The sequence below is a fragment of the Vibrio sp. D404a genome (assembly GCF_030248535.1).
Taxonomy (GTDB): domain Bacteria; phylum Pseudomonadota; class Gammaproteobacteria; order Enterobacterales; family Vibrionaceae; genus Vibrio.
Genome location: NZ_JAHGAJ010000002.1, coordinates 1 through 57671, shown reverse-complemented (window position 1 = coordinate 57671; position 57671 = coordinate 1). Strand labels below are relative to the sequence as shown.

Here is a 57671-nt window from a genome sequence, read left to right as displayed (position 1 = left end):
GAAAGTTATCTCGGGTTATCAACGGTGAATGCACCATATTATTTGAACCACGTGCCTTGCCAGAATTTAGCACCTTAAACTCTATCTTACTTGATCAAATCAATTCAGTCTTAATGACAGGGATTGATACTGGTGTCACACAAGCTGTTATTGTGTTCATTCACTCAAACACCAAACATTTTAGTGTAGAAACAAAAGCAACACTGAATCGTTTTCGACCGCTTATAGAACGTGCGGTCTTTGATATTGAAAACAAAGAGAAACTCGAAGCGACCGTTCGAGAAAGAACCGCCGAACTTATATCAGCGCGTAAAGAAGAAGAACGCGCCAACAAAGCTAAGTCAGAATTCTTAGCCATGATGAGTCATGAATTACGAACACCACTAAATGCAATCATTGGTTTAATCGAAACACTAAAGTGCTCTGATTTAACCTGTGATCAGCGGTCAATCATTCAGAGCATGAGTACTTCATCTGAACTCTTATTGGCTATTATTAGTGATGTACTGGATTTCTCTAAAATTGAGTCAGGCTGCTTTTCACTAACACCACAATGGAACAAAGTAAGCGACACTGTAACGTTTGTTTTATCTGAACAAAAAAAGGTAGCAGACGCCAAAGGTCTAAACTTAAATCTAACGTGTGAGATGCCAGACAACGAGCTGCATTACATCGACCAAACAAGGTTGGCCCAGATTCTCTTTAATCTAGTCGGTAATGCAATTAAGTTTACTGAACAAGGTGAAGTCAACATCGGTATTCATTATCAACAAAGCGCGTTCCATATATCGGTTGAAGATACGGGTATTGGCATGAAACCACAGCAATTGGCTTCATTATTCAGTCCATTTGTTCAAGCAGACAGCACAATCACTCGTCGTTTTGGTGGAACCGGCTTAGGTTTAGCGATCACCAAACGTCTGGTTGAGCTGATGGATGGCCGAATAGCGGTAACAAGTGAATTGAACAAGGGTTCACGTTTTGAAGTTCAATTGCCAGTTCTGAGTCGCAGAACAGAACATGTCGAGCCAAAAGCAGTCCGCTGTCCAATAGATCAGAAGCTAAGAGCTCAATATTCAGTACTGGTCGTTGAAGACAATCCGACAAACCAGATGGTGATACAGCTGATCTTGTCGAGACAAGGACACAAAGTTTTCATCACCAGCAATGGGCAAGAAGCGATTAACTTTGTTCAGTCCAGCGAAACACCAATCGACATTATACTTATGGACGTGTCGATGCCGGTGATGGATGGCTTAACCACAACCAAGCACATGAGAAACAACAACATCGATATTCCAATTGTGGCATTAACGGCACACACATCGACTGAAGACAAATATTCGTGCCTAGATGTTGGTATGAATGATTTCGTTACCAAACCAGTAAGAACTAAAGAGATCACCGAAGCGATCGATCGTTTATTAATGGAGTCCTAATAAACGTATTCTGAATCGAAGATTATGAATATGATTATTAGGTATTTTATGGTAAATAGACTTCGGTTAAATTGAATAGGCTTATCTGCAATAAAAATAAGGTGAGGGTACTGGACGCAGGCTATATATCTAGATCCATCACAGCTTATTTAACATAATATACATAATACGCAGTTGGCTTATTGGGCGCGGCGCTCTGGGATTTCTGTTACGTTGAACCTTGTGACTGACAAGCTATTACGAGCTGCGTCCATTGCTTATTGGTCTGTTTTGTATGGCCCATAGATTTTAGTTTGGTGGCTTTGTTGCTCATCCACGTTTGTTACTGACATGAACCAGTCACCGATTAAAAACTCCGTGTCAGCCAGTTCATTTACTTCTAGGAAGTTTAAGCCAACTACGTTCGACACCATGCATTGAACTTGATTGGAGTCTTCACGGTGTCCAAGCATTTTCACGTGATTTTTATCTGACTCTCGCATCAGCAACATTTCATGTAGCCACTCTAAGCAGTCGAAGATCTTTTTGTATTGTGCTTTTGCATGTTCATCACTGGCATCTTCAAGTGCTTCATCCACATCATTGTGTAACCAGCTAATGGATTGTTTGAGCTCTGCTGCTGTCATCATTTCATTGACCTCACAAGTTTGATACCGAAGCGCTTTAACTCAAGGCCGCCGAAGTTATTGACCGTGAAGCTTGAACTATCTAACTCGTAGTTCGCAGATTAGCCAACTTGGAATGATCGCTTTATTTCACCATGGAAATCTCAGTGTATTTCTTGCTGTGGTCTAACGTATTCGCTATCAAAGATGAATCTTTCTCTGATTGCTACGTCATAGTTGTCTCGATATTCCGCTCTTGTAAAGATGCACGGTGTTCGCCACAAGGACACACTTTTCAAAAACACTTAAATTAAAACGTGACACTGTCTCAATTTATTGTTCTCGTAAGTCATCTAACGTAGCCACTGAGATTTTTGTATTTTCTCTGACAATCAATCGGTTACCAAAGATATGCTTTAGCCAAATGTTGTAAGAAAAAGGCTTTCATATGACCCACTTTATGGACAATGAGTTCATGTTTTCGAACTCACTTCATTTTCTTTTACTGATTGCGGCTCTTACGTTTCTGCTACACATTCCTTTGTGGTGCGGTTTCAATATGTGTCGGTTGAAATGGAAACATTTAGATTATGTTTGGCCAATTCTAGCTGGTGTTGGCTTGCTAGGTGCAGTTTCTGAAATACGGTCCTCAGTAGCAAATGATTGGGCTCAAACGGAAACAACAAGAGCGCTCGCATCCATTGAAGCAATAGAAAGTCTCAGCCTGCGCAAGTTAAAAAGTAATATGTGCAGTGGCGCATCATCATTAAACGGTGCGTCAATTTACCACGAATCTTGCTCATGGTTTCTCAATGTTGCACAAACACTTAACCAAACCAATATTGAGTCACTCCCTACTCTCCAATTATCAAACTTTCCTACTTTAGACTTTGATTCGGAATTGATTGAGGATGACGTAATTTGGATTGAGAGTCGGTTGTTAGAGTACCAAGAACACAAGAGAAACCTTGAAAACACCCGAGCAGCCAAGCTTAAGCAACCCTTTGAACGTAGCCTTTGGTATTTTGGGCCCTACTTAATATGTATCGCTATTGCATTAAGGCTGACCAAAGTGACTGCTGAATTGAAATTAGAGAAAGTTAGATAAAGAGTATAGTGAAATCGCTGTTTACATAAACAGATTAAAAGAAGTGCTTCTTGGAGGTCTTTAGGAAAAAGTATGCTACTTCGACATCAGTCATACGGCGCTCGTATGACTGATATCGAAGTTAAATTAGTGACAGCGTCACTATATGCTATTAGTCAGTTGTCCAGGTACTCGTGATTTCATCTGGGCTATGGCTAATCCTGACATCTGGACTTGTGAAAACCAATATGGACGATGTTTTAAGTTAAACAACTCGCTATGGTTCAGTGCTTCAAAGATTGAGAACGCATGCGCCTGTGCTAATGCCGCGCCGTAGACACTGCGCTCCGACACTTCAACACCATCGACTTCTTCAACCAATGCTTGCTTAATGTAGGCGGTGTTTGGACTCCAATCGATATGTTCAATGAGTTTATTCAGCAAACTCATTTCCATACGAGAGAACACTTTCTCTAGAAACATTGTATCTGGTAACACTTCTGCACAGGCATAATATTCATTGTGTTTGTCGCTTGCTTCACGATAACTCAGCATCGTTTGTACTAGCGCGTCTTCAAATGTTTGTGAGAAGTGGTTGCAAATTAAGAACATCGGCAGAATACGTAGCGTACCCAATAGAATGCCGACATCAGGTTCTCTTACACTTGTATCTTGAAGGCGTATACGTGTAGCGTTTGCAGTAACAACAAGGTGTTGCCACAGCTTAGGGGCTATATGTTTGGTATTTTCGTCCGACCATTTTAACAACGGTTGACTCATCAAAACTGGAAAAAGCAGTCGACTATTGTCGATCCCCATCTGCCCTACAGCAACTTTAGGATCTAAAACTACCTTAGGCTTTCGGCCATATTTTTCGCAAAATAACCGATTGGAGACAAAGTCGGTTAAACTTGATGACAAGCTGCGGTTCTCTTCAGCCAAGCGATGAAGTTTATTGAAATTTAACGAGGGTGAATATGCGACGCTGGCAAAATCATTGAAATCAGGAAGCTGAGTAAAAAGCGAGCTAATAAGTGTACTCTCTAGTTTCTTTTCTAAGAGTACATTGGCGGTCTCACATACGTCTTCTAACACGTAACGTAATGTGTTCTGTTTCGCTGCTATCTTTTCGCGCTTTGCAGCAATCCTATCCTGTTCACACATCAATAAGATGCGCTGATTGCTCGTAATTCGCTCGGATTCTTTAAAGATCACATCATCACAATAGCGATTCTCTAAGCTAAGTAGCGAATCAACAACATTTTGATTGAGTTTGTATTTAGGAGTTACAAGCCACTTGTTAAAACGTTCTGCAACATTCGACGATATTTTTCTTGAGAGTTCTACTACTTCAGGTGTGTAATTTTTATTTGCTAACAACAACCTACAAATCCCTTGACCACATTTCGTTATCTGGCTGTTATGACAGCCTATCTAAATTATTGGTAATAGATATTAAATGAAGTTGCATTATTTTTCACGGGATAGTTTCTTTTCTCTCAATAAACTTAGTTATAGTGCGCTATGTTTATCTTACACTTATCTTAAAAACTGATCTGTATGCGGATAAACTTCTCATGTTCTTTATAACGGTATCTTTTCTTCGGTACTGCTCTTCTTGCCGTTTTACACAGCTTGGAATCGCCACTGCTCTTGATTCGATGCACTTTAACATAAGCGTTTTGATGTCTCATCTCTAACATCAAATCACAAAAGCCTGGTAGGTCATCATGCCCTTGTTTGTGCAGTGTCTTCATAATCTGAGATTTTATCTTCTTCGCAACGGGATTAATCAACGCATCATCAGCGGCAGATGAAAGTGGGATTAACCATAAGATGAGTATGAATTTTTTCATAATGCCTCCAAAGTAGAAGGCATTATTCCAAGGAATTCAACGAGGTTTGACTGGGTTTAGAATGGTAATCTGCTACCTATGTAGCACTTGTACGAACATTAAGCCCTTTTAGAACCTTTAGATTTAAAACCATTATGCGGGAAAACATTACGAATACGTTGTTGAGTACTTTTAGGAATCTGCTTTGAAAATTTCAAATTGTAACCCGAACGTTTTGCGTAGACTTTAAGTTCACCATCAAAACTTTGGTTACGACCGATCTCTTGTAAGTTATGTTTAAAGCTAGGCGGCATATGCCCTTTGGTTTGTGCGATCTGGCCCTTTTCAAAAAGCACTTTCAGGACAGGTCTATCAATCGCCACCAACCAAAATACGAGTGCAGCTCCAATTAGAATTACATACATCATAACAGCCACCTTGCTTATTATTTATCGTCAGACAGTAACGCACTCAAGTCTTCTTTAAGGCTAGTTACTGTTTTACTCGCCTGTTCACTTCGTGATGCTTCACTAACAAGATACTCTATCGCGTCAGATAGAGTACAGCCTAACTCGTTTGCACGCTGAGACAGTTTCTCCCAAACACGATAATCTAAGTCTATCGATTTCTTTTTGGTGTGGACTTGCTCTGCATTGAAGTGGCGTTTGCGTTTAGCTCGAATCGCTTGTTTGAGCTTGTTATCGAGCTCAAATGACATGTTCTCTTCAATCCACTCCAAGACGCCCGTAGGCTGGTGTTCTAGTTTCAAAAGGTTCTGAACGGCAACGTCAGCTTCACTTGAATCGATATGGCGAGTAATGGATTCCCCTTCTTTCCATTTCTTAACCAGATAGTTCCATTTCCAACCACATTCCAAGTTTTCAAGCTGCTGATATTTCATGTCAAATCCCGAGTGTTAATCCTAGTGACAGCGTAACCCAAATTACCTAATTAGACAATTGATCAATTAAAAGAATAGACCAAGATCATACTTATATTGCTTGGTTTATTGCGATTAAACAGATACTTCTATTAGGCATTGTCGTTTTTCTATATACTCCTTGTCTCTTTACCATATTTAGTAGATTCAATGACTCAAGTAGACTGGCAACACGTTACACCGCAGTATGATGAATTCGTCCATCAGTTAGAGCAGTACCCTAATCTATCGCCTTTTTCATTTACTCAGATACAGCATAGATTTCGCGATGCGTTAACACGCTTTGCTCGTCTATCTAGCCTATCACGCGTATTACTCGTCAACGCACCAGATAACGCCATCTACCGTCAATTGATAATTGAGTCGCTTAACAATTCGATTTCAGACAACAATCAACCGGTGATTAGAACTGAGTCGTTAAATGCACAAGCGCTGTTCGATCAAGTTGAATCAAAAGAAGGCCAAATCATTGCAACCAAGCAAGGTTTACTCTCTAAAGCAGATAACGGCTTTCTGATTGTTTCAGCAAATTTGATCCTCGCGAACCCGGGTAGCTGGTTGCTTCTCAAGTCGGCTCTACTGGGCGATGAGATCGAGCCAATCACAAGTAACCCAGACCACCTATCTCAGCCACAATCTGCTCGCTCATACAACATCAAGTTGCTTGTTGTTGGTGATCGCGGTCAAATGGGTGATCTAGACTATTTGGATAGCGATATTCGCAGTGGTTTCTGCCTATTTAGCGAGATTGAACAAGACCTCAAACTCAATCAAGATAGCTTGACCGAGTATCTAGGCTACCTCAAATGGCTACAAAATCGTTACCAGTTACCCGATCTTACTGTCGACGCTGTCACTGCGTTATTATCTGCAGGTGCTCGCGAAGCTGAAGACCAAACTTATACCCCGCTATGTCCTATTTGGCATAACACATTACTTAGCGAAGCAGCTATAGAGTCTGATGATAAGAGCATTGATGCGAACCATATTGAGCAGGCCTTGATCCACAAATACCAACGAGAGTCTTACCTTCCAGAACGTGCTCTCGATGATATTCTCGACGGACAAGTGATCATTGAGACTCAGGGTGAACAAGTTGGCCAAGTTAATGGTTTAACCGTTATCGATGTTCCAGGGCATCCAATCTCTTACGGTGAGCCTGCACGTATTTCATGTGTCATCCACTTTGGTGACGGCGATATCTCGGACGTAGAACGTAAAGCTGAACTCGGTGGTAATCTTCACGCTAAAGGTATGATGATCATGCAAGCCTTTGTGAGTGCATCACTGAATCTTGAAGATCCTCTGCCATATTCGGCTTCGGTGGTATTCGAACAGTCTTACTGTGAAGTTGATGGTGACAGTGCTTCACTTGCGGAGCTATGTTCACTGGTTAGTGCCCTTTCTGAATACCCGATTAATCAACAAATCGCTGTTACTGGTGCCGTGGACCAATTTGGCCGCGTACAAGCGGTTGGCGGGCTGAATGAAAAGATTGAAGGCTTCTACCATGTGTGTAAACACCAAGGCCTAACAGGCGAACAAGGTGTGATCTTACCTCATTCAAATTTAAAGCATTTGGCACTGATGCCAGATGTAGTAGATAGTATCAAAAACGGAGAGTTCCATATTTGGTCAGTCTCTAATGTAGATGAAGCAATTCCCCTCATTATGAACAAACCATTTAGGGATGAAGAACAAGAAAGCGTTCTTAGCAAAATCGCGGAACGTATTGAAAACTTTGAAAGACATGAACATCCGCCAGGAATTGTGGAACGCATCAAAAACTGGTTTGTCTAGTACTGATCGGACTTGTTTAGCGTACACGTGTTCACTAATATGCACCTATCAAAAATTGGAGTAAATTGATAATGCAAAACAAACGTGATTCTTACACTCGCGAAGAGCTTCTAGCATCAAGCCAAGGCGAACTATGGCCACAAGGCCCTCAACTTCCAGCACCAAACATGTTGATGATGGATCGCATCACTAAGATGTCAGAAACTGAGGGTGATTTTGGCAAAGGTCTAATCCTTGCTGAGTTAGATATTACTCCAGACCTATGGTTCTTTGATTGTCACTTCCCGGGTGACCCTGTAATGCCTGGTTGTCTAGGTCTAGACGCAATGTGGCAGCTTGTTGGCTTCTTCCTTGGTTGGGTTGGCGGTGAAGGTAAAGGCCGTGCTCTGGGTGTTGGCGAAGTGAAGTTCACAGGCCAAATCCTACCGACTGCAAAAAAAGTAACGTACGAAATCCACATGAAGCGTGTTGTTAACCGTAAACTGGTTATGGGTTTAGCTGATGGTCGCGTTCTTGTAGATGGTAAAGAAATCTACGTTGCAAAAGATCTAAAAGTAGGTCTTTTCCAAGATACCTCTTCTTTCTAAAAGAATAGTTAAGAGAAGCCGCAGATTGCGGCTTCTCTTTTACCTCAAACCATTTAGTTATAGTGCATTAGGCGGTACTGTTTTAGTAAACAATGATATGTTTCAATCGTTACGTCCACCAGCACTCTCCACTAGAAAATAACAAGGCTCCGAAATCGGAGCCTTTGAAATCCTTGACGTTTGTCCTATTACTTATAGAGACCTGCTTGTTTGTCATCTTTGGCATCACGCCAACCACCTAGCCAATACGACCGAGAATCCATTTGGCTATACGGGCAAGCTTCTTGCGACCTTCCATTTAAACCAGCCTTGTAGCCTTGAGATTGTGCTCGTTCTAGGCGATCACGCTTTTGTCTCTTCATAGTGCAGTCCTCATACGGGTGTCCATTTCTAAACATATAATGATTACAACATCGTGGAGTTTCTGTGACTCCAACTTTAAGAATTAACCAAGATCTTACTTTTCTCAAGGCGAAAAAAAGCCCAAGTTCAGAACTGTGAACTTGGGCTCAAGAGCTAAAATTATTTAAATTTTCTACGGAACCCGAGGAAACCAAGCAGTGTCAAAGCGAAAACACCAAGGCCTGCACCTTGACGTTCAACGTTCTGAGAGTCTGTACCACGTTCTTTAATGTCATCCGATGTTGCACCAGAGATTGGTACTAGTTTAACTGCTACGACTTGTTCTACAGCGTCAGAAGATGCGTTGCCACAGTATGAGTTGTGTGACGTAGTGTCGTACTGTTGTGGTACACCGTTAACTGTGCATTTGATAGCCGTTGCTGAAATAACACCGGCGTCGTTAATGTCTGATGCGTCGATAATACGGAAGAAGTTATTCTGGTCTGAAAAATCTTGGCCATCAGCATTAGCACCGTTAGTCAGGTCATCTAACCACCAAGCTTTGCTATCGAACAGTGCGATTCTTGATGCGTCTGTACCGGTTGCTTGATATGGGTAAATAAAACCACGATGGCGACGTTCGCTGCCGTCTACTTCACGAATAGTATCTGCGTCAACTTGGCCAACAAACTCATTGAAGTTATTAAGCGCTTTAGCTTCCGAACCTGCACCAGTGAAGAACAACGAACTTTGTAACGTAAAGTTTGCAGAAGGAGAACCAGAAGCAATGTTATCAACAACAAACGCTTTGTTTGCAGCTGAGCCACTTTCTGGCACATAACCATTACGTTTTGCATAACCGACAGCTAGAAGATTGTCATTTATATCGGCCACAACTGAATTACTATACAAAGCATCATCATTTGATGAACCCGAATTCACTCTCGCCCCATCAATATCTGTTGTTGTCCATTGTGCCGTAGCCAAATCTATACCATCACTTATAAAGACACTTGCGTTCATATCTTGAAGATCGCCCGAACCCTTTCTAGTGTTAAAGCCTACACCGTATAATTTCCCGCTTTTTTCTACAAGGCCACGCATACTACCTTGAGCGAAATAATCACCATTTTGAGGAACATCACTTAGAATCCAATCCAGCTGTTGGGTATTGTTTTTGTCATCCCAGATAGCAGCTTTAGAGCTAAATGTAATCGTAGAAGTTCCTGTATTCGGCTGATCTACAGATATGCTGCCATAGTTAACAACAGTACCGTCGCTAAGTGTTTTAGCGCCCCAAGCGCGAGATTCTGAAGCCGCTACTACAGGAACAGTAGTCACCGCATTGTTGCGAATATCATTACCATTTGACTCGATACCAAGAGGTGCAGCAGCGTTATCAAGAGCGTTAATGACAACATTATATGTGCTTATAGAAGAGGTGCCGCCCTCTACAAAGGCCTGAGTATTAACATGTGTTAGATCATTAATTTCTAACTCCCAAGTCTTCCAACGCTGTAAAGCCCAACTTTCACAAGTCGAGTACTTTAATTCGCGATAACAATAATTTTCGAAGTCATCAAACTCTTGGATATACTGGAAAGCAGCGTCCATCGCGAAAGGGACTTCTTCACGATAACTAACACCTTCAACCGTATTACGTGTTTCACCAGCTAACTTAAACGAGTCGGTTGCACAGTTTGTCGCGTTAGAATCGAAACAACCCATAGCAAGTTCATTAGACCCATCCGTCGCACTACCAGGTTGAATAGCGACGCCAAATGTCTCAGTTGCATTTGCAATCGCAGCAGGCTTTTCTACCTCAACAACCTGATACAAGGCAGCATTAGCATTTGTTGCAGCCAAAACTAAGGCTGCAATCGTAGTTAACTTAAAATTCGTACTACTCATTATTACTTCTTAACTTTCCTGTTGTAGTGCCTCGAGCTCTTCCCAACGCTCAAAAGCAACTTCTAGCTCCTGCTCTACAGCAGTTAGCTTATCTAAAACTGGTTGTGTCTGCTCTACAGGTTTTGAAAAGAAGTTAGGTTCATTGACTTCTTCCTGAAGAGTTTCAATTTGGGCTTCCAATTCCTCTAAACGCATAGGTAGCGCTTCAAGCTCTCGCTGTAGCTTATACGATAACTTCTTAGGTTTAGCCTTCACAGCCGTAGTTTTGGGAGTTTCCTCAACTACTTTTGCTTTCTTTGATGGCTTTTCAACCTGACGTGACTGAAGAACTTGGGTTCTCTGCTGTTGAGCATCATGATAACCACCCACGAATTCTTCAATAACGCCGTTACCTTCAAAGATCCAACTCGTCATTACCGTGTTGTCTACGAACTGACGGTCGTGGCTCACTAATAGAAGCGTCCCCTGATAGTTGGCAAGCAAATCCTCTAAAAGTTCCAAAGTTTCGATATCTAAATCGTTGGTTGGTTCATCAAGAATCAACAAATTGTTCGATTTGAGGAAAATACGAGCTAAAAGTAGTCGATTCTTCTCACCGCCAGAAAGCGCTTTAACCGGAGTACGAGCACGTTTAGGTGAGAACAAAAAATCTTGGAGATAGCTCAATGCGTGTCTTTCACGGCCGCCAACCATCACTTCCTGCTTACCATCAGCAAGGTTATCGATAACCGACTTCTCTGGGTCTAAGATCTCTCGGTATTGGTCAAAGTAAGCCACTTCAAGCTTAGTACCACAATGCAAACGGCCAGAGTCAGGCTTAAGCTGGTCTAATAGCAGTTTCAGTACCGTACTCTTACCACAACCATTAGGACCAATCAGAGCGATACGATCGCCACGCATGATGTTGAAGCTAAAGTCTTTAACAATGTCTTTGCCTTCAAAGCCGAAGTTGAGGTTCTCAGCTTCAAATACAATCTTACCTGAGCGCTGTGCGTCATCGATTTGAATAACGGCCTTGCCCTGCACTTCACGACGGTTCTGACGCTCTTCACGAAGCTTTTTAAGAGCACGTACACGGCCTTCATTACGGGTACGACGAGCTTTAATACCTTGACGGATCCAAACTTCCTCTTGCGCAAGCTTCTTGTCGAATTCAGCGTTCTGCATCTCTTCAACACGAAGCGCTTCTTCTTTCTCTACAAGGTAATTTTCGTAATCACCAGGGAACGAGCTCAACTGCCCACGATCTAAATCAACGATACGAGTAGCCATTGACTTAATGAATGCACGGTCGTGAGAGATAAAGATGATAGAACCACGGAAGTCTTTTAAGAAACCTTCTAGCCACTCAATCGTTGTTACGTCTAGGTGGTTAGTTGGCTCATCAAGAAGTAGTACGTCAGGGTCGCATACAAGCGCACGAGCCAGAGCTGCTTTACGCTGCCAACCACCAGACAAATCCGTCAGTTTAGTATTTGGAGAAAGTTTCAGTGCACCAAGTACATTGTTAACGCGATCATCGAAACGCCAAGCGTTCGCATGATCCAGTTCCTCTTGAACACGTGCTAAACGGTTAATGTTCTTCTCACTTGGGTCTTCAGCAATGAGATCCAATAGATCATGATAGATCTTGAGCTTTTCGCCGACTTCGGCCAAACCACCAGACACGTATTCGTAAACCGTGCCCTCTTCATTACGTGGTGGATCTTGCTCCAGACGCGATACAACGACATCTTGTGTCACTTGCATCTTACCGTCATCCATAATGATCTCACCGGCAAGGACCTTCATTAAGGTCGACTTGCCCGCGCCATTACGGCCAACCAAACAAACTCGTTCGTTTTCTTGCAGAGCGAAATCTGCGCGATCTAATAATGGGTGATCACCAAATGCTAGCTGACCATTATGAATTGTAAGTAATGCCATTCTTTCTTAACCAATCGTTTAATTCTAACAAGCCAAATGGCCAGTTGAGCTCTGAGCAAATTCCTTGGTCAGAACTTTCAAATTTTAGCACCGGAATAGTGACCCCGTAACGGGAAAATAACGCATCATCGAACGCAATATCAACAACTTGCACGTGTTGGCTAATGTTTAACTGTTCCGTAAGTTCAAATGCCATCTCACACAGATGGCACCCTTCAGTACTGTATAGTGTCAGCACTTATCTATCCTTATTCGTGCACAACACATTACTTATGAGTAATAACCCAACAGTTATGGATGTGCTTATTACGTGCGAAATCTAGAGGCAATGTCTTACCAGAAATGTTCTGTGCTTTAAGGCCTAACGCCTCTAGGCCTTCTAGATCCATTTTAAAGTGACGTTTGTTGTTCGAGAACACAATCGTGCCTTCTTCACGAAGAATGCGTTTCAGGTTCTCCATTAACTGAATATGGTCACGCTGTACATCGAATGTCTGCTCCATACGCTTAGAGTTAGAGAATGTCGGCGGATCGATAAAGATAAGATCGTAGTTACCATTCTCTTTTGCTAGCCATTGTAGACAATCAGCTTGAACAAATTGGTGTTGGCGGCCTACTCGACCGTTAAGCTCCATGTTCTCTTTCGCCCACTCTAGGTAGGTATTCGACATATCGACAGTCTTAGTCGTGCGAGCACCACCAACCGCAGCATGAACTGTTGCAGAGCCGGTGTAAGCGAACAGGTTCAAGAAATCTTTACCCGCTGCCATCTCACCAATGCGTCGACGCGTTAATTTGTGGTCCAAGAACAGACCCGTGTCTAGGTAATCATGAAGGTTTACGATCAGCTTCACGCCATATTCGTTTACTTCTAGATTCGAAGAGTCTTGAGATAACTTCTGATATTGAGAAGACCCTTTCTGCTTCTGACGCACTTTAAGAACGACATTGTTCGCTTCTACGCCTGTTACTTGAATAGATGCGCGAATGATGTCTGTTAGACGGCGTTTCGCCTTCTCTTCAGGAACGTTCTTCGGTGCTGCATACTCTTGAATCACAAGGTGACCTGGATAAACGTCGATAGCGACGTTGTATTCTGGAAGGTCTGCGTCGTAGATACGATAGCAGTCAAGTTGCTCTTTCTTAGCCCATTTACCAATTTTGCCAATGTTCTTTTTCAAACGGTTAGCAAAATCTGGGGCGATTTGTTGTTCTTGCTGCTCAGAAGGACGCTCTGACATAGGACGGTCAGAGATTGAGTAGTTCTTTTGGTGACACGGTAACGCACCATTGTTCAATTTGAACTGTTTGTCAGCACGCATACGTAGGCAGCTTAGCAGTTCATCAGAGCTAGAGAAGATTGACGCGTTGCAACCGCCAAACTCTGATTTCAATTGAGCACCAAATGCTGTGTACAGTGCGATAAGGCCCGGTTCTGTACCTAGACGCTCACCATATGGTGGGTTCGATACAATCACACCGTTATCAAACTCAGCAGGACGTTTCACTAGCGCCGCATCACCCAATTCGAATTCGATTAAGTCTTCAACGCCAGCACGGCGCGCGTTATCACGTGCCGTTTTTAGAACGCGAGCATCGTTATCGTAACCGTAGAACTTGCACTCTACTTTTTTCAAACCACGCCGAGCTTGAACGTTCGCTTCTGACTTGATTTCCGCCCATAGTTCAGCATCAAAGTCTTCAAGAGCTTGGAAGCCCCACTTCTGACGTTTAACGCCTGGCGCCATATTCGCAGCCATCATTGCCGCTTCAATAACTAGCGTACCCGAACCACACATTGGATCTAGGAAAGGTTTCGTCGCATCCCAGCCACTACGAAGCAAGATAGCCGCTGCTAATGTTTCGCGTAGAGGTGCTCGGCCAGATTCTGGACGGTAGCCACGTTGGTGAAGACCGCTACCCACCATATCAACACCAAGAATCGCTTTATCACGGTGCAGACGAACATGGATACGGATATCTGGATTTTCTTTGCTGATATTTGGACGAGGTAAAGATTTCTTTTCGAAGCAGTCAACAACCGCATCTTTCACTTTCATAGCACCGTACTGACTATTACGGATTTCACGGTTAGTACCGTTGAAGTCAACCACAAAGCGCTTAGAGCTATGGAATTGGTTAACCCAGTTAACGGCCGTAGTTGAAAGGTACAGGTCCATGTCGTCTTGACAAGTGAACTCAGAAAGGACACGTACAAATCTCGAAGCCAGACGACTCCACAAACAACAACGATAAATCTGCTCATTCGTCGCTTTGAATTTAACACCTGCTTGTACAGGTTTTGCGTTTGTAATCCCTAGTTGGGTTAGTTCTTCAACTAATAAATTCTCAAGGCCGTTTGAGGTAACCGCTAGATATTGATTCATAGTGTTCTTTTATTGATAAAAATGAGCTCGATTATACCTTATTTGAGTCAATAAGCGTCACTCTAAACACATCTTTTCATTGATTCTTCCACCTAATTGCTCAGCAAATGTTCGCTATACGAAGCACTTGCTAACTCCGAAGCCCAAGCTACACCAAACGGTCAAAAATCGAACCACCTACAGACTCTATTCAATGAATATTCACGTTCAAACGACTATGTGAATTATTATTCGTACCAATATTGGTATATACCAAATCAAAATTCATACTGAAAGTTGATTACAAAACCCCATAAACAGGGAATTTTAACGCCCTATTTTCAAATATTGGCTCAAAAACGTGTTGGAATTAAGTTGAAAAAATAAGCGTGAGTTGTGTGAAAAAGCGCCTCATAGACAAATTATCTATGAGTAATTTGGTTGGAGTACTGAATTTTAGGTATAAAAAAATCGACCCTGAAGTCGATTTTCTTGAGTATGAGAGCGTTGTTTTTGACTAGCCTACCATCGCTATGTGGCGGTGATGATGCAATATGGCATTTGCGTCTACCATTCTATCGTGCATCACTTTAATTGAATCACCAAATTGGAGTGCTTTAGAAGAAGTTAAATTGAACTCATCTAGGTCCACTGAAGCGCACAAGCTCGCGCACTCTCCCACTTCCAAGACGATGAAATAGCCAAGGCTATGCTGATTGTTCATACGAACGATATCGCCCTCTTGAGGACACTCATGGCCATATGCTTGAGATTCAAAAAACCAGCTTTTAGGTTGAACAGGTTTGTGGAAACGCTTTGCCGCCACACAGTAAAGTGCTAGCTCAGCTTGACGAGGTTCTGAAAGCTCTAAGCCTGCGATCTGCTCTTTAAAGGTTTGGTATGATGAAGCGTCATCAACAGTGAACTCATTGTCCTTGAATGCACAATCCACCAGCTTGTTACGGACGAGGTTAGTTTTGAAAATCATATCCTCTCCGAGGTTTAGCATTAATGAACATTGCTGTTCATCGTAGTACCAACTCCATGTATCACTAGGTTTAAGCATCGTTTCGTCTCACACTGTTGAAGCATTCCATTAGGTAAAACGCAAAATTACCCTTCAATGCAGTAATTTTACTGAGCAATAGGCAAAAAAAAAGAGGAAATGAAATTCCTCTTTTCTCTAAAACTCAGCGAGTTACAGTGTATCTTTTAGTGATATGTATCAACTTATAACCTGACGATCAAGATCGTCACTCGCATTATAGGTTTTTAACAATATCGCTCACTAGGCTTGGTCCTTTGTAGATGAAGCCTGAGTAAACTTGAACAAGCTTAGCGCCTGCCATCATTTTCTCTTTTGCAGCAACGTAAGAATCAACACCGCCTACCCCGATGATCGGTAGTTCGTCACCCAGCTCTTCGTAAAGCTTACGTACTACTTCAGTACTGCGAGACTGAACTGGACGGCCACTTAAACCACCTGCCTCGTTCGCGTGTTTCATACCTTCAACGATAGAACGATCAAGTGTTGTATTAGTTGCGATCACACCGTCGATCTTATTCTTGATCAACGACTCACAAATTTGGCTGATTTCATCATCGCTTAGATCCGGAGCAATCTTAAGCGCAAGAGGAACATACTTACCATGTTTCTCTTCAAGTTCTGCTTGTTTGGTTTTCAATTCTGCCAGAAGTTCATCTAACGCTTCGCCGTATTGAAGAGAACGCAGTCCTGGAGTATTTGGAGAAGAGATGTTTACCGCAATGTAACCTGCGTACTGATAAACCTTTTCCATACAGATTAAGTAGTCTTCAGCACCCTTCTCAATCGGAGTATCTTTATTCTTACCGATATTAATACCAAGAATGCCGTCATAGTTCGACTTTTTAACATTCTCTACTAGGTTATCAACACCTAGGTTATTGAAACCCATACGGTTGATGATACCTTCCGCTTCAACAAGTCGGAAAAGACGAGGTTTATCGTTGCCCGCTTGCGGACGTGGCGTAACAGTGCCAACTTCAACGAAGCCGAAACCCATCGCGCCAAATGCATCGATACATTCACCGTTCTTATCTAGACCAGCCGCTAGACCTACTGGGTTTTTAAACGTTAAACCCATTACCTCGACAGGACGATGTGGTAGTTGCTGACGGTATAGAAGATCAACTGGAGTGCCAGTGAAACGCTTGAAGTTTTGAATTGCAAGATCATGTGCCTTTTCGGCATCAAGTTGGAAAAAGCCAGTTCTGGCTAGACGGTAAAGCATTGTGCCTCCGATAGAAAAAAACCCCGTGTAAACGGGGCGATATTATTTACTTATTTACCCAACAATTCAATCTATTACTGCCCGTAAGGATAAGATAATTCTGTTTCGAGCGAATCTAAATCAACAATTAAGCAAACGTTACCGTCTATCCCGTTGGAATTTCAGATGAAATACTGTTAACTCTCCTGAGTTCCTAAGAATAAGGGCTTCTAAAAATAAATGCTTCTGAGAGTTAAAGTTTCTAGAAATAAAAATGGCAGCCTCAATTGGCTGCCATTGTATTTACATAATGATCATAAGAACTTTAATGATGAAAGAGCTTACTGGTCTTTCGACATACAGTTCAGGTTAAGCAACATCAGCTCACGCAGTGCGACTGAGAACTTAGCAAACTCATGGACAGAACCAACTTTGAACTCATTCAAGATGCTTTCCCAGCGATGCAGTGATACCGCATTGCTTTCCATCCAATCATCCAGAGCCTTAATTACATCAAGGTCAGCGGCGCAGCCACACGTTAGCACTTGGCCAGTTAGCTGACGTTGTTGCCAATCTAGATCTTCACGGAATGCAGCACGAGCGAGTGCTTGCCAGTTATTGTCTACTGCTTGGCTGTTGATCTGTTTCAAGAACCAGTGCAGTGACAAGCGATCGCCCAAGTTAAAGTACAGTTTAGACGCTTGCTCAACTGTTTTACCCGTCTCACGAGCCACTGTGGATATATCCAGTGCTGAGTATAGGCTAGACAAACGCGCAACAGAGTTTGCTAACTCTTCTTCAACGCCTTGCTCTACCCAAACCTTAGCAACCGCGTTGTGCTCTTCTACTTCTGCAGCGACTAGCGTGTCATCAAGAACCTTAGTAATCGCATTCACATCTTCACGGTATAGTTCAATCAATGCAGTCACAGATTGTTTGCCTGGACGGTTACGTAGCAACCAACGGCTGATACGACGCATCGCTCGGCGAACATGGAATATAAGATCGTATTGAGCATCTGAAGATGCCACGTTATCTAGTGCACGAATACGCTTAAGCACATCACCAAAGCCGTAGATTTCGCGAGATGCCGTATATGCATTGGCGATATCAACAATATCTGCACCCGTCTCTTCTTGTAGACGTGTCACGAAGTTACAGCCCATTTCGTTAACCATTTGGTTCGCTAGCGCTGTTGCAATGATCTCTGCACGTAGCGGATGGTTATCCATGTGTTGCACATAGTTACGGCGTAACTCGGTTGGGAAGTATTGTGTCAATTGCTGAGCATGGAATTCATCATTCGCAATTTCGTCACAAACCAAATCTTCTTTAAGTACCATCTTCGCATAAGCAATCAATACAGAAAGCTCAGGACGTGTTAGTGCATTGCCCTGCTTCTCACGCTCTAGTAGCGTTTCATCATCTGGGATGTACTCAAGACCACGATCCAGGTAGCCCGCTTTCTCCATAGTGTGAATAAAGCGAATCTGCTCTTTCACTAGGCTAACACCTTGGTGCTCGGTCACAGAGATAGACTCAGCTTGGCAGTACGCATCATCAAGAACGATTTCGCCGACTTCGTCTTCCATCGACTCAAGCACTTGGTTACGCTGCTTAACCGTTAGATCGCCATTTGATACTAGACCGTTCAAGAAGATCTTAATGTTGACTTCGTTATCTGAACAGTCAACACCGCCAACGTTATCAACGAAATCAGTGTTTACACGACCACCAGCTAGACCATACTCGATACGACCCAGTTGAGTCATACCTAAGTTACCACCTTCACCAACAACTTTCGCTTGTAGGTCACGGCCATCAATACGTAACACGTCGTTTGCGCGGTCACCAACATCAGTGTGAGTCTCGTTTGAAGACTTCACATAAGTACCGATACCACCATTCCAAAGTAGATCCACCTTCATAGACAAGATCATCTTGATCAAATCATTTGGTGCTAGCGATGCTTTCTTAGTGCCAAGCATCTTTTGGATTTCAGGTGTTAGAGCAATTGACTTAGAACGACGAGAGAAAATACCGCCACCCTTAGAAATCAGCTCCTTGTTGTAATCTTCCCAGCTAGAGCGAGGTAGATTGAATAGACGGTTACGCTCTTCCCAACTGCTTGCAGACTCAGGATTTGGATCGATGAAGATGTGCATGTGGTTAAACGCAGCTTGCAGACGAATGTGCTTCGACAGCAGCATACCGTTACCAAATACGTCACCCGCCATGTCACCTACACCAATTGCAGTGAAATCTGTGGTTTGACAGTCAATGCCCATCTCACGGAAGTGACGCTTAACCGATTCCCAACCACCTTTCGCAGTGATACCCATCGCTTTGTGGTCATAACCGTTAGAACCACCCGATGCGAATGCATCACCTAGCCAGAAGTTGTATTCAGCTGATACAGAGTTCGCCAAATCTGAGAATGTCGCAGTGCCTTTATCTGCAGCAACAACCAAGTACGGATCATCTTCATCATGACGAACCACACTCTTAGGTGGAATCACTTCACCTTCAATGATGTTATCAGATACATCCAGTAGTGCACGAATGAAGCGTTTGTAACAGCGTTGCCCTTCAGCAAAGATTTCGTCACGGCCAGTCATTGTGTGCTGACGCTTACAAACGAAACCACCTTTCGCGCCAACAGGAACAATTACTGTGTTCTTAACTTGTTGCGCTTTAACTAGGCCAAGAATCTCAGTACGGAAATCTTCCTGACGATCTGACCAACGAAGACCACCACGAGCCACTTTACCGCCACGTAGGTGAACACCTTCAATGTCTGGTGCGTAAACGAAGATCTCAAATGCCGGAACTGGTGCCGGGATATCTGGAATCTCGCTTGGCTTCATCTTCAATGCTAGCCATGGTTTCGCTTGCTTGTTCTCATCTACTTGGTAGTAGTTAGTACGAAGCGTCGCACTGATCATTTCCATGTAACGGCGAATGATACGATCATCATCCAAGCTCTCTACATGGTCTAGTTGTTCAGTGATCGTTTTAATAAGATCTTGTTGACCTTTCGCGCTGCCCTTGTGTTTAGGATCAAAACGCTTAGCAAATAGCTTAACCAGACCTTTTGCAAGTTCCGGGTAATGCGACAGTGTTTCTTCAATGTACTGTTGACTGAATGGGAAGCCAACTTGACGCATGTAACGAGCATAAGCACGTAGGATAGAGATTTCCTGGCCTGACAGACCAGCACCCAGTACTAGACGGTTGAAACCATCGCTCTCAAGCTCACCCGCCCAAATAGCCGCGAATGCTTGTTGGAAAAGATCACGCGCTTCACGAAGATCAATTGTCTCTTCGCTCTTATGTAACATTGAGAAATCAAGGATCCAGTAAGTAACACCATTAGTTTTGCGCACTTCATAAGGCGACTCACCAATCACGCGTAGACCTAGATTTTCCAACATCGGCATCACGTCTGAAAGGTGAATTGGCTCATCACTGTGATAGAAAAGCTTTAGACGAACCGCTTTCGAATCCGCTGCCTCTTCTTGTGGGCGGTAGAACAACATACCCAGCTTGTTCTCTTCAGTCAGAGCTTCCAAGCGCTCAATATCTGCAACGGCAGAACCCGGCATCATGTCTTCTTTGTATGAACGCGGGAATGCACGCATGTACTCTTTCGACAGTGGAAGTCCTTTGCTCTCACCAAAGTTTGCAATGATTGACTCCGATAGGCGGTCATCCCAAGTCGATGATACTTCCATTAAATTCTGCTCGATTGTCTTAACGTCGACGTCCATGTTGTTGTTATCAACACGAACAATATAGTGCGTTCTCGCCAGAGGGCTTTCAGAGAAGTATGTTGTGAATTCAACTTCTTGCTCACAACCAAAGTACTGCTTAAGAATGCGTTGAGTCTGACGACGAAGCTCCGTGTTGTAACGGTCTTTCGTTACATACACCATACAGCTAAAGAAACGACCAAACGGGTCTTTGCGAACAAACAGACGTAGTAGGTCGCGATCTTGCATTTGAACAACACCGGTACCGACTTCAAGCAGCTCTTCTTCACGCGCTTGCAGCAATTCATCGCGTGGGTAGTTTTCTAGGATATTGTGCAGTGCTTTGTAAGAGTATGAACCTTCACGGTAACCACTCGCCTCTAGAATACGTTCTACTTTTTCACGAACAAGTGGAATGGTTTCTACTGTGTGGTTATAAACTGCAGACGTGTAAAGACCAGTAAAGCGATGCTCACCAACCACTTTGCCGTTCTCATCAAACTTCTTGATACCGATGTAATCCGTATACGCTGGGCGGTGAATGCGTGATGCGGTATTGCCTTTCGTTAGAATAAGAACGTAAGGTTTTTTCGCTTCTAGTCTTGCCGAGTCAGAGAATTCAGACAGTTTTACATCACGAACACGGTTCGAGTTCGCAAACAAACCAAGGCCTTGCTCTTCCGTTGGTTTTAGAACTGTATCGCCATCAACCGAAACTAGATCGTACTCTTTGTAGCCCATGAATGTGAAGTTGTGCTCACCAAGCCAACGCAAGAACGCAACTGTTTCTTCAAAGCGCTTCTCATCTACTGGGATGGTCTCTTTCTGAGATTCTACTTGGTTGGTTACGGTTTGTAGTCGTTCAACCATTTTCATCCAGTCATTAACAACCAGACCTGTATCTCGGAAGATCGCCAGTAGCTCTTCTTTCAGCTGCGTCATTTCAGCTTTGCTGCTCAGACGGTCAACCTCAATGTGGAACAGTGACTGGAAAACGCCTTCGTTTGCGCTGACACCGACAACATCTCCTTTGTCTGAACGAAGAATTTGAGTTGGGTTGTGGAGCATTAAGTGAGAAGAGAGATCAAGGCGAGTAAGTGCCATTTTTACCGAGTCGACTAAAAATGGGCTATCTGGAACGACAATTTCAACAATGGTATGCGTTGATTGCCAACCCTGACGACTGACTGTCGGGTTGAAAACTCGCACAGAAATATCGTCGGCTTTCTTCTCATTGATGTGATGCCATAAGCTAACTACAGCACCGTATAAATCGGATTCGTTTCTCTGGATAAGGTCGTCGTGAGAAACATTACTAAACATGTGTTGAGCAAGTTGAGTTACTAGAGGTCGATGAGCAAGGTCTAGTTTGTCTTGAATCAGTTTGTACACTTTTTCAAGCAAAACTGGAACCACAGTTTCACGTGCGGTCATAGTCACACTCCACAATTAGAATTGTATTTTATTATTAGGGGGATCACTCAGCTCACTCAAAAACAGGGCTCTAAACCTCTGGTTTCACAAGTGAGTTAAGCAAAGGTAATGCATCCATTTATTGTAAAAGCATTATTGAAAAATAGTTAATAATTTTCGGGGTGGTAGGAGGTGAAATGTTTGATTATGTGATTAAGATTCCTTTTAACTCTCTAGTTATGACGCGGCTTACAGAGCTTCCAACTTAATAAACTTATTATTTTGGTCAGTTGTTAGTCTAAATAGCCCTTTCACCCCTATTTGTGTAAGAAATGGTCTGAATCGAGTTGCAGGTAATTGGAGTCTCAAACCCGTTGTTGTCACCACATGAACGTTGGCTGCGGCACCCGAATAATTGGCCAAAAACTGCTGGTAAGTAATGTTAAGTCTAAAATGGTAGCTGTTCATACAACACCTGTATAAATAAACAGTATTCCGATAAATCGGCATTTTTGATGAAAAAGCCAGCAATACAATCGTATCACTGGCTTTAAAGTAGTCACTAGTTGACTATATTCGATAGGTTAAATCAAGACTTGCTCAAATTAAGCTTCGAGTGCTTTAGTCACTTTCTCGAATAGGTCTTTCGCTAGGTTATCCATCAACTTTAGCGTTTCTAACTCCGCTTTGATCAATGCTTGACGCTCGTCATCGTACTTACGGAACTTAAGCAGTGGATCAATCAAGCGAGATGCCACTTGCGGGTTACTACTATTTAGCTCTTGTAGAATCTCACCGGCAAACTGGTAACCTTTACCTGACTTATCGTGGAACTGAACTGGGTTCATGTTCAGGAACGAGCCAACCAAGTTACGAGTACGGTTCGGGTTCTTCAAGCTAAATGCTTGGTGAGACATCGACGCCTTGATCACTTCTAAGGCATCGCTGCTTGGATTCGTACCTTGCAGTGCGAACCACTTATCCATAACCAAACCGTCGTGTTTCCACTTATCGCTGTAATCCGCCATTAGCGTTTCACGACACGCAAGTTGTGCACTGTTTGCAGCGCCCATTGCTGCCATCGTATCTGTCATATTATTTGCAGATTCGTACATCTCAACAGCCAGGTCGTTACCCAACTCAGTGTGCGCTAGGTAGCTCAAACAAACCTTACGCAATGTACGCTTACCAATTGAATCATGATCGATGGTGTACTCTTTTAATGCATGACTATGGTATACAGCAGCCAGTTCATCTTGCAGTTCTGCAGCCAGTGTTACCTTCATTGATTTGAGTACTGACGCAATCGCATCAACATCAACACGATCATACCAACCAGATACTTCATTATGACTTGGCAGTGATAGCATCTCAGCAATAAACGCAGGCTCTAGCGATTCACTGAGTAAGACACCACGGAATGCGTCAACCACAGCGGTAGATAGCTCGAACTCTTTGCCTTGCTGTACATTCGCAACGTTACTGCGAATGTATTTCGCAAGCAGCATTTGGCCAGCATCCCAACGAGAAAACTCATTGCGAGCATTAACCATCAAGAAGATCAGCTCTTCATCTGAGTAATCGTATTCCAATTTAACTGGTGCAGAGAACTCACGTAGAAGTGATGGAATTGGTTGCTCTTGAACGTTTTCGAATACGAAGGTTTGCTCCGCTTCTTTCACGTCTAGTACATTATCAACTGACTTTCCGTTACATTGTAACTCAATCACTTCGCCGTTTGCTGTGTATAGCTCGATATCAAAAGGAATATGCAGAGCTTGTTTCTCTTTCTGTTCGTGTGTTGGCTCTGTGCGTTGACGAGTAGTCAAAATGTACTGTTTCGCATCCGCATCGTAGTGGCTTTCCACTGACAGCGTTGGCGTACCAGATTGGCTATACCATAGACGGAACTGAGTAAGATCGACACCAGAAGCATCTTCCATCGCTGCGACAAAATCTTCACAAGTTGCCGCCGTACCATCATGACGTTCAAAGTAAAGCTTCATGCCTTTTTGGAAACCTTCTTCGCCAAGCAGCGTATGGATCATACGAATCACTTCGCTGCCTTTTTCGTATACCGTCAAAGTGTAGAAGTTGTTCATCTCAATCACTTTTTCAGGACGAATTGGATGAGACATAGGGCTCGCGTCTTCTGCGAATTGAGGGCCGCGAATAATACGTACGTTATTAATACGATTCACTGCACGAGAGCCAAGATCCGATGAGAACTCTTGATCACGGAATACGGTTAGGCCTTCTTTCAGGCTCAATTGGAACCAGTCGCGACAAGTCACACGGTTACCAGTCCAGTTATGGAAATATTCGTGTCCGATAACCGCTTCAATACCTAGATAGTCGGTATCGGTTGCCGTTTGGTCATTAGCTAAAACGAACTTAGAGTTAAAGATGTTTAAGCCTTTGTTCTCCATCGCACCCATGTTGAAGAAATCAACGGCAACGATCATGTAGATATCTAAGTCGTACTCTAGGTCGAAACGTTCTTCATCCCATTTCATTGAGTTAATCAGTGACACCATTGCGTGGTTGGCGCGATCTAGGTTGCCTTTATCAACAAAGATCTCGAGTTCAACATTGCGGCCAGATTGTGTTGTGTATTGGTCACGCAGTACATCAAAGTCACCCGCTACTAGTGCAAACAGGTATGCTGGTTTCGGGTGTGGGTCTTCCCACTTAACCCAATGACGACCATTTTCCGCTTCGCCTTCGTCGATACGGTTACCATTACTTAATAAGAACGGGTTCTCTGCTTTGTCAGCGATGACTGTTGTCGTGAATTTCGCCAATACATCTGGGCGATCCATGTAGTAAGTAATACGACGGAAACCTTCCGCTTCACACTGAGTACAGAATGCACCACCAGACTTGTAGAGGCCTTCTAATGCACTGTTACCTTCTGGGTTTACTTCGGTAACGATCGTTAACTCGAACTCTTGTGGAAGTTGAGTCAATGATAGTTGAGTCTCGCTTTGTTCGTAATCAGTCCACTCAGCACCGTTCACAACAACAGATACAAGTTTCAAGCCTTCACCATCAAGTACCAGTGTCGAGCTGTCCTTTTCTTGTTTTACCTTAGAAACGGCTGTGACAATCGAAGCAGTGTCATATAGGTCAAATGTTAGGTCTATCTCAGAGATACTGTGAGAAGGTGATTGATAATCTTTACGATACTTGGCTTGAGGGGTATGTGCCATGACTTGTTCCTTTTGATCGTTACGCGTAAATTTGAAATAACTGTATATATCTAAAGGCAGAAGCGTCAGAACACAAGGGCTAGATCAACAAAAAGAGGCATTTGGTATAAATGCCTCTTATATTTGCCAGTTTTTTAACCAGAAATGTTATTTATCACTACTAATGGGAGCTGCGCTACTATAATGCGTTAATCAGCAGTGGCGTAACAAGTACACAAATTCTTTAGAAACAGAGCGTTAACGAATCCTGTTGAGAACCGCAAACATATCACTTTCCTCTCCTTCTAACGTCAGTACATCACTGTTCAATGTATAACGCGTACCATGCTCACCGTTTTCATATAGGAGAACCAATTGGTCGCCTTCGGTATAGTAAACACCACGTTGAACGATCTCTCCGCCTGACTCATCAGACACGCGGAACATAAAAATGAAGTCAGGTTGCAGGACTAAATCCATCTTCTGAATATTACTCGCTCTCAGATCACTGCCTGAAAGCTCTGCACTCGACCAGATACCCGCCAGTGCATTCGGCAACGCTTTTGTAAACAGTACACCATTAAGATTCAGCATATTATGATTACTGCTGTACGAGTAAACCTGCGGTTCTGAGGTATTGAGACCCAGTATGATGGTATCGCCATTAGCGTTATACATCCCTTCCCAATGGTCGACGCTGTAGTCTTTCTTCTGGATATCAATACTGAAGGTGTAGTTTGAATCAAGCGTGAGTTTAATGGCTCGAAAATCCTCAGTCCCGTCTTCAGGGTTTGGATTTAATAAATACCAATCACCGAGAAGAAGTGGAAGATCGAAGTGTGACAGATTACTGTCGCTTTTTGCGTCTTGGGTTGGTTCTGTTGGAGCCGGTGCAGCACCTTCACCTGCTGTAGCGATAAATGATAGACAAGATAGTGTCAGAAGTATCCATTTCATACGCGCCCCCTTATGTTTCTTTAAGCTTAGGCACGTTATTCATATAAAGCGAAAAATATGATCTAAATCACTAAATTTTACTCACAAAGTAACATTAATGACATATTAAACCGGATTTTTCGACGCTACTCTCAAGTTTTAGATAATAAAAAAGCGAGCATAATGCTCGCTTTTTTGCTTGATTAAGCGTTACTTCTTAATCATATCCAACATAATTGCCACAGATTCATCTAGGTAAGCGTCTGGTGCTTCATAGTCTTTAGGCACATCGTCGAGTGTCTTAAAGGCTTCTTCACCGTTGGCTTTTTGACGTAGATTAATACGCTCTAGTCGTAGAGCTTCTGCAGTATCGCTCTCATCTTGTCTTACCTTCTCATTTAGAGAAAGTGAGTTGTCGTCTTTATCTGCCTTATATTTTTCAATATCTTGCGCAATAAAGCCAAACTCCATGTCTTGAGCAATACGAGCTTGGTGCTGAGTCGTTAACTGTGCGACCTGCTCATCGTTACGCTGTAACACTGAGTATTTCGCTTTGTCTATACTATCCCAAGGCAGAGCATTATCTTCTACGCTTTCCCCTGTTTCTGCAGGGTCAACTGGAGTTGGGTATGCAATGTCTGGTACAACACCTTTGTTTTGCGTACTACCACCGTTTATACGATAGAACTTTTGGATCGTGTACTGAACGTAACCCAGCTCTTTATCAAACAAGTCGTAGATATGGTTTAACGAACGGTGCTGCTGTACAGTACCTTTACCAAACGAGTTCTCACCCAGAATGATCGCTCGACCATAGTCTTGCATTGCCGCAGCAAAGATTTCAGATGCCGATGCGCTGTAACGGTTAATCAATACTGTTAGTGGACCTTGGTAACTGATCTCGCCATCAGTGTCACTGTTCACTTTGACACGACCATAGCTATCACGAACTTGAACGACTGGGCCTTCTTTAATGAACAGACCAGAAAGTGCCGTTGCCTCGGTCAGGGCGCCACCACCGTTGTTACGAAGATCAACAATAATGCCGTCGACACCTTGCTTCTTAAGGTCTGTGATCAGTTTATCAGTATCTTTTGAAAGACCAACGTAGAAGCTCGGTACTTCGAGTACACCAATCTTCTTACCATCTTTCTCAATCACTTCAGACTTAACGGCTCGGTCTTCTAGACGAATCTTATCGCGAACAATTGTGACAACGTGACTTTTTGCATCTTTGCCATCAGGCAGAATCTGAAGCTTAACCTTGGTTCCTTTTGGACCTTTGATTAATTGAACAACGTCATCCAATCGCCAACCAATAACATCAACGATCTCTTCACCATCTTGACCGACACCAACAATGCGATCCCCCTCGCCCAACTGTTTACTGTTAGACGCAGGACCACCAGCCACCAATGAACGAATAACCGTGTAGTCATCGGTCATTTGTAATACAGCACCAATACCTTCTAATGAAAGATTCATTTCTGATTGGAACTGCTCGGCGTTGCGTGGTGACAAGTAGCTAGTGTGAGGGTCAACTTCTCGAGCGAATGCATTCATGTAGATCTGGAAAGCATCTTCGTTGTGCGATTGCGTAATTCGCTTCATCGCATTGTTGTAACGCTTTTCCAAAACTTCTTGAATTTCAGGCCACTCTTTACCCGTCAGCTTGAGATTTAACGCATCGTATTTAACACGTTTGCGCCAAAGCTCATTCACTTCGGCGGTATCTTTAGGCCAAGCCGCTTCACTCCGGTCGAGTTCAATGCTTTCGTCGACATCAAACTTAATCTCTTCATCAAGCAGAGATAACGCATATTGAAAACGTTCAAAGCGCTTTTGCATCGAGAGGTTGTACACATCAAAAGCGATCTGGTTATTACCGGCTTTCAATTGGTCATCAAGTTGAATGGCTTTAGATGAGAAAGAGTCTATATCCGCTTGGGTGAAAATATTGCGGTTGTAGTCGAGCATCTCTAGATAACGATTAAAGATAGCTTGAGAGAAATCGTCGTTGAGATTGAAGTGTTTGTAGTGAGAGCGCGTGAAACGAGAAGTTACACGTTTACTCGCGGTTTCATGTTGGACTTCAGGAGCGAGTAGAGGTAAATCATCCTGATCGAGTTTGGCTTCTAGAGCCTGAGCTGAAGCTGCTAGCCAAAAGCTAGCAGCAATCAGTGTCAATTTTGAACGGCATTTCATGCGTAGGAGTATCTCCTTTAAGCGCGCAAGTGCTCCGCTTTAACAACCATTTGTAGGCCGTTTGCTAACTGAACACGTACATCTTCCTTATTGATTTCAACAATGGTCGCAGCCATGTTTCCTTTACCCATGTTCACATTCACTTCTTTGCCAGTAACGAATTCGTCAGCATTTAGAGCGCGTGTTTCAACAGGCTTTTCTACTTTTGGAGCTTTTGGTGCTTGACGACGAGGCTGTTGAGCTTTCTTCGCCTTTGGTTTCGCTTTGTTCTCTTCGCGAGCTTTTTGCGCTTGCTCTTTACGACGAGCTTGAACTTTCGCTTTGCTTTCTGCAAGAGTCGCTTTAGCGTGCTCTACGTGCTCTTCTTCTAGAACACCACATGCATTGCCATCTAGGTCAACACGCTCTGCACCAGCTTTTACGCCGTGCAGGTAACGCCATGATGAAGTGTACTGTCTTAACGCTGCACGTAGCTGAGTCTTGCTTACTTTCTCGTCTTCATTTAGACGTTCAGCAAGATCTTGAAAAATACCAATTTTAAGTGGTTTTGCTTCACCTTCTAAAGTAAAGCATTTAGGGAAACATTCAGCAATATATGCGATAACTTCTTTGCTGTTTTTTAACTTTTCAGTGTTTTCCATGAGGGTTCCTGGTTTTTGCGGTTTTCCGCGAGCATTAAGAAAATATTTTTACGTATTATAGAGAGATGCTTGGGAAAAACCACAGTAAGAGAATAATTTATGCCTTGTTCGCGTGCGAATTAAGCAGCTTTTCCACTTCTGCCATGAAAAATACCAATCCTTCCTCATCAATTTCGCTAAATCGACCAACATTTGGACTATCGATATCAAGCACACCTGCGATTTCTCCGTTAATTGAAAACGGAATAACGATCTCTGAGTTGCTTGCTGCATCACAAGCAATGTGACCTTCGAACTCATGTACGTCGTATATACGTTGTACTGAGTTTGTTGCCACAGCCGTTCCACACACACCACGGCCAACAGGAATACGTACACAAGCAGGTTTACCTTGAAAAGGACCAAGAACCAATTCATCGCCCTTCATTAAGTAAAAGCCTGCCCAGTTAAGATCGTCAAGTTCCATCGACAGTAATGCACTGATATTTGACAAATTTGCGATCATATCGGTTTCTGATTCGATTAATGCAACAGCTTGTTTGGTTAAGCGATGGTAATGTTCTATTTTCATATTAACTTCCAAATAAATTGAGACTTCCATTATTAAGAGAACACAGTAGAATGCGACCACCCACCTAAATAGGACTTATTCTCATTACAATGACCAATTCAGATGACACGATTAGCCGCTCTTGGCTGGTAACTCAAGTAAAAAAACACAAGTCCAAACTGGTGTTTGCCAACATCATCGCCATTCTGGCTACCCTGATCAGCGTCCCTATCCCTCTATTAATGCCACTTATGGTCGACGAGGTGCTGCTGGATAAGCCTGCGTCTGGTCTTGAGATGATGAATCACCTGCTGCCAGTCTCTATGCAAACACCAACAGGTTACATCGCTCTTACACTGCTGCTGGTTATTTTGATGCGCACGCTCAGTCAAGGGCTTAACATCCTGCAAGGGCGTCAATTTACTTTGGTGTCCAAGACGATCACTTATCAGATGCGCAGCAAGATGATCGATAAGCTTGGTCGTATCAGTATCAGACAGTACGAGACCAAAGGGAGCGGCGGTATCAATGCTCACTTAATCACTGACATAGAGACCATCGATAAATTTATTGGTTCAACGCTTTCCAAGTTTATTATCAGCTTTCTTACAGTACTCGGCACTTCTATCGTTCTGTTATGGCTAGAGTGGCGATTGGGCTTATTCATTCTGTTGGTCAACCCTGTCGTTATCTACTTCTCTCGAAAGTTAGGCAGCAAGGTTAAGCACCTCAAGAAACACGAAAACCAATCTTTTGAACGTTTCCAAAACCGTTTGGTGGAGACACTTGACGGTATCTATCAGCTTCGAGCTGCAAATAAAGAGCGTATTTTCCTAGACGAACTAAAGCAGCAAGCTAACCAAGTCCGCATCGACGCTGACAAATACGCTTGGCAATCTGAAGCTGCGGGTCGTCTTTCTTTCCTTCTATTCTTACTTGGTTTTGAACTGTTTAGAGCGGTAGCCATGTTGATGGTGCTATTTAGTGACCTCACTATCGGCCAGATCTTTGCAGTATTTGGTTATCTTTGGTTTATGCTCGGCCCAGTTCAAGAACTTCTAGGCATCCAATTTTCATGGTACAGCGCGAAAGCGGCACTGAAACGAATCAACGACCTATTGTTGCTTGAAGAAGAGCACCGCCCAGTCAGCAAGGTCAATCCGTTCAGTGAAAATAAAGAAGTGTCAGTTGATATTGAAAATGTTACATTCTCTTACACTTTAGAAAACACTGTTTTAAACCAACTTTCACTCTCAATTCCCGCGGGTAAGAAAGTGGCGCTGGTGGGTGCAAGTGGTGGCGGTAAATCGACGTTAATCCAACTATTGATTGGGGTTTATCGTGCCGATTCGGGTCACATTAAATATAACGGCGAGACAACAGACGACATCAGCTTTGATGTAATACGCAATCAAATTGCCGTTGTTTTACAACAACCTATACTCTTCAACGATACATTGAGGCATAATCTGACCCTTGGCGCTGATTATGATGAGATGTCGTTGTGGCGTGCCCTAGATATTGCTCAAATGCAAGACGTCATTTCACAGTTGAGTGATGGCCTAGACACGCAGATAGGTAAAAATGGTGTCCGTCTGTCCGGCGGTCAAAGACAGCGTTTAGCTATCGCTCGAATGGTGTTGAGTAACCCTAAGTTTGTTATTCTCGACGAAGCGACGTCTGCCCTAGATACTGCAACTGAAGCCGCACTGCATAAAGCGCTGAGTGAATTTTTGAAAGACCGCACAACATTGATTGTTGCGCACAGGCTTTCTGCGGTGAAACAAGCTGACCTGATCTATGTATTAGAAGATGGGCAAGTAACACAAACAGGAACACATGGTGAATTGGTTGAACAACAAGGACTGTATCAAACACTCTACGGCAGTGTGCAATCTCACGCCTGATGTTTACCCGTGTTTTAATGGCGAGCACACCGCTCGCCTGATTAATTCCAACGCTTCTTCGTTTACCCATCTACAATTCATTACTTGGAGGTCGCATGGCCTCCACTTCTAACGCATCAGGGCAACCTAATTCTCTTTCTGAGCATCAAAGTCAGGCGCAAAACGTACGTCTATGTCAGGGTTGCGAACTGCCCGTCGATAAGACCGATGTTCCTAATGGCAAAACCGCCTATTGCCCTCGTTGTGGCACACAACTCTATCGTGGCGGCTCTCCTAGCCTGTCGGGCAATTTAGCCATCGCGGTTACTTGCCTGCTATTGTTCATCCCTTCGCACTTTTTTGACTACATCAGTATCCGTCTTATTGGCGTAATGATACCGGCGACGCTGCCTTCTGGTGTATTTACATTAATGGCCGAAGGTTTCCCTTTGTTGGGGCTTCTCATTTTATTCTGTAGCTCCATTGCTCCATTTTTGGTGTGTAGCTCAGTTCTGCTCGCGCACCTCTCATTAGATATGAAGTGGTTTGCGCCATTCCGCTATTCACTCGTGATTATCCAAACCCTAAAACATTGGATGATGCTGGATGTATTTCTAGTCAGTGTCGCCATCTCCTGTTTCAAGCTCCAAGATTACTCCGATATCTTTGTAGGCCCCGGTCTCATTGGTTTGCTCCTGTTGCAGCTTTTCAGTGTACTTTTGGTGAGCCGAATCAGTGTTCGTCGCTACTGGGAAGCATGGAAAGCGGAATCCGAGTTTGAATTTGCCGAACAGAAAAGTGTGCATTGCCATAACTGTCACCTTTCTCAACCTGAAGGTGAAAGCTGCGTGCGCTGTCACCATGAGCTTTATCACCGCAAGCCTTATTCGATTCAAAAGACGTGGTCATTACTGTTTGCGGCATCGGTTGCTATCATCCCAGCTAACGTGATTCCAATCTCTATATTGATCACCAACGGGCAGCGTTTAGAGGACACCATCTTTTCTGGGGTGGCTTCTCTGATCAACAGCGAGATGTACGGCATTGCAGCGATCATTTTTATTGCCAGTATCATCGTACCTGTCGCTAAGATTCTTGGGATTGCTTACATCCTTATTTGTATTCAAGTAAAAAGAACACTCTATCGCCGCCAACGCATGACCATCTATTTCGTTGTTAAATGGATAGGAAAATGGTCGGTCATGGACCTGTTTGTTATCTCAATCATGATGACACTGGTTGACCGCGGGCAGATACTCAACTTTACACCAGGATATGGTGCAGTGGCTTTTGGCATTGTCGTGGTACTTACCATGCTTGCTGCTGAAAGCTTAGATCCAAGGCTTATTTGGGATAACCACACCTCTAATGATGGGTCAGTGAATGAACAACAATAACCAATCACAAACGTCGTACTCACCTGAGATAAGAAAAAACAAAGGTATCTCGCCTTTGTGGATTCTTCCAATCCTGACCGTCGCTCTCGCCGGTTGGTTGGTGATGAAATCTATCCACGATGCTGGTCAGCGAGTCCAGATCTACTTCTCCGATGCCGCAGGCTTAGTCGCAGGTAGAACGACCATCCGCTATCAAGGCCTTGAAGTGGGTATGGTGCGCGACATTACGCTTTCAGAAGATCTAGAAAGTATCTATGTCGATGCAGACATCTATCCTGAAGCGAAAAAACTCCTCAATAAAGGCACTCGATTCTGGCTAGTTAAGCCGACTGCTAGTTTGTCTGGCATCTCAGGATTGGACGCATTAGTTTCTGGTAACTACATTGCGATTCACCCAAGTGAAACAGAGCAAGAGCCAGAAACAGTTTTCAAAGCTCTAGAGTCTTCCCCTTCTGACCTACTCGCTTCTGAAGGCTTAAACATCATGCTAACCGCGAAAGACCTTGGTGGTGTGTCTGTTGGCTCTCAAATCGTCTACCGTAAGATCCCGATTGGTGAAGTGTACAACTACCAGCTCAACGAGAGCGGTAAATCTGTGACGATTCAAGCTGCAATCAAAGGTGAGTACAGTCACATCATTACAGACCAAAGCCGTTTTTGGAATGTAAGTGGACTGGGCGCAAGCATTGGTTTCTCTGGTGTCGACGTGCGTTTAGAAAGCCTCAGTGCCCTGCTAGGAGGCTCAATTGCTGTAGATTCACCAGGAGAGGGTCAACCGGTTGAGATGAACAGCAAGTTCAAGCTCTACCCTGATCTCAAAACAGCAGGTCGCGGTATTTCGGTCAAAATAGCCGTGCCAGACGACAACAATATCAGCGCAACGGGTGCGCCGATCATGTATCGCGGTATCGAGATTGGCCAAATTACCGATCTGTCTCTAAGTAAAGGTCGCGAGAACGTCGTTGCATCCGCAGCAATTCAACCGGCATTCAGTGATTTCCTAAACTCTGGCAGTAAGTTCATTCTTGAAGAAGCAAAGCTCTCTCTAACGGGTGTAGAGAACATCGGAAATCTAGTCACTGGTAACTTCCTAACGCTAGTCCCTGGAGAGGGTGACAAAGCACGTCAGTTCACTGCCATCCGCAAACACGAATACAACCAACAGCAAGAGAAGTCGGTAGCGATTCGCCTGACGTCCAACAATTCGTTTGGTTTAGATGTGGGTACGAACCTTCTTTACAAAGGCATTGCCGTTGGCTCTATTATTGAAGTTGGGCTGGTAGATGGTGTTGGTACAGGTAGCGATAAGCACGAAGTGTATATGGATGCCTTAATTGACAACCAATACGCTCACCTAATCAAGGCGAACAACCGATTCTTCGTGACAGGCAGCGCAACAGCAGAGCTAACCGAATCGGGTTTGAGTGTGACTGTACCACCAGCAAAACAGCTGTTAACTGGCTCTATTAGCTTTGTCAGTGAAGGACAAGCCAAAGTTCAGCCTACCTATCAGTTGTTCCAAAGTAAGTCTCTCGCAGAGCTAGCGAAACTGAATCACACCGGTTCAAAAACCATTACTCTGTTTGCGAGCGAGTTACCCCCAATTTCTAAAGGCAGCCCAGTGCTGTACCGAAATCTTGAAGTCGGCACAATCTCTCAATTTCAGCTATCTGATGGTGGCGTAAAGATTCAAGCCAAGATCGAAAACCGCTACACACACCTAATCACAGAGCAAACGGTATTCTGGAATCGTTCAGGTGTGGAAGTTGACGCGTCGTTAGCTGGAGTCAACATCACAGCGGCACCAATGAAGACCTTAATTCAAGGTGGTATCGCATTTGATTCGCTGCCGGGTATCGACAATAAAATTGGCTCATCATGGAAGCTCTATGAAAACGCGAAAACTGCACGTAAATTTGGTCGAGCGATAGAGTTAACATCGAGTGGTGATATCGAAGTGGCGAAAGGGACACCAATCAAATACCAAGGCGTTACCGTTGGTGAAGTAACTTTGGTCGTGCCGAACTTCAAACGAAAAGGCATTGAGATTACCGCTCGAATTCTTCCTGAGTATGTTGAAAAAGTTGCCGTAGAGAACAGTCATTTTTGGCTAGCGAGCCCTGAGATTGGTCTTAACGGAATTAAGAATGTATCAGCGCTGCTGTCAAAACACATTAATGTCGAGCCCGGCTCTGGCAAACATACAAATAAGTTTGTGTTGACCGATGCGCCTGTTATCTCTCAAGGAAAAATCTTTGTTCTACAAAGTGAATCACGTGGTTCAGTCACGGTGGGTACCCCTATTCTGTTTCGTGAGTTAGAAATAGGATCGGTTATCGATGTGCGCCTCGGTGAGTTTGCCGATCGTATTATTTCGACTATACGTATCGATTCGGACTACGCGTATCTTGTTCGCGCGAACAGTGTATTCTGGAATGTCTCTGGCGTAGATGTCTCTATCGGTCTGTCTGGTGCAAACATAAAAGCTGGTACCGTAGAGAGCCTGCTGCGTGGTGGGATTACTTTTGCCACACCACCAACAGACACCTTGCAACCTGTCGCAGCGGCAGACCAGTCTTTCTATCTGTACCCACAAGCGGAAGATGACTGGAAAACATGGCGTACTGCGATTCCAAAGCCTTAATTCTCCAGTAGGCACCTGATAGAACAATAATTAAACGCAAATGCAGCCAATAGGCTGCATTTTTATTATCTAAGCCAATTGTGGTTTAGCCCTCAACCATTTTGCTTTAAACTTGTCGCATTCAAGTCACAGCTGAGATTTCCCTTTGCACGCTAACGTCTATATTCCTGAAGAGTTTCTTACCCATATTGAAACCTTTATGCCTAGTCATTTGGACATGGCTTCATTCATCGAATCCTGTCAAAAACCACTGCGAAAAAGCATTCGTGTTAACACTCTGAAAATCAGTGTTGAAGATTTCTTGCTACGCGCCGCAGATAAAGGCTGGGAGTTGGAAGCCGTGCCTTGGTGTGAAACTGGTTTTTGGATCACGGCTGATGAAAGCGTTGTGCCTCTTGGTAATACATCTGAGCACATGTCTGGGCTATTCTATATTCAAGAAGCCAGCTCTATGATGCCACCTTCCGCCCTATTTTACGGTAATGAAGAGTATTCAGCGGTATTGGACACCGCAGCAGCCCCTGGCTCTAAAACTACCCAAATCGCCGCCTTAATGAATAATGAAGGTGTATTGGTCGCCAACGAATACGCCGCAAGCCGCGTTAAAGTACTTCACGCGAATATCGAACGTTGTGGTGTGCGTAATGCTGCCCTCAGCAACTTTGATGGACGAGTATTCGGTGGTTGGCTTCCTGAGACATTTGACGCTGTTCTGCTCGATGCTCCATGTTCTGGCGAAGGTACCGTTCGTAAAGACGCTGACGCGATGAAAAACTGGACCTATGACTCAGTGGTTGATATTGCGAATACGCAAAAAGATCTAATCGAGAGCGCTTTTCACGCTTTGAAGACTGATGGTGTATTGGTGTATTCAACTTGTACCCTTAGTACCGAAGAAAACCAACAAGTTTGCCAACACCTAAAAGATACCTTTGGTGATGCCGTTGAGTTTGAATCTCTTGAAGGTCTGTTCGAAAACGCAAAAGCGACACTCACTGAAGAAGGCTTTCTGCACATTTTCCCGCAAGTGTACGACTCTGAAGGCTTCTTTGTTGCTCGCATCCGTAAAGTGGCACCCGTCGAGCCACCTAAAGTGAAAAAGCGAATGGGTAAGTTCCCGTTTGAAAAAGCCTCTAACAAAGTACAACAAGAAGTGGGTTCTCAGTTAGAAGCTGCACTGAACGTCGCTCTACCACAAGATTCTCAAGTATGGCTGCGTGATAAAGATGTATGGCTATTCCCGGCTGCGCTCGAGCCAATGATTGGTGAGCTGCGTTTCTCTCGTATGGGTATCAAGATTGCCGAAACTCACAAGAAAGGCTATCGCTGGCAACACCAAGTAGCGACATCATTAGCAACGGGTAACGAAGCCAACGTCGTTGAGCTATCCATTGAAGATGCCCGTGAATGGTTTATGGGACGTGACGTTCGCCCAGCCGATTTGTCTGGTAAAGGCGAAGTGTTGGTTAAGTTCGAAGGCGCGATTATTGGACTCGGCAAGTGGGTTGGCAATCGCATCAAAAACGGACTGCCTAGAGAGCTCGTTCGAGATAAGAATCTATTCTAACACTCCGTCTTGAATCCAATAAAAAGCCCGTTAATACGATAATCAATATGTCGTGTTAACGGGATTTTTGGTTTCCGAGTACGCCGAATCTGATAACTCATATAGACAAAATTAAAATGCATCAAGTTGCTTTAATATTAAAACTATAAATAAATATCTATGCTTTTAAAGGGAATTAAATCGCTATTTAGCCAAACTCGTCTAAACTATAGCTATCAGACAGATAAATAGCGCTGTAAGCGTCGGCTCCTAGGAGCCCTTTCCCCTAAGCCCGGACAGGAACGTTTGGGCTTTTTTTTATTTTATGTTGTCTAAAAGAAAGGAGCATAAATATATGCTCCTTCTGATTCGATACGGCTTAATTAATTCACTGACATCAGCACTATTTAACTAAAGTAATGCCTTCTTTATCAATCGAGATTTTACCTGCTTTGTAAAGGCCACCGATCGTTTTCTTAAATGTACCTTTACTAGTACGGAAAGCAGAGAAGATAGCATCAGGTGAAGACTTATCATTCAGCGGTAAAAAGCCGCCTTTTTTCTCGAGTAGGTCTAGGATCTTAACGCTTAGGTCGTCCATCTTCGCCACACCGACTTTCTGCAAAGAAAGGTCAATCTTGCCGTCTTCTTCACGAATGTTCTTGATGTAACCTTTCAACGTTTTACCGATGAAAAGCTTGCCGATAACGTCTGACGGGAAAATCATACCCCAGTGCTCGCCGTTTACGATCGCTTTGTAACCCAGTTGGCTACGCTCAGCAATAATAAGGTCTACTTGCTGATTACGCTTGTAGTTTGCTGGCGTGTTATCTAGTAGCTTATTGAACTTCGTTGTACCAACGATACGACTAGACGCTTTATCAATGTAAACATAAACAAGGATAGATTGGCCTTCATGTAGACGGCCACGTTGCTCGCTAAATGGTACTAGTAGGTCTTTACCTTTGATGCCCCAGTTAACGAATGCACCTGTGCTGTTCACACCCTCAACTTGCATTAGACCCCACTCGCCCACTTGCGCGATTGGTGTTTCTGTCGTTGCTGCAACTTGATTGTCTGAATCGATGTAAAGTAGCACATCTAATTTTTGACCAATTTCAACGCCTTCAGGAGTAAATTTCTTTGGTAGCAACACGGTTCCATAGTCGCTTGCGTCAAGGAATACACCGAAATCTGCCTGTTTTACTACTTCTAAGTTGTTTATTTGACCAATATTAATCATCAAAATTGTCTCTACATTAAATTTGGCAGAGATTATACGTGATCTCTGTTATGCTTTCGCTAATTTCATTCATATTTTTACATTAGAGGAACTTTCGTTGATCACCGTTGATAAACAAGACGCGATTACACTAAAAATAAACCATGCAATGGCCAAGACAAAAAAGCTCGACATGGATGTGTATCTCTTTGTTCCCGGTGAGCTCGGCCTAACGCCAGAGGTTCTCTCTGAGAGTGCATTCTTCTACAGTTCCATCACTCAGAAACGTGCCTATTACAGTGATAAGACACTGTTGCCTCTCGTTCACAGTCGCCTTGCAAAACGAGGACGCCTGTCGACAACACAATATCGTGTCAGCCTAAGTTTGTTCGCATATCAGTATGTTATTGCTTTGGATAAAGCGGTATCTAGCTTAAATAAGAATGATGGTGACACGGTCACTTCAGATGAAGTAGACGAAGTTATTGAGCTCGCACTCGACATCCTAAAGAAACTTCGCCGAAGCATTCCATATGAAGAAAACCTAAAACGTTACTACGCTAACATCGATAATTATCTCTCTTGGTACACCGAGCAGAAATTCTTATCCTTGGTTTCACACATGCCGCGAAGCTCAGAATATTCGACCATCAAAGAGCGTTTGATTGCCCTTTGTGAGAAAGAGACGGCGCACCGCAAGCTCAATCGCTATAACTCGACTAAGGTTCGTGAAGACGTCACACGGCTCAGTAATAAAATGCGTTTATTACGCCGACTCATTGAGCACCCTATCGTTCTTCAAGAGAAAACCGTCTCGATGGGCAATAACGTAAAGCGAGCGGTAAAAGGTATCGCTACGGGTTTGGTGATGGTGTTTGTAACCACCACCGTGATTCTTGCGCGTGACTTCCTTGGCGAAATTACCGCGTCCTTTATTGTCGCTATGTCATTTATCTACGCGTTACGCGAGATATTTAAAGATGATCTACGTGATATTCTTTGGCGTTGGATTCGTAAAGGGAAACCTAAGTGGAAACGCCGTTATCTGGATCCTACAACCAAGAAAGTCGTTGGACACAAGTTAGAGTGGCTCGACTACACCAGTTTTTCGAAGCTTGCAGATCGTATTCAAGCGATACGTAAAAAGCGTGTTGTACAGCGCGAGGAACAAATCCTTCATTATCGCTCACACACAGAAATGTCGACATCAACTTTCATGAGTGGTTACGAAGAGACACGCGAGACGCTCTCTATCAGCCTAAGAGCATTAACTCGTTTGATGGATAAGGGTTCTAATAAAGTCTATCGTTTGAATGAAGGTCAGGTCAGTCGAGAGTCGGTCGAGAAACGTCATCTGCTCAATTTGATCATCAAAGAGAACAATCACGATAGCGAGCCGACATACTATCGTTGGAAAATCGTGATGAACCGTTCGAAGATAGTGGATATTGAAGAGATCACTCAAGTCTAACGCTCACCTTTACGTGACCGGGTCACTTAAAGGAAGTCTTACTCGAGTTCAAAATATAGAGGTCAGCTTAACGGCTGACCTTTTTAATAGAGAGCGTTAAAATAAACTCAGCCATAGGCTCATCACCGTGCAGAGTTGGACATGTCGCGACAATAGTAACGGGTTGATTAACCCTTTCACCGGTTTTCATCGTCTCTGCCAACATATCGTTAATCAGAGCGCCATCACGACACGTAAAATGCACATCCCCTTCTGGTCTTTTCAGAAACTGGCCATTCACTCCCTTAAAAGCCAAAGAGATCTTTTCGCCTTGTTGCTGAGACTTACTCATCGCAAGGAAACCACCGGCCACATCCGCCCCTACTGCTAATACACCAAAATACATGCTATTGAGGTGGTTTTTCGTCCTTCTTCTCAAGGGAATTTTTACTTCGACATGGGTATCATCTAACGCCAACAGTTTTGGTCGACATAACCAAATCAAAGGCACTTTAAAAAAACCAAACATGTTGAGATAAAAATTTGCTTTCTGAAGTGGTGATAACATTGCTGCGTCCTAGCTTTATAGTTGTCTGACCAGTTAACCTAACGCGCGTTTGAATGTCAAAAAAATGTTACAAAAAAGAGAGCTAACGTTACTCATCCCGTAATTCAACTCGTTTCAATGAATCTCACCTTGAAGTACGCCCCAAGCAAACTGATAAATCTAAGAATATTGCCGATATCCGAGATAACTTTGACCTAAGGGAGTTTATTCCTCCGATTAATTCCGTTATCTTTACTGCTTCGCAATAGAATAAAAAGCTATCACATGCCATTAAAAACTGATGAGTTGAGAACCCAAGCACTTGGGCCAATGCCAACTCCTGCCGAATTAGGCAACGCACACCCAATCACTGACGACGTTGCTGAGCGCATTGCAAACTCTCGCCGCCAAATCGAAGACATCCTCACTGGACGCGATGACCGTCTACTGGTCATCGTTGGCCCTTGCTCTGTGCACGACACGGATGCGGCTTTGGATTACGCTGAGCGTTTAAGCAAGATTCAAGAGCAATACAAAGACGAACTGTTCGTTGTAATGAGAACGTACTTTGAAAAGCCACGTACTGTTGTGGGTTGGAAAGGTCTTATTACTGATCCAAATCTAGACGGTTCTTACGCACTAGAAGCGGGCCTAAACAAAGCTCGTAAACTCCTGCTTGATATCAACAAGCTTGGTCTGGCAACAGCCACTGAATTCCTTGATATGATTACAGGCCAGTACATTGCCGACCTGATCACTTGGGGCGCAATTGGTGCACGTACCACTGAGTCACAAATTCACCGTGAGATGGCGTCTGCTCTGTCTTGCCCTGTTGGTTTTAAAAACGCGACTAACGGCAACATCAAGATCGCTATCGACGCTATCCGTGCTTCACAAGCCTCTCACTACTTCTACTCGCCAGATAAAAATGGTCGCATGACTGTTTACCGCACTTCTGGTAACCCATACGGTCACGTTATCCTACGTGGTGGTGATAAAGGTCCTAACTTCGACGCTGAGTCTGTTGATCAAGCATGCCAACAACTGGCTGAGTTCGATCTGCCACAACGTCTTGTTGTCGACTTTAGCCACGCTAACTGTCAGAAACAACACCGTAAACAACTTGATGTTGCTAAAGACATCTGTGAGCAGATCAACTCTGGTAAGAATCAAATCGCAGGTATCATGGCTGAGAGCTTCATTGAAGAAGGCAACCAGTCGATGAAAGACATCAACAACTTAGAGTATGGCAAATCAATCACTGATCCATGTCTAAGCTGGGACGATACAGCGAGCATGCTTGAACTGCTTGCAACTGCAATTAAAGATAGAAACTTAGCTTAAGGAATTAACCATGCCTTCATTTGATATTATCTCTGAGATCGAAACCGTTGAACTGCGCCACGCGGTAGACAATGCAAACCGCGAACTTGCGACACGTTTCGACTTCCGTGGTGTTGAAGCAAGCTTTGAATTCAAAGATGAAACAGTAAAACTGTCTGCAGAGCACGACTTTCAACTAAAACAGCTTCGTGACATCCTGCGTGGTAACTTAACCAAACGTGGTGTTGATGTGTCAGCGATGGAATCTCAAAAAGCAGAACAATCTGGTAAGTACTGGCACCAAACGGTTATCTTTAAGCAAGGTATCGAAACACCTGTAGCTAAGAAGATTGTTAAGCTTATCAAAGACAACAAGATCAAGGTTCAAGCGGCTATCCAAGGCGAGAAAGTTCGTGTAACAGGTAAAAAACGTGACGACCTTCAAGCTGTAATGGCACTGGTTCGCAATGGTGAACTTGGTCAACCATTCCAGTTTGATAATTTCCGCGACTAATATTAATTTAGCCGTATAAAAAAGCCTCAATGTCTAATCACATTGAGGCTTTTGTGTTTCTATATGACTGTGATTTCAGTCATAGCGTAGTCGAGTAATAAAGCTTAAAGGCTTCGCCCTGACGCCAACTTAACATCACTACCGATAAGCAGGTTAAATTCGACGCTACTTGGAGGCACAAAAACACACACTCGCATGTTCTCGCTACGAGCCTTCATCAACTTGGTAGACAGGTCTCCACTGTCTTTGAACTGCTCACGTTCAGCATCACGTCGACACAAGTCTACATATTCGAACGGGCAATCTGCTGGATATAGAACAAGTTCCGCTTCTTGCATCAGACGCAGTGCTTTCATGGAGAGTAACTCGACGTCAGACTCAAACTCGATCCAAGTCACCTGCCCTTGCGAATCTACCTCTTCTTTTAACGACTCCTGATAGAATGCTTCAAGTTCTTCTCGCTCTGTAATGCGCTCTATACGTGATGAAGATAAAAAGCGCTCCCAGAACTTACGACGCTCATCGACAGTTGGGTACGTTTCTTTAATAGAGTTACGTTTTGACGCACCAAAATCAGCAAGTAGACCCAAGTTCTGCGGTAGCAAACTCTCGAACTTTTCGCGAATATTGCGAACTAAAACCGGAGACGCTCCACCACTGGAAATAGCAATCTGAATTCTTCCTCGATTGATCATCGAAGGAGTAATAAAGTCACAATATGGCTGATCGTCGACCACATTTACCAAAATACCCATTTTTTTTGCATCACTATGCACTTGATGATTCAGTTCTGGATTGTCAGTTGTCGCCCATACTTGAAGATATCGTTTTGATAACATCTGTGATGAGTAAAAATTTTGTACCCAGTGCAATTTATTTTCATCTATCAACTGCTTTAAATATGGTTCAACCTTCGGTGATATAAGGGTTACATCGCCACCGGCTCGAAGCAAACTATCGACTTTTCGACAAGCAACTTCGCCACCACCCACAACCAAAATCGGTTTGTTTTCGATGTCTAAAAACATTGGAAAGTAACGCATTTTCTTCCTTGAGACCTCTTAGATAACTATTCATGCATGCTACCAAATTTGGGGCATATTCCTAGGTGCATTTGCATAATTAAAATAATATTTCACCAAATTTCACATTTTCTTAAGGTTAAAATTTCGACAGAAAATCGCCTAAACAAAATATTCAGCTAGGCAATTGAGAAATTAAAAACCTAAATCCCGTTGCACCAACAGTGTGAGCCCTTGCACTATTTACATTCATATAACATTTGGTCATTCTAAATGTGTCCGGATTTGTGATTTCTCTCAAAAATCTTTTTAAATTATACATTTGAGAAACTGCAAATCCTTTCCTAACCTTATAAACAGTTGTTTAAATCGCACACAATATCATTTGCAAAATGCGAATACCGATTTAAACAGCCACGCTTAAAGGTAACAAAAACAAGCAACACAGCAAGCACAACACAATCGAGCACGTGTATCAGGTGTCACCTGGTTAAACAAGGAAGGATACAAATGACAAATAAACTAACACTTCTTGCTTCAGTAGTAGCTGCATCAACTGCAATGATGGCAACATCTGCATCAGCGGCAGAAAGCACTCTGGACAAAGTCACATCTCAAGGCTTCTTAACTTGTGGTGTAAGTACAGGTCTTCCAGGGTTCTCTAACCCTAACTCAAAAGGTGAATGGGAAGGAATTGATGTTGAGTATTGTCAAGCTCTTGCAGCTGCTGTACTCGGTGATAAGACGAAAGTTAAATACGTTCCTCTAACAGCAAAAGAGCGTTTTACTGCTCTACAATCTGGCGAGATCGACGTTCTGTCACGTAACACAACATGGACGCTGCATCGTGATACAGCACTTGGTCTTAACTTCGTAGGTGTTAACTACTACGATGGTCAAGGCTTTATGGTTAAGAAAGACCTTGGCCTAACAAGCGCTAAAGAACTAGACGGCGCATCGGTATGTGTTCAGTCTGGTACAACAACAGAGCTTAACCTTGCTGATTACTTCCGTAATAACGGCATGTCTTACAAGCCAGTGGTATTTGATACAGCTGCACAAACATCTAAAGGTTTCGATGCAGGTCGTTGTGATGTTCTTACAACAGACCAATCAGGCCTATACGCTCTTCGTCTAAACCTAGCAGATCCTAAGTCTGCTGAAGTACTTCCAGAAATCATTTCTAAAGAGCCTCTTGGCCCTGTTGTTCGTCAAGATGACGACAAATGGTTTAACGTTGCTAAGTGGACACTGTCTGCAATGATTAACGCAGAAGAGTACGGTATTTCTTCAAAGAATGCTGACGAGATGCTGAAATCTAAAGATCCAAACATCAAGCGTATTCTTGGTGTTGATGGCCCTAAAGGTAAAGGCCTAGGTATCCGTGATGACTGGGGTTACCAAGTTATCAAACAAGTGGGTAACTATGGTGAGAGCTTCGAGCGTACTGTTGGTACAGGTTCTCCGCTTCAAATCTCTCGTGGTGTAAATGCGTTATGGAATGCGGGCGGCTTTATGTACGCTCCACCAATCCGTTAATAGCACACGACGTGATTACTTGTTCGTGACCGTTGCTGTCTCTCTGATATAGAGCGATGGCAACAATTCGAAAATGAATTATTGAGTAACACGATTTAGGGCGGGTTTCCGCCCTAACTGTTAAATGGATTTGAGGTTATTGCAGTATGAAACCTAACAACACTCTTACTCCTTCCCAGGAAAAACCCGAAGCGAAAAGTGCCAATCTGTTATACAACCCGACCTTTCGATCTGTGGTTTTTCAGATCATCGCCATTGGAGCACTTGGCGCCTTCTTCTACACTATCGTAAATAATGCCCTTACCAACCTAGAAGCCCGCGGCATTGCCACTGGTTTTGATTTTCTAACCCAAGAAGCCGGGTTTGGTATCGGACTTACTCTCGTCGAATATGACGAAACCTTTTCCTATGGTCGAACTTTCGTTGTCGGCTTATTAAACACCGCGTTAGTATCTGTACTTGGTATTGTCTTGGCAACCGTTCTTGGCTTCAGTATGGGTGTCGCTCGTTTGTCATCTAACTGGCTAGTGAGCCGATTTGCCGCGGTTTACATTGAAATTTTCCGAAATATCCCACTACTACTTCAAATCTTCTTTTGGTATTTCGCCGTTCTTCAAGCCCTTCCATCGGCTCGTCAAAGTCTGAGCCTAGGTGAAGCTATCTTTCTGAACGTACGTGGCCTTTACTTACCTGCTCCGGTTCTGGAGCAAGGTAGTAGCATCGTTATCGCTGCTCTGATCGCCGGTATCGTGGCAACGTTCATCATCAATATTTGGGCGAACAACAAACAGAAGCTAACGGGACAACAGACGCCGATGCTTCGAATTGCTCTCAGCTTAATCGTTGGTTTGCCTCTGGTTGTGTATTTTGTTCTAGGTATGCCTATTTCAGCGGAGTACCCTGAACTGAAAGGCTTTAACTTCAGAGGTGGTATCAGCATCATCCCTGAGCTCGCCGCTCTTGTTTTGGCTCTCAGTATCTATACGGCATCTTTCATCGCAGAGATCGTTCGTTCTGGTATTAATGCGGTTAGCCATGGTCAAACAGAAGCAGCGATGTCTCTTGGTTTACCACGCTCTCGCACATTAAAGCTGGTTATTATCCCTCAAGCATTGCGAATCATCATTCCACCGCTGACTAGCCAATACTTAAACCTCACCAAGAACTCCTCGTTAGCAATGGCCATCGGCTACCCTGACTTAGTTTCTGTTTTTGCAGGTACAACTCTCAACCAAACCGGTCAAGCAATCGAGATCATTGCCATGACCATGGGTGTATACCTAACGCTAAGCTTATTGACCTCCGCGTTAATGAATATCTATAACCGTAAAGTAGCATTGGTGGAGAGATAATATGAGCACACATCAATTTCAACCGGATCTTCCGCCTCCCGCGAATACCGTTGGTGTCGTTGGTTGGTTAAGAAAGAATCTCTTCAATGGACCAGTGAACAGTGTTGTGACCGTTGTTTTAGGTTACATCGCCTTTTCACTTCTTTGGACAACCTTTGATTGGGCTTTCCTAAACGCCGATTGGGTAGGTACAACACGTGACGCTTGTACCAGTGACGGTGCATGTTGGGTATTCATCAGCGTGCGTTGGGATCAGTTTATGTATGGCTTCTACCCTGAAGCTGAACTTTGGCGCCCTCGCCTTTTCTACGCAACGTTAGCGATCTTTGTAGCCTTACTCGCTTACGAAAAAACACCTAAGCGTACGTGGATTTGGTTGTTCTTCGTAAACATTTACCCATTCATCATCGCAGCCCTGCTGTACGGCGGTGTATTTGGCCTAGAAGTTGTTGATACACACAAATGGGGTGGTTTACTTGTTACGCTTATCATCGCATTAGTGGGTATTGTGGTGTCACTTCCGATTGGTGTAGCTCTAGCACTTGGCCGTCGTTCTGAAATGCCGATCATTCGCAGTATCTGTACTGTGTATATCGAAATTTGGCGTGGTGTACCGCTGATTACCGTGCTGTTCATGGCATCGGTAATGTTACCGCTGTTCCTGACAGCAGGTTCTGAAACCGATAAGCTTTTCCGTGCGTTGGTAGGTGTGGTTCTATTTAGTGCGGCCTACATGGCAGAGGTAATTCGTGGTGGTCTACAAGCAATTCCTAAAGGCCAATATGAAGCTGCAGATGCACTTGGTCTAACCTACTGGAAAAAAATGGGACTGATTATTCTTCCTCAAGCGCTGAAAATCACTATCCCTTCAATTGTGAACACATTCATTGGCTTGTTTAAAGATACCAGTCTTGTACTTATCATCGGTATGTTCGATGTACTGGGTATTGGTCAAGCAGCGAATACCGACCCTGAGTGGTTAGGCTTCGCTACAGAAAGTTATGTATTTGTCGCGTTAGTGTTCTGGGTGTTCTGTTTCGGCATGTCGAGATACTCGATATGGCTAGAGAACAGACTTCACACCGGTCACAAACGATAGTTAATAAGATCAAGGACGTATTATGACGCAACAACTAAACCCAGAATCTCAAGAGTTGATGATTGAACTTAAAGACATGAACAAGTGGTACGGTGAGTTCCACGTTCTTAAAAACATCAACCTAGAAGTTAAGAAAGGCGAGAAAATCGTTATCTGTGGGCCTTCAGGCTCAGGTAAATCAACGATGATTCGTTGTATCAACCGATTAGAAGAGCACCAAAAAGGACACATCTTTGTTTCAGGTAACGAACTGACTGAAGATCTAAAAAACATCGAGGCCGTTCGTAAAGATGTAGGCATGTGTTTTCAGCACTTTAACCTCTTCCCTCACCTCACGGTATTAGAGAACTGTACTCTAGCCCCTATTTGGGTGAAGAAGATGCCGAAGGAAGAAGCTGAAGCCATTGCGATGAAATACTTGGAGCGTGTAAAGATCCCTGAGCAAGCGGACAAGTTCCCTGGTCAGCTCTCTGGTGGTCAGCAACAACGTGTAGCGATTGCACGTTCATTGTGTATGAACCCGCAAGTCATGTTGTTTGATGAGCCAACGTCGGCACTCGATCCTGAGATGGTTCGTGAGGTACTAGACGTAATGGTGGAGCTTGCCGAAGAAGGTATGACCATGTTATGTGTAACGCACGAGATGGGCTTTGCGAAAGAGGTAGCAGACCGAGTTATCTTTATGGATGCGGGTGAAATCATAGAAGAGAACAATCCTGTCGACTTCTTTGAAAACCCACAATCAGATCGAACTCAAAACTTCTTGAGTCAGATCCTGCACCACTAACGTTCGTATCTATCTAACAGGGCAGCTATTTTTGCTGCCCTTTCTATTTTAGAGGATAAGATACCGTCGCACAGTTACATTGTGTTACACCTTGAAAAACACTTAACTCTCTATTTTGATTATCATTTTAAGTAGACAAATTTAATGAAAGGCTTGATTTTTCGAACTTTCAGCCCCATAAATGTACTAATAACTATTGATATCACCTTACGAGGAAGATTATGAACAGCCCTATGTTTTCTCGCACAGCCTCTCAAGAGAGCGCTCTGCAAACCAACAAAGTACTGCGTAACACCTACGCGCTACTTTCAATGACATTACTTTGGTCTGCTGTTGTAGCAGGCGTTTCGATGGCGATGAACCTACCTCGCCCTGGCCTAATCATTATGCTGGTTGGTTTCTACGGTCTACTTTTCCTAACAGAGAAGAACCGTGATAACAGCATGGGTCTAGTATTTACATTCCTATTTACTGGTTTCCTAGGCTACACAATCGGTCCAATTCTAAACATGTACGTTGGTGCAGGCATGGGCGATGTTGTCCTAACGGCACTGGGCGGTACGGCGCTAGCATTCATGGGTGCTTCTGCATACGCTCTAACAACAAAACGTGACCTATCATTCCTTAACGGCATGCTAATGGCTGGTTTTGTTGTTCTTCTTGTAGGCATGGTAGCAAACATCTTCCTACAGATGCCTATGCTATACCTTGCGATGAGCGCGATGTTCATTTTGTTCTCAACAGGTGTGATTCTTCTGACAACTCAGAACATCATCCGTGGTGGTGAGACAAACTACATCTCAGCAACGGTTAGTCTATATGTTTCTATCTACAACATATTCATCAGCCTACTGAGCATCCTAGGTATCATGGGCAGCGACGACTAATTACTTCGTCACACCCTGATACTTCAAAGCCCAAGATTCGTCTTGGGCTTTTTGTTTTCTATTCGCTATTATTTGTTGGGAAACACTGCTGAGTAATGTACCCTACGCAGCTGATTGATATGACTCTGGATTAAACATGTTTGAATATAACGGGAAACAAATCGAAACCGACGCTCAAGGCTACCTTCTAGACCACACACAGTGGGAAGAAGGCATGATTGAAATCCTAGCAAATGATGAAGGCATCGAGTTGACTGAAGCTCACCTAGAAGTTGTTCATTTCGTTCGTAACTTCTACGAAGAATTCAACACATCACCAGCCGTTCGTATGCTTGTAAAAGCAATGGAAAAAGCTCATGGCCCTGAAAAAGGTAGCAGCAAGTATCTGTTCAAGCTGTTTAAAAAAGGCCCAGCAAAGCAAGCCACTAAACTAGCTGGCCTTCCTAAGCCTGCAAAGTGCCTCTAAGAAGACCGTTACTCTTAGCCTCTTAGCTTTGGCTTTTATAAGATTTGTCTCATGAAAACGTTAGGTTTTGTAACCTTTCTCATCACAGTCTTTAGCTCATTTAGCTTTCAAGTGAAAGACACAAACTAAAGAACTTGAAAATAGGTGCTGTTGGTATCATCAATCAAAATACCAGCAGCATTTTGCTCTTCTACACGCTCTACTCTCGCAGTGTCTGGGCCTTTATGAAGCCAGACATACAACTCTTCTATATCCGCATTATCTCCAACGGCGAGCACTTCTACGTCACCATTGTTTAAATTCTTTGCGTAGCCAGTTAGCCCTAGATCCAATGCTCTTATTCGTGTCGTGTATCGAAAGCCAACACATTGAACATGACCTGTTACCAGAAATATACGATGGGAACGATCCATAACATTGCCTCATAATTTATTTGGGTGATATAGTTGATAAATCTATTCATCTACCCTGTTGGGTGGAATTATTTGAGCACCATAAATATGAAAGAAATCCCTTTCCGTTGGATTGATAAATATCTAATCCACCTAAAGATTCAAGAAAAATTCTACCTACTTTTTTTACTTCCTGTTATCGCTCTTGTTATCTTGACCCTTGTTCTCGACAGTGCTGCAGATGCACTCTTAGTTCACCTATATCAAGATGAAATGATGCTGATGAAGGGCCTGATTGAAGCTGGCCAACTGTCTCGAGAACAAGTCGCGCAGCTAATCAGTCAGTCAGACACCATCTCTCTAGGCTTTGGCGAAGGTGCTGTCCCAGTAATGAATGGCGCATTTAGCTTAGTTGCTAACCATGATCAGAACCTTTGGTCTGCTTTATCAACGACACAAGTTACCATCATAGGCATTACGCTAACGTTGATTGCTTTAGGTGTTTACTACATCATGACCTTTATCGGCGGTGCGATGTTCTCAATGAATAAAGCACTAAACACCCTAGCTGATGGTGATTTAACTTGTCGCATGAACTACTTCCCGGTTCGTGACGAGTTCAGTGAAATCGCGATTACTATTGATAAAGTAGCAGACCGTGAGCAAAAGATGGTGCTTTCGATTCAAGAGTCTGTTGCGCTAATGCAGCAGATCAGCTCTGATCTCAACCAATCTACACAGCACAGTTCAGATATTTCAGGTGTACAACAAGAACATTTGAATGGCCTAGCAAGTGCTACAGAAGAGATGGCATCAACTATTCGCGAAGTGGCTAACTTGGCACATGAGTCAAGTACTCAAACAATGGACGCTCATGGTGTAGCGGAGAGCGGTCAGCACAAGGTATCGAACACGCTTGCCTCTATCTCAAACCTCTCTCAAGAGATCCAATCTGCCTCTCAAGCGGTAGAAGAACTAGACGCAAACGCGGCTCAAATTGATGAGGTGGTTACCACAATCAACGCCATTTCAGAGCAGACTAACCTACTTGCACTCAATGCAGCGATCGAAGCTGCGCGTGCTGGTGAACAAGGTCGAGGATTTGCCGTAGTTGCTGACGAAGTTCGTGCCCTAGCCGGCCGTACGCAACAAGCGACCGTTGAAATACAAACCATGATTGAAGCGCTGCAACGTAATAGCCAGTCACTGACCAAACTAATGGAAGTCACGGTAAACAATGCTAACGAAGGTCAAACGTTGATGTCAGAAGTTAACGTCGAAATTGGTTCACTTGCAGAGAAAAACCAATCTATCTCGGATAGCAGTACTCAGATTGCTACGGCTGCTGAAGAGCAAGGTGTGGTTGCGGACAACATCGCACAGAGTGTTGAAGAGATTCGTAACCAGTCAAACAACATTTGCGACATGATCAGTAAGAGTAACGCGAACGTTGACCAACTTCGTCAGCAAAGTGACTCAATGGAAGGATTATTAACGGGGCTTAAAGCCTAAGAGTAATAATCTCGATGATTAGGGCCGCTTTTGTGGCCCTTTTTTGTATCTAACGTCTTTGGTGTTTGATTTTGCCTATCGCTTCCCTGACAATACACCACCTTCGAATTCAAACAATCAGAGTAAACTATGACTCCATCGATTCAACTAGTAAAAGGCCGTGATAAATCGTTACGCCGTAAACACCCGTGGGTATTCTCTCGTGGTATTGACAAAGTAACCGGCGAACCACAACTCGGTGAAACAGTCGACGTTTTCGCAAGCAACGGGCAATGGCTAGCAAAAGCAGCCTACTCTCCTGCTTCTCAAATTCGAGCTCGTGTTTGGACGTTTGAAAAAGAAGATATCAATAAAGCATTCTTCGTAAAGCGCATCAAAGACGCGCAAATGCTTCGTGAAGACATCATTGTTCGTGATGGTCTTACTGGATATCGATTAATTGCTGCAGAATCCGATGGTTTACCGGGTATCACTATTGATAAATACCAGAACTTTCTAGTCTGCCAACTTCTGAGCGCAGGCGCCGAATACAACAAACCGGAGCTAGTAGAAGCTCTAGTAGAGTGCTTCCCTGATTGTAACGTTTATGAACGTTCTGACGTTGCGGTTCGCAAGAAAGAAGGACTAGAACAAACGGTCGGCGTACTCCATGGTGAAGAGCCACCTAAATCTGTTGTAATCGAAGAGAACGGCGTAAAAATCAGCGTAAACATTGTTGAAGGCCATAAAACAGGTTTCTACCTAGACCAACGCGATAGCCGTAAAGAATCAATGAAGTATGTAAAAGACAAAGAAGTTTTGAACTGCTTCTCTTACACCGGCGGTTTCGGTCTATACGCACTTAAGGGCGACGCAAAGCGCGTGATCAATGCTGACGTTTCACAGCTTGCTTTAGACACGGCTAAGCACAACGCTGAATTAAACGAGTTCGATATTTCAAAAAAACGTGCTGTATTTTTAAATGCAGACGTATTTAAACTACTGCGTGAATACCGTGACCAAGGCACCAAGTTCGATGTTGTGATCATGGACCCACCAAAGTTCGTTTCTAGCAAAAACAATCTAACATCAGGTGCAAACGGCTACAAAGATGTAAACATGTTAGCGATGCAGATCCTTAAGCCAGGCGGTACGCTACTCACTTACTCTTGCTCTGGTCTAATGGGCACTGACCTGTTCCAAAAAATCATTGCAGACGCAGCAATCGATGCTGGTCGCACTGTTAAGTTTGTTGAGCGTTTTGAACAAGCTGCCGACCATCTAACAGATACTGCTTACCCAGAAGGCTTCTACCTAAAAGGTTTTGCTTGTAAGGTTCTTTAGTTCTTTAGTTCTTTAGTTCTTTAGTTCTTTAAGCAGGGCAAAGCTCGTTAAAGTATCAAGTAAAAAGGGTCACCGTTTGGTGACCCTTATATTATCTAATGACGTTAGCTATCAGTGTATTTCAAACCATCTTGATTAAATAGATAATCTGTTAACTCTGAAGAAGTGACATTGTTAAACTCAATCGTCATAGACTCGCCACCTTTATCAATGGTTAGTGCTGCGCCACCATTGCCGTTATCAGTAATCAAACCTTCGATATTGTTTAGCAGCGCAGTAACATCATCTGTCTCTAGGTCAGCCAACAGCTCAGATAGGTCAAGCTTGTCTCCATCTGCCACACTGAAATCAGTAATGGTATCGGAAGAGCCATCGTCCATGTCTACCCACTTGAAGATATCTTCGCCTTCACCACCGGTAAGAATGTCATCACCCAATCCTCCAATCAGTGTATCGTCACCACCTTGACCATAGAGGATATCGTCGCCTAGACCGCCGACAACGGTATCATCTCCACCACGCGTATCGCTATCAGCGTTAAACAATTCATGGTTGCTCTTGATGTACTCATAAACTTCCATATCTGTAGGTTCTGCACCATTCACCATCTGCAAGAAGGTCGTTAATGCTTCGATGCCAGAGCCATCCGGTAATGAATCTGGGCGAGTTAGGCCCTTCTCATCCCATGGTAAGTTGTCAGTATTAATAACATCAGCAAACAAGATGTCGTTGCCTTCGCCACCGCTTAGGTCATCATTACCTACAGGTAGTAGTGTGATTTCGTTACTGCCTTCTTCGAGTGCAGCATCTAAATCTTGGCTTGATTGAACGATCTCTACGTTACCGGTCGAACTAGAAACCGTCTTAATTGCAAAGTTGTCTAGGTATACGTCTGCAGTGTAACCGCTTTGATCTTCGTAAACAGAAAGCACAAGCTGGTATTTACCCTCATGGAGTAGATCGGTTTCAATCGAACCAGTGCCACTTCCAGATGAAACATTTACCCACGACAAGGTCTGCTCATCATACTTCTGAACCACCCAGTTGAATGAATCACCACCGCCAAAGCTGTTACCCTGTGACGCATCAAATGTCAGTACTGAAGCTTCACCGTCAGCGACAACAAATTCAGGGCTTGTCATCGATGCCGAGCTTGAAGTGTCACTAGGGTCAGTCAACAAGATACTTGAATCCGTGAGCTCCGCCGTGCCGCCAGAAACCGTAAAGTTACCTAAGCTCCACGCTTCACCTGTGCTCGAACTAAAGTTTGCTAGTGGCGTTGTCGTTGAAGAATAGGTGTATGCAGAACCATTCTCGTTGGCAAAATGCTCTAGTATTTCAGAGTCAATTCCGTCACCGATACCGATTGTTCTTACTTTTGACACTTCTGCCAGTTCATCAAAAGCAGAAACGGAGTCCGCGAATTCGTCAAACTCTGTGGTGGAGCCACCACTACTAGAGTTGTTCGAGACCGTTGGTTTACCATCAGTTAAGAAGAAAGTTAAGTTTTCATAGCTCGATGGTTGATCATCATCTTCAAACCAACCCTTAGCAGAAATGAATGCATCCTGATAGTTGGTTGCACCATCAGCGGTCAAAGCATTAATGGCCTCGTTAACAGTTTGGTCTAAATCCGACTCCTCTAGGTCCTCTATGTCTATTTGTATACTCGCACTAGCCTCAAAACCAATCAACGCCAGATTAATAATACCAGGGTGAGATGCAATATCAGCCAGCATAGCAATGAGTGATGCTTTGACCACATCTAACTTAGATTGGCTACTATTGCTGTTCAGAGCATCTTTCATACTTCCTGATGTATCAACCACTAAAGCAATATTGTAGTTGGTTGGTGCAACAGAGTTATCGATAACGCCACCACTGTCACCAAGCAGCACATCATCACCGTCAAAACCAATGATCGTGTTTGCTGCATTCATATCACTACTTGGCGTAACGATTGTGCCGGTTTGAGTGTCGGCGAACACCTCTGAGTCTAATGGTTGACCCTGATTATCCACCTCTTGAGCACCTGCTGTAACAGTTAGTACTGGTGTAGTGTCAACTGGGGCTTCTACAATTACAGTTAACTTACCATCATCATCGAGTTCTGATGGTTCAATAACCCAAGTACCATCAGCTTGCTTAGTACCAATAGAGAGTGTCACATCTGATGGGACATCACTCACTACCAGAGAGCTCACTTGTTCGCTGCCATCATTGTCGTTTAAGTCGACATCAATGTTTAACTCATAAACTTCTGCCACTTTAACTAGGTTACCGCTTTGAACTTCAAATTTACCATCAGAAAAGTACAACGCTTCTATGCTGTAGAAATCATGGTTAGCATTACCAGTACCCGTATGGGTTAAGCGGAAATCGGGAGCTCCTACTGTACTAAAGGTGTAATCCGTACTTTCGCCAGCTAGATACGCTACATCATTACCTGAACCACCATAGTACGTTGTACTCGTTGAAGCGCTACGAGAAATAAGAACATCATCGCCAGATTCTCCAGTATCATCACCCAACAGGTTAATGCTTGTTGATGCATCTGCACCACCAACCAAAATGTCACTACCGTCACCACCTTGTAGGTTTTCAGAAACAACGCCAAGACTGCCATCATTACCTACAATGATGTCATCGCCTTCTCGACCAAGTACCTGCATATGATCACCGCTACTGTATACAACAGTATCATTGCCGCCGAGAGCATCAACCCAAGCGCTACTCGTAGTCTCAAGATGGTTGTCCGCACCGTCAGCAGTTGGATCTATTGCCTTATTCGCCAAATTAGATGCGATGTTTGAAACAATAGAGTCTGCAATATTCCCACTTGCCGTCGCTAAATCTGCGCTAACGGTTAATCCATTACTAATAGGAGTTACTGTCGTCGTTACTGTTGCTGTATCAGTCAAACCGTCATTATCGATAATCGTGTAGCTAAAGGAAGCAGTGCCAGTAACGCCTGAGTTTGGTGTAAACGATATCTCTCCAGTATTGGCATCATACACAACCACACCGTCGGTAGAGCTAAACCCGTCAGATACAAGAGTGAATGTATCGCCTGTATTCGGGTCGTAATCATTAGCTAACAGAAGCGACGAATCTACGGTTAGAGCTTGACCCTCTTGTACTAAAAGCAAGTCACCAATCAGTGGGAAGTCATTGAGATCATGTTCACCATTATTGTAGTTACCATTACTGTCTACAGTTCCCAAGTTGATATCTAAATTAGCCGAGCCGCCTTGGTCCCAATAAACCACTTCTATAGAATGGTAACCGTCGCTAACGATATTAAATGAATCATGTAACGTCGTCGTAGAGGACTGGTTTTGGTCTACAGTCGCAACTGCCACACCATCAATTAAGATCGTGTAGCCATCATCAGCTGTAACTTTAAACGCATAGTCACCAGCTTCTAGATAGACTGATCCACTCATCTGAACAACGCCGTCAGTGTGATCGCCTACTGTACCTTCAACGGAGCTAGAGTCATTATTTAGGAAGTCCTCAAATTGACTTTGAGAGCTTAAGCCGTTGTTATTACCATTCAGCGTATAGTTGATATCTTTTGCTTCAAATGTAAGGTCAGCATCTTTGCTAGCAATAACATCTAACGCGTCTTGGACGGAGTCGATGTTGCCATTAACGCTGTCATTGGAACTGTAGTAGTAACCAGACAAGCCACCGAATACAGATACTGTGTCGTCTTGAGCAACTGGATTAGCATTCGTTGTATTTGGTGAGATCGTAAGTTGAGCAACTTCGTCACTAACGAGACCGCTTGAATCAACAGATTGATAATCGATCTCTTCAGAGAGTTCTGCACTAACAACATCTACACCCTTAAGAGTAATGTTAGAATTTCGGTCAGGGTTATCAGAACCATCCTGAGTAGTGAATACTCTTAATTCAGTAAACCCTTCATCAACTTGGATGTTAACTGTTGCATTCCCGTTGTTATCGATAATTAGTCCGTTTTCACCAGACTCATCACTATCAAAGAAGAACGTACCAACAACATTACCAGCTTCATCAAGCGCGATAACTTCAATTCGACCACCGGCGTTGTTATTAGCGTTGTAATTACCGTAAACACTACCAAAATCGATATTCGCTTCAGTAATAGAGGCACCTGTCGCAGAGTAATCAATTGAGATGTACTCTTGTGAACCACCACTAATTACATCGAGTTCGCCACTGGTCGATGTTGCACTCTTCGAAACACCAAAACCGTCCTCTTGGTTATTGCTGTCGTAAACAAGGTACGACGGTGTATTGTCGATATTGTCTGCTGTCGGTGCCGAACCATCGTATAAACCAGCACTAATAACCACACTACCCTGTAAGTAGCTGACGCTACTCGTACCGTTGCCAACCTGATTTTGGAAAGCACTTGCCACGAAGTCCAAATTATCAACAGCATTCTGATCCTGTTCATACTCGATTTCAGCATCACTACTGATGATATCGCCAGCATTAATTAGTACTTTGCCACCGCCACTTACGTCGTAAAGATTACCAAATAGAGGCTCTTCAAGAATCTTCACATCAACCGGCGTTCCGGAAGCGTCATCCTCCTCATCACCAACATTATCTTGACTACCCGATTGACCACCATCAAACGTAAAGAACGCTTCATCTTGATTGTCTAGGGTTACTGAGAAGTCAGTTGCGGTTGGTTTGTCGTTAAATATTACTTGCACAGTATCGCTGACATCGAGAACTTCAAAATTACCACCTGTAAAGCTGTCAACATTAAGAACTAAATCGTCTGATACAATAAACGGTGTTGACGTCACTTCATCGCCCGCCACGTAATCGGTGCCGAACGTGATCGTCGCGCCATTGTCCAGCGTCACCACAAGCTCGGTTTCTGGCGTGTGGTCTAGCGTCGCGGTAATGCTCGCCTGACCTGTAGCACCATTCACACTTACGTCATTTAACAGTAACATCACAATGTCGCTGTCATCGCTGAT

At 43.6% G+C, this 57671-nt stretch carries 43 protein-coding genes (1 of these 43 running past the window's edge); 19 read left to right on the top strand and 24 right to left on the bottom strand.

The genetic code is table 11. The features are described from left to right. Positions 1 to 1439: the 3' portion of an ATP-binding protein gene (locus KI655_RS00680; protein WP_285400794.1), read on the top strand. It extends 289 nt beyond the left edge of the window; only the last 1439 of its 1728 coding nucleotides appear in the window; the start codon falls outside the window, past its left edge; the stop codon is at positions 1437 to 1439. A 257-nt stretch (positions 1440 to 1696) separates the two neighbouring features. Here KI655_RS00680 and KI655_RS00675 read toward each other — a convergent pair whose 3' ends face one another. Further along, on the bottom strand, positions 1697 to 2068 hold the full coding sequence (locus KI655_RS00675) for a hypothetical protein (RefSeq protein WP_285400793.1): 372 nt from the start codon (positions 2066 to 2068) through the stop codon (positions 1697 to 1699). A gap of 424 nt (positions 2069 to 2492) precedes the next feature. On the opposite strand from KI655_RS00675, the gene KI655_RS00665 reads away from it, so the two are divergent. Further along, positions 2493 to 3152 carry a hypothetical protein gene (locus KI655_RS00665; protein WP_285400792.1) on the top strand — a complete coding sequence of 220 codons (660 nt, stop codon included), beginning with the start codon at positions 2493 to 2495 and terminating at the stop codon, positions 3150 to 3152. A gap of 141 nt (positions 3153 to 3293) precedes the next feature. On the opposite strand, the gene KI655_RS00660 is transcribed toward KI655_RS00665, so the two are convergent. From KI655_RS00660 to matP, 4 genes are all read right to left on the bottom strand, one after another. Next, positions 3294 to 4514 (bottom strand): hypothetical protein, encoded by a 1221-nt coding sequence (locus tag KI655_RS00660; protein ID WP_285400791.1) that lies wholly within the window; start codon positions 4512 to 4514, stop codon positions 3294 to 3296. A gap of 161 nt (positions 4515 to 4675) precedes the next feature. Next, positions 4676 to 4987 (bottom strand): hypothetical protein, encoded by a 312-nt coding sequence (locus KI655_RS00655; protein ID WP_285400790.1) that lies wholly within the window; start codon positions 4985 to 4987, stop codon positions 4676 to 4678. A gap of 98 nt (positions 4988 to 5085) precedes the next feature. After that, positions 5086 to 5394 (bottom strand): DUF3634 family protein, encoded by a 309-nt coding sequence (locus KI655_RS00650; protein WP_285400789.1) that lies wholly within the window; start codon positions 5392 to 5394, stop codon positions 5086 to 5088. 17 nt (positions 5395 to 5411) lie between these two features. Continuing rightward, positions 5412 to 5867, bottom strand: coding sequence for a macrodomain Ter protein MatP (matP, locus tag KI655_RS00645; RefSeq protein WP_285400788.1), 456 nt, complete (start codon positions 5865 to 5867; stop codon positions 5412 to 5414). Between the two features lie 189 nt (positions 5868 to 6056). On the opposite strand from matP, the gene KI655_RS00640 reads away from it, so the two are divergent. Then, on the top strand, positions 6057 to 7706 hold the full coding sequence (locus KI655_RS00640) for a Lon protease family protein (RefSeq protein WP_285400787.1): 1650 nt from the start codon (positions 6057 to 6059) through the stop codon (positions 7704 to 7706). A gap of 71 nt (positions 7707 to 7777) precedes the next feature. Beyond that, complete coding sequence (gene fabA / locus KI655_RS00635) at positions 7778 to 8293, top strand: bifunctional 3-hydroxydecanoyl-ACP dehydratase/trans-2-decenoyl-ACP isomerase (protein ID WP_032549106.1); 516 nt, start codon at positions 7778 to 7780, stop codon at positions 8291 to 8293. A 188-nt stretch (positions 8294 to 8481) separates the two neighbouring features. Here fabA and rmf read toward each other — a convergent pair whose 3' ends face one another. The 14 genes from rmf to KI655_RS00565 form a co-directional block, all read right to left on the bottom strand. Beyond that, complete coding sequence (gene rmf, locus KI655_RS00630; RefSeq protein WP_084181794.1) at positions 8482 to 8655, bottom strand: ribosome modulation factor; 174 nt, start codon at positions 8653 to 8655, stop codon at positions 8482 to 8484. A 160-nt stretch (positions 8656 to 8815) separates the two neighbouring features. Next, a complete protein-coding gene (locus tag KI655_RS00625; RefSeq protein WP_285400786.1) occupies positions 8816 to 10546 on the bottom strand; it encodes a DUF3466 family protein in 1731 nt (576 codons plus the stop codon). Between the two features lie 9 nt (positions 10547 to 10555). Further along, the gene (locus KI655_RS00620; RefSeq protein WP_285400785.1) at positions 10556 to 12472 is read right to left on the bottom strand and encodes an ABC transporter ATP-binding protein; all 1917 of its coding nucleotides are present in this window, start codon (positions 12470 to 12472) and stop codon (positions 10556 to 10558) included. Next, positions 12450 to 12710, bottom strand: coding sequence for a glutaredoxin family protein (locus KI655_RS00615; protein WP_285400784.1), 261 nt, complete (start codon positions 12708 to 12710; stop codon positions 12450 to 12452). The genes KI655_RS00620 and KI655_RS00615 overlap by 23 nt, the downstream gene beginning before the upstream one ends. A 28-nt stretch (positions 12711 to 12738) precedes the next feature. Then, a complete protein-coding gene (gene rlmKL / locus KI655_RS00610; protein ID WP_285400783.1) occupies positions 12739 to 14859 on the bottom strand; it encodes a bifunctional 23S rRNA (guanine(2069)-N(7))-methyltransferase RlmK/23S rRNA (guanine(2445)-N(2))-methyltransferase RlmL in 2121 nt (706 codons plus the stop codon). 496 nt (positions 14860 to 15355) lie between these two features. After that, complete coding sequence (locus KI655_RS00605; protein WP_285400782.1) at positions 15356 to 15904, bottom strand: cell division protein ZapC; 549 nt, start codon at positions 15902 to 15904, stop codon at positions 15356 to 15358. Between the two features lie 196 nt (positions 15905 to 16100). After that, complete coding sequence (gene pyrD, locus KI655_RS00600; protein WP_285400781.1) at positions 16101 to 17111, bottom strand: quinone-dependent dihydroorotate dehydrogenase; 1011 nt, start codon at positions 17109 to 17111, stop codon at positions 16101 to 16103. Positions 17112 to 17431: 320 nt separating this feature from the next. Beyond that, positions 17432 to 22276 (bottom strand): NAD-glutamate dehydrogenase, encoded by a 4845-nt coding sequence (locus KI655_RS00595; protein WP_285400780.1) that lies wholly within the window; start codon positions 22274 to 22276, stop codon positions 17432 to 17434. A gap of 228 nt (positions 22277 to 22504) precedes the next feature. Continuing rightward, positions 22505 to 22723: a DUF2835 domain-containing protein gene (locus KI655_RS00590; protein WP_285400779.1), complete on the bottom strand. Its 219-nt coding sequence runs from the start codon at positions 22721 to 22723 to the stop codon at positions 22505 to 22507. 137 nt (positions 22724 to 22860) lie between these two features. Continuing rightward, complete coding sequence (gene pepN, locus KI655_RS00585; protein WP_285400778.1) at positions 22861 to 25467, bottom strand: aminopeptidase N; 2607 nt, start codon at positions 25465 to 25467, stop codon at positions 22861 to 22863. Between the two features lie 237 nt (positions 25468 to 25704). Further along, positions 25705 to 26403 carry a hypothetical protein gene (locus KI655_RS00580; protein WP_285400777.1) on the bottom strand — a complete coding sequence of 233 codons (699 nt, stop codon included), beginning with the start codon at positions 26401 to 26403 and terminating at the stop codon, positions 25705 to 25707. A gap of 189 nt (positions 26404 to 26592) precedes the next feature. Then, entirely contained in the window at positions 26593 to 28587 is a 1995-nt protein-coding gene (gene prc / locus KI655_RS00575) for a carboxy terminal-processing peptidase (RefSeq protein WP_285400776.1), read from the bottom strand. A 17-nt stretch (positions 28588 to 28604) separates the two neighbouring features. Then, positions 28605 to 29228 carry an RNA chaperone ProQ gene (gene proQ / locus KI655_RS00570; protein WP_239840819.1) on the bottom strand — a complete coding sequence of 208 codons (624 nt, stop codon included), beginning with the start codon at positions 29226 to 29228 and terminating at the stop codon, positions 28605 to 28607. Between the two features lie 97 nt (positions 29229 to 29325). Further along, positions 29326 to 29799: a GAF domain-containing protein gene (locus tag KI655_RS00565; protein WP_285400775.1), complete on the bottom strand. Its 474-nt coding sequence runs from the start codon at positions 29797 to 29799 to the stop codon at positions 29326 to 29328. Between the two features lie 89 nt (positions 29800 to 29888). On the opposite strand from KI655_RS00565, the gene KI655_RS00560 reads away from it, so the two are divergent. The 4 genes from KI655_RS00560 (at position 29889) to rsmF (ending at position 37272) form a co-directional block, all read left to right on the top strand. Then, positions 29889 to 31685, top strand: a complete 1797-nt coding sequence (locus KI655_RS00560; protein ID WP_285400774.1) for an ABC transporter ATP-binding protein — start codon at positions 29889 to 29891, stop codon at positions 31683 to 31685. 95 nt (positions 31686 to 31780) lie between these two features. Further along, positions 31781 to 33061 (top strand): paraquat-inducible protein A, encoded by a 1281-nt coding sequence (locus KI655_RS00555; protein WP_285400773.1) that lies wholly within the window; start codon positions 31781 to 31783, stop codon positions 33059 to 33061. Next, on the top strand, positions 33048 to 35705 hold the full coding sequence (locus tag KI655_RS00550; RefSeq protein WP_285400772.1) for an MlaD family protein: 2658 nt from the start codon (positions 33048 to 33050) through the stop codon (positions 35703 to 35705). Before KI655_RS00555 ends, KI655_RS00550 begins: the two co-directional genes overlap by 14 nt. Positions 35706 to 35850: 145 nt before the next feature. After that, the gene (rsmF, locus tag KI655_RS00545; RefSeq protein WP_285400771.1) at positions 35851 to 37272 is read left to right on the top strand and encodes a 16S rRNA (cytosine(1407)-C(5))-methyltransferase RsmF; all 1422 of its coding nucleotides are present in this window, start codon (positions 35851 to 35853) and stop codon (positions 37270 to 37272) included. A 382-nt stretch (positions 37273 to 37654) separates the two neighbouring features. Here the strand turns inward: rsmF and KI655_RS00540 are convergent, their stop codons facing one another. Further along, positions 37655 to 38494, bottom strand: coding sequence for a S1 RNA-binding domain-containing protein (locus tag KI655_RS00540; protein ID WP_150895953.1), 840 nt, complete (start codon positions 38492 to 38494; stop codon positions 37655 to 37657). 97 nt (positions 38495 to 38591) lie between these two features. Here KI655_RS00540 and KI655_RS00535 point away from each other — a divergent pair, with 97 nt between their 5' ends. After that, positions 38592 to 39944: a hypothetical protein gene (locus KI655_RS00535; RefSeq protein WP_285400770.1), complete on the top strand. Its 1353-nt coding sequence runs from the start codon at positions 38592 to 38594 to the stop codon at positions 39942 to 39944. A 67-nt stretch (positions 39945 to 40011) separates the two neighbouring features. Here the strand turns inward: KI655_RS00535 and KI655_RS00530 are convergent, their stop codons facing one another. Continuing rightward, entirely contained in the window at positions 40012 to 40491 is a 480-nt protein-coding gene (locus tag KI655_RS00530) for a PaaI family thioesterase (protein ID WP_285400769.1), read from the bottom strand. A gap of 264 nt (positions 40492 to 40755) precedes the next feature. Between KI655_RS00530 and KI655_RS00525 the strand changes: the two genes are divergently transcribed. Further along, positions 40756 to 41814 (top strand): 3-deoxy-7-phosphoheptulonate synthase, encoded by a 1059-nt coding sequence (locus KI655_RS00525; RefSeq protein ID WP_285400768.1) that lies wholly within the window; start codon positions 40756 to 40758, stop codon positions 41812 to 41814. Positions 41815 to 41824: 10 nt separating this feature from the next. Next, a complete protein-coding gene (locus KI655_RS00520; RefSeq protein WP_032549131.1) occupies positions 41825 to 42307 on the top strand; it encodes a YajQ family cyclic di-GMP-binding protein in 483 nt (160 codons plus the stop codon). A gap of 104 nt (positions 42308 to 42411) precedes the next feature. Here the strand turns inward: KI655_RS00520 and KI655_RS00515 are convergent, their stop codons facing one another. Continuing rightward, positions 42412 to 43350 carry a bifunctional precorrin-2 dehydrogenase/sirohydrochlorin ferrochelatase gene (locus KI655_RS00515; protein ID WP_285400767.1) on the bottom strand — a complete coding sequence of 313 codons (939 nt, stop codon included), beginning with the start codon at positions 43348 to 43350 and terminating at the stop codon, positions 42412 to 42414. A 489-nt stretch (positions 43351 to 43839) separates the two neighbouring features. Between KI655_RS00515 and KI655_RS00510 the strand changes: the two genes are divergently transcribed. From KI655_RS00510 to KI655_RS00485, 6 genes are all read left to right on the top strand, one after another. After that, complete coding sequence (locus KI655_RS00510; RefSeq protein WP_285400766.1) at positions 43840 to 44868, top strand: amino acid ABC transporter substrate-binding protein; 1029 nt, start codon at positions 43840 to 43842, stop codon at positions 44866 to 44868. Between the two features lie 146 nt (positions 44869 to 45014). Then, on the top strand, positions 45015 to 46220 hold the full coding sequence (locus KI655_RS00505) for an amino acid ABC transporter permease (RefSeq protein ID WP_285400765.1): 1206 nt from the start codon (positions 45015 to 45017) through the stop codon (positions 46218 to 46220). A 1-nt stretch (position 46221) separates the two neighbouring features. Then, a complete protein-coding gene (locus KI655_RS00500; RefSeq protein ID WP_285400764.1) occupies positions 46222 to 47319 on the top strand; it encodes an amino acid ABC transporter permease in 1098 nt (365 codons plus the stop codon). Positions 47320 to 47341: 22 nt separating this feature from the next. Continuing rightward, a complete protein-coding gene (locus KI655_RS00495) occupies positions 47342 to 48106 on the top strand; it encodes an amino acid ABC transporter ATP-binding protein (RefSeq protein ID WP_285400763.1) in 765 nt (254 codons plus the stop codon). 221 nt (positions 48107 to 48327) lie between these two features. Continuing rightward, a complete protein-coding gene (locus KI655_RS00490) occupies positions 48328 to 48993 on the top strand; it encodes a Bax inhibitor-1/YccA family protein (protein ID WP_285400762.1) in 666 nt (221 codons plus the stop codon). A 136-nt stretch (positions 48994 to 49129) separates the two neighbouring features. Beyond that, positions 49130 to 49459 (top strand): TusE/DsrC/DsvC family sulfur relay protein, encoded by a 330-nt coding sequence (locus KI655_RS00485; RefSeq protein WP_285400761.1) that lies wholly within the window; start codon positions 49130 to 49132, stop codon positions 49457 to 49459. A gap of 125 nt (positions 49460 to 49584) precedes the next feature. Here the strand turns inward: KI655_RS00485 and yccX are convergent, their stop codons facing one another. Further along, a complete protein-coding gene (yccX, locus tag KI655_RS00480; RefSeq protein WP_285400760.1) occupies positions 49585 to 49872 on the bottom strand; it encodes an acylphosphatase in 288 nt (95 codons plus the stop codon). Between the two features lie 87 nt (positions 49873 to 49959). Here yccX and KI655_RS00475 point away from each other — a divergent pair, with 87 nt between their 5' ends. Next, positions 49960 to 51363 carry a methyl-accepting chemotaxis protein gene (locus tag KI655_RS00475; protein WP_285400759.1) on the top strand — a complete coding sequence of 468 codons (1404 nt, stop codon included), beginning with the start codon at positions 49960 to 49962 and terminating at the stop codon, positions 51361 to 51363. Between the two features lie 129 nt (positions 51364 to 51492). Next, positions 51493 to 52686 carry a class I SAM-dependent methyltransferase gene (locus KI655_RS00470; protein WP_285400758.1) on the top strand — a complete coding sequence of 398 codons (1194 nt, stop codon included), beginning with the start codon at positions 51493 to 51495 and terminating at the stop codon, positions 52684 to 52686. Between the two features lie 104 nt (positions 52687 to 52790). Here the strand turns inward: KI655_RS00470 and KI655_RS00465 are convergent, their stop codons facing one another. Then, the gene (locus tag KI655_RS00465; RefSeq protein ID WP_285400757.1) at positions 52791 to 57647 is read right to left on the bottom strand and encodes an Ig-like domain-containing protein; all 4857 of its coding nucleotides are present in this window, start codon (positions 57645 to 57647) and stop codon (positions 52791 to 52793) included. Positions 57648 to 57671: the final 24 nt, after the last annotated feature.

Excerpts from the sequence above, each read along its gene's own strand:
- KI655_RS00490 (WP_285400762.1), top strand. The coding sequence starts at position 48,328 with ATGAACAGCCCTATGTTTTCTCGCACAGCCTCTCAAGAGAGCGCTCTG.
- KI655_RS00640 (WP_285400787.1), top strand. The coding sequence starts at position 6,057 with ATGACTCAAGTAGACTGGCAACACGTTACACCGCAGTATGATGAATTC.
- KI655_RS00525 (WP_285400768.1), top strand. The coding sequence starts at position 40,756 with ATGCCATTAAAAACTGATGAGTTGAGAACCCAAGCACTTGGGCCAATG.
- KI655_RS00560 (WP_285400774.1), top strand. The coding sequence starts at position 29,889 with ATGACCAATTCAGATGACACGATTAGCCGCTCTTGGCTGGTAACTCAA.
- KI655_RS00620 (WP_285400785.1), bottom strand. The coding sequence starts at position 12,472 with ATGGCATTACTTACAATTCATAATGGTCAGCTAGCATTTGGTGATCAC.
- KI655_RS00515 (WP_285400767.1), bottom strand. The coding sequence starts at position 43,350 with ATGCGTTACTTTCCAATGTTTTTAGACATCGAAAACAAACCGATTTTG.
- prc (WP_285400776.1), bottom strand. The coding sequence starts at position 28,587 with ATGAAATGCCGTTCAAAATTGACACTGATTGCTGCTAGCTTTTGGCTA.
- KI655_RS00505 (WP_285400765.1), top strand. The coding sequence starts at position 45,015 with ATGAAACCTAACAACACTCTTACTCCTTCCCAGGAAAAACCCGAAGCG.
- KI655_RS00565 (WP_285400775.1), bottom strand. The coding sequence starts at position 29,799 with ATGAAAATAGAACATTACCATCGCTTAACCAAACAAGCTGTTGCATTA.
- KI655_RS00650 (WP_285400789.1), bottom strand. The coding sequence starts at position 5,394 with ATGATGTATGTAATTCTAATTGGAGCTGCACTCGTATTTTGGTTGGTG.
- KI655_RS00475 (WP_285400759.1), top strand. The coding sequence starts at position 49,960 with ATGAAAGAAATCCCTTTCCGTTGGATTGATAAATATCTAATCCACCTA.
- KI655_RS00590 (WP_285400779.1), bottom strand. The coding sequence starts at position 22,723 with ATGAACAGCTACCATTTTAGACTTAACATTACTTACCAGCAGTTTTTG.
- pepN (WP_285400778.1), bottom strand. The coding sequence starts at position 25,467 with ATGGCACATACCCCTCAAGCCAAGTATCGTAAAGATTATCAATCACCT.
- KI655_RS00665 (WP_285400792.1), top strand. The coding sequence starts at position 2,493 with ATGACCCACTTTATGGACAATGAGTTCATGTTTTCGAACTCACTTCAT.
- proQ (WP_239840819.1), bottom strand. The coding sequence starts at position 29,228 with ATGGAAAACACTGAAAAGTTAAAAAACAGCAAAGAAGTTATCGCATAT.
- KI655_RS00495 (WP_285400763.1), top strand. The coding sequence starts at position 47,342 with ATGACGCAACAACTAAACCCAGAATCTCAAGAGTTGATGATTGAACTT.
- KI655_RS00470 (WP_285400758.1), top strand. The coding sequence starts at position 51,493 with ATGACTCCATCGATTCAACTAGTAAAAGGCCGTGATAAATCGTTACGC.
- KI655_RS00605 (WP_285400782.1), bottom strand. The coding sequence starts at position 15,904 with ATGCTTAAACCTAGTGATACATGGAGTTGGTACTACGATGAACAGCAA.
- KI655_RS00625 (WP_285400786.1), bottom strand. The coding sequence starts at position 10,546 with ATGAGTAGTACGAATTTTAAGTTAACTACGATTGCAGCCTTAGTTTTG.
- KI655_RS00465 (WP_285400757.1), bottom strand. The coding sequence starts at position 57,647 with ATGTTACTGTTAAATGACGTAAGTGTGAATGGTGCTACAGGTCAGGCG.
- KI655_RS00540 (WP_150895953.1), bottom strand. The coding sequence starts at position 38,494 with ATGATTAATATTGGTCAAATAAACAACTTAGAAGTAGTAAAACAGGCA.
- KI655_RS00520 (WP_032549131.1), top strand. The coding sequence starts at position 41,825 with ATGCCTTCATTTGATATTATCTCTGAGATCGAAACCGTTGAACTGCGC.
- KI655_RS00550 (WP_285400772.1), top strand. The coding sequence starts at position 33,048 with ATGAACAACAATAACCAATCACAAACGTCGTACTCACCTGAGATAAGA.
- KI655_RS00510 (WP_285400766.1), top strand. The coding sequence starts at position 43,840 with ATGACAAATAAACTAACACTTCTTGCTTCAGTAGTAGCTGCATCAACT.
- KI655_RS00580 (WP_285400777.1), bottom strand. The coding sequence starts at position 26,403 with ATGAAATGGATACTTCTGACACTATCTTGTCTATCATTTATCGCTACA.
- pyrD (WP_285400781.1), bottom strand. The coding sequence starts at position 17,111 with ATGCTTTACCGTCTAGCCAGAACTGGCTTTTTCCAACTTGATGCCGAA.
- KI655_RS00485 (WP_285400761.1), top strand. The coding sequence starts at position 49,130 with ATGTTTGAATATAACGGGAAACAAATCGAAACCGACGCTCAAGGCTAC.
- fabA (WP_032549106.1), top strand. The coding sequence starts at position 7,778 with ATGCAAAACAAACGTGATTCTTACACTCGCGAAGAGCTTCTAGCATCA.
- KI655_RS00655 (WP_285400790.1), bottom strand. The coding sequence starts at position 4,987 with ATGAAAAAATTCATACTCATCTTATGGTTAATCCCACTTTCATCTGCC.
- rmf (WP_084181794.1), bottom strand. The coding sequence starts at position 8,655 with ATGAAGAGACAAAAGCGTGATCGCCTAGAACGAGCACAATCTCAAGGC.
- KI655_RS00500 (WP_285400764.1), top strand. The coding sequence starts at position 46,222 with ATGAGCACACATCAATTTCAACCGGATCTTCCGCCTCCCGCGAATACC.
- KI655_RS00675 (WP_285400793.1), bottom strand. The coding sequence starts at position 2,068 with ATGATGACAGCAGCAGAGCTCAAACAATCCATTAGCTGGTTACACAAT.
- KI655_RS00595 (WP_285400780.1), bottom strand. The coding sequence starts at position 22,276 with ATGACCGCACGTGAAACTGTGGTTCCAGTTTTGCTTGAAAAAGTGTAC.
- rlmKL (WP_285400783.1), bottom strand. The coding sequence starts at position 14,859 with ATGAATCAATATCTAGCGGTTACCTCAAACGGCCTTGAGAATTTATTA.
- KI655_RS00555 (WP_285400773.1), top strand. The coding sequence starts at position 31,781 with ATGGCCTCCACTTCTAACGCATCAGGGCAACCTAATTCTCTTTCTGAG.
- KI655_RS00530 (WP_285400769.1), bottom strand. The coding sequence starts at position 40,491 with ATGTTATCACCACTTCAGAAAGCAAATTTTTATCTCAACATGTTTGGT.
- matP (WP_285400788.1), bottom strand. The coding sequence starts at position 5,867 with ATGAAATATCAGCAGCTTGAAAACTTGGAATGTGGTTGGAAATGGAAC.
- yccX (WP_285400760.1), bottom strand. The coding sequence starts at position 49,872 with ATGGATCGTTCCCATCGTATATTTCTGGTAACAGGTCATGTTCAATGT.